Origin of the sequence: Flavobacterium sp. RSP49, from assembly GCF_003968735.1 — a bacterium.
Lineage (GTDB): Bacteria > Bacteroidota > Bacteroidia > Flavobacteriales > Flavobacteriaceae > Flavobacterium.
Window position 1 is genome coordinate 1 of record NZ_RYDN01000006.1, and the last position, 57,671, is coordinate 57,671.

At 34.8% G+C, this 57,671-nt stretch carries 48 protein-coding genes, 1 tRNA gene and 1 pseudogene (1 of these 50 running past the window's edge); 34 read left to right on the plus strand and 16 right to left on the minus strand.

Going from position 1 to position 57,671, the window contains the following annotated elements; genetic code table 11:
• The first annotated feature begins 196 nt into the window (after positions 1-196).
• From EKM02_RS04780 to EKM02_RS04790, 3 genes are all read left to right on the plus strand, one after another.
• Entirely contained in the window at positions 197-634 is a 438-nt protein-coding gene (locus EKM02_RS04780) for a helix-turn-helix domain-containing protein (protein WP_234423153.1), read from the plus strand.
• 54 nt (positions 635-688) lie between these two features.
• Positions 689-1,189 carry a hypothetical protein gene (locus EKM02_RS04785; RefSeq protein ID WP_126452622.1) on the plus strand — a complete coding sequence of 167 codons (501 nt, stop codon included), beginning with the start codon at positions 689-691 and terminating at the stop codon, positions 1,187-1,189.
• A 334-nt stretch (positions 1,190-1,523) separates the two neighbouring features.
• The gene (locus EKM02_RS04790; protein WP_126452624.1) at positions 1,524-2,252 is read left to right on the plus strand and encodes a superoxide dismutase; all 729 of its coding nucleotides are present in this window, start codon (positions 1,524-1,526) and stop codon (positions 2,250-2,252) included.
• Positions 2,253-2,625: 373 nt separating this feature from the next.
• Here EKM02_RS04790 and EKM02_RS04795 read toward each other — a convergent pair whose 3' ends face one another.
• On the minus strand, positions 2,626-3,381 hold the full coding sequence (locus EKM02_RS04795; protein ID WP_126452626.1) for an NUDIX hydrolase: 756 nt from the start codon (positions 3,379-3,381) through the stop codon (positions 2,626-2,628).
• 318 nt (positions 3,382-3,699) lie between these two features.
• Between EKM02_RS04795 and EKM02_RS04800 the strand changes: the two genes are divergently transcribed.
• Both EKM02_RS04800 and EKM02_RS04805 read left to right on the plus strand, forming a co-directional pair.
• Positions 3,700-3,909 (plus strand): hypothetical protein, encoded by a 210-nt coding sequence (locus EKM02_RS04800; protein ID WP_126452628.1) that lies wholly within the window; start codon positions 3,700-3,702, stop codon positions 3,907-3,909.
• A gap of 97 nt (positions 3,910-4,006) precedes the next feature.
• Positions 4,007-4,225, plus strand: a complete 219-nt coding sequence (locus EKM02_RS04805; RefSeq protein WP_126452630.1) for a glycoside hydrolase family 3 N-terminal domain-containing protein — start codon at positions 4,007-4,009, stop codon at positions 4,223-4,225.
• 32 nt (positions 4,226-4,257) lie between these two features.
• Here EKM02_RS04805 and EKM02_RS04810 read toward each other — a convergent pair whose 3' ends face one another.
• Both EKM02_RS04810 and gldJ read right to left on the minus strand, forming a co-directional pair.
• On the minus strand, positions 4,258-5,541 hold the full coding sequence (locus EKM02_RS04810) for a UDP-N-acetylmuramoyl-tripeptide--D-alanyl-D-alanine ligase (protein ID WP_126452632.1): 1,284 nt from the start codon (positions 5,539-5,541) through the stop codon (positions 4,258-4,260).
• A gap of 63 nt (positions 5,542-5,604) precedes the next feature.
• A complete protein-coding gene (gene gldJ, locus EKM02_RS04815) occupies positions 5,605-7,293 on the minus strand; it encodes a gliding motility lipoprotein GldJ (RefSeq protein WP_126452634.1) in 1,689 nt (562 codons plus the stop codon).
• A gap of 208 nt (positions 7,294-7,501) precedes the next feature.
• On the opposite strand from gldJ, the gene porU reads away from it, so the two are divergent.
• From porU to EKM02_RS04840, 5 genes are all read left to right on the plus strand, one after another.
• Positions 7,502-11,329, plus strand: coding sequence for a type IX secretion system sortase PorU (gene porU, locus EKM02_RS04820; protein WP_126452636.1), 3,828 nt, complete (start codon positions 7,502-7,504; stop codon positions 11,327-11,329).
• A 37-nt stretch (positions 11,330-11,366) separates the two neighbouring features.
• Complete coding sequence (porV, locus tag EKM02_RS04825; RefSeq protein ID WP_126452638.1) at positions 11,367-12,536, plus strand: type IX secretion system outer membrane channel protein PorV; 1,170 nt, start codon at positions 11,367-11,369, stop codon at positions 12,534-12,536.
• 85 nt (positions 12,537-12,621) lie between these two features.
• Complete coding sequence (gene cdd, locus EKM02_RS04830) at positions 12,622-13,104, plus strand: cytidine deaminase (RefSeq protein WP_126452640.1); 483 nt, start codon at positions 12,622-12,624, stop codon at positions 13,102-13,104.
• A gap of 155 nt (positions 13,105-13,259) precedes the next feature.
• Positions 13,260-14,258 (plus strand): pyruvate dehydrogenase (acetyl-transferring) E1 component subunit alpha, encoded by a 999-nt coding sequence (gene pdhA, locus EKM02_RS04835; RefSeq protein WP_126452643.1) that lies wholly within the window; start codon positions 13,260-13,262, stop codon positions 14,256-14,258.
• A 7-nt stretch (positions 14,259-14,265) separates the two neighbouring features.
• Entirely contained in the window at positions 14,266-15,948 is a 1,683-nt protein-coding gene (locus tag EKM02_RS04840) for a pyruvate dehydrogenase complex dihydrolipoamide acetyltransferase (protein WP_126452645.1), read from the plus strand.
• A 56-nt stretch (positions 15,949-16,004) separates the two neighbouring features.
• Here the strand turns inward: EKM02_RS04840 and EKM02_RS04845 are convergent, their stop codons facing one another.
• Positions 16,005-17,246, minus strand: a complete 1,242-nt coding sequence (locus EKM02_RS04845) for a glycosyltransferase (protein ID WP_126452646.1) — start codon at positions 17,244-17,246, stop codon at positions 16,005-16,007.
• 111 nt (positions 17,247-17,357) lie between these two features.
• Between EKM02_RS04845 and EKM02_RS04850 the strand changes: the two genes are divergently transcribed.
• On the plus strand, positions 17,358-17,939 hold the full coding sequence (locus EKM02_RS04850) for a tRNA-(ms[2]io[6]A)-hydroxylase (protein WP_126452648.1): 582 nt from the start codon (positions 17,358-17,360) through the stop codon (positions 17,937-17,939).
• Positions 17,940-17,958: 19 nt separating this feature from the next.
• On the opposite strand, the pseudogene EKM02_RS14970 reads toward EKM02_RS04850, so the two are convergent.
• A pseudogene (locus tag EKM02_RS14970) lies at positions 17,959-18,658 on the minus strand (DUF4372 domain-containing protein); the annotation flags it as partial.
• Positions 18,659-19,762: 1,104 nt separating this feature from the next.
• On the opposite strand from EKM02_RS14970, the gene EKM02_RS15260 reads away from it, so the two are divergent.
• Positions 19,763-19,876, plus strand: coding sequence for an IS66 family transposase (locus EKM02_RS15260; protein WP_126452869.1), 114 nt, complete (start codon positions 19,763-19,765; stop codon positions 19,874-19,876).
• A 280-nt stretch (positions 19,877-20,156) separates the two neighbouring features.
• Here EKM02_RS15260 and EKM02_RS04865 read toward each other — a convergent pair whose 3' ends face one another.
• Entirely contained in the window at positions 20,157-21,344 is a 1,188-nt protein-coding gene (locus EKM02_RS04865) for a pyridoxal phosphate-dependent aminotransferase (RefSeq protein WP_126452652.1), read from the minus strand.
• Positions 21,345-21,413: 69 nt separating this feature from the next.
• Positions 21,414-22,508 carry a fatty acid desaturase family protein gene (locus EKM02_RS04870; protein WP_126452654.1) on the minus strand — a complete coding sequence of 365 codons (1,095 nt, stop codon included), beginning with the start codon at positions 22,506-22,508 and terminating at the stop codon, positions 21,414-21,416.
• 106 nt (positions 22,509-22,614) lie between these two features.
• Between EKM02_RS04870 and rsmG the strand changes: the two genes are divergently transcribed.
• On the plus strand, positions 22,615-23,244 hold the full coding sequence (gene rsmG / locus EKM02_RS04875) for a 16S rRNA (guanine(527)-N(7))-methyltransferase RsmG (RefSeq protein ID WP_126452656.1): 630 nt from the start codon (positions 22,615-22,617) through the stop codon (positions 23,242-23,244).
• 71 nt (positions 23,245-23,315) lie between these two features.
• Here the strand turns inward: rsmG and EKM02_RS04880 are convergent, their stop codons facing one another.
• Positions 23,316-26,891 (minus strand): PAS domain S-box protein, encoded by a 3,576-nt coding sequence (locus EKM02_RS04880; protein ID WP_126452658.1) that lies wholly within the window; start codon positions 26,889-26,891, stop codon positions 23,316-23,318.
• Positions 26,892-27,306: 415 nt separating this feature from the next.
• Between EKM02_RS04880 and EKM02_RS04885 the strand changes: the two genes are divergently transcribed.
• Together EKM02_RS04885 and dnaG are read left to right on the plus strand one after the other, a co-directional pair.
• Complete coding sequence (locus tag EKM02_RS04885) at positions 27,307-27,717, plus strand: hypothetical protein (protein WP_126452660.1); 411 nt, start codon at positions 27,307-27,309, stop codon at positions 27,715-27,717.
• Positions 27,718-27,826: 109 nt separating this feature from the next.
• Positions 27,827-29,809 (plus strand): DNA primase, encoded by a 1,983-nt coding sequence (gene dnaG, locus EKM02_RS04890; RefSeq protein ID WP_126452662.1) that lies wholly within the window; start codon positions 27,827-27,829, stop codon positions 29,807-29,809.
• A 141-nt stretch (positions 29,810-29,950) separates the two neighbouring features.
• Here the strand turns inward: dnaG and EKM02_RS04895 are convergent, their stop codons facing one another.
• The gene (locus EKM02_RS04895) at positions 29,951-30,580 is read right to left on the minus strand and encodes a response regulator transcription factor (protein WP_126452664.1); all 630 of its coding nucleotides are present in this window, start codon (positions 30,578-30,580) and stop codon (positions 29,951-29,953) included.
• 94 nt (positions 30,581-30,674) lie between these two features.
• Positions 30,675-31,478 (minus strand): NAD(+) synthase, encoded by an 804-nt coding sequence (gene nadE, locus EKM02_RS04900; protein ID WP_126452666.1) that lies wholly within the window; start codon positions 31,476-31,478, stop codon positions 30,675-30,677.
• Positions 31,479-31,578: 100 nt separating this feature from the next.
• Here nadE and gldB point away from each other — a divergent pair, with 100 nt between their 5' ends.
• Together gldB and gldC are read left to right on the plus strand one after the other, a co-directional pair.
• Positions 31,579-32,535 carry a gliding motility lipoprotein GldB gene (gene gldB, locus EKM02_RS04905; protein WP_126452668.1) on the plus strand — a complete coding sequence of 319 codons (957 nt, stop codon included), beginning with the start codon at positions 31,579-31,581 and terminating at the stop codon, positions 32,533-32,535.
• Positions 32,535-32,870 (plus strand): gliding motility protein GldC, encoded by a 336-nt coding sequence (gene gldC / locus EKM02_RS04910; RefSeq protein WP_126452671.1) that lies wholly within the window; start codon positions 32,535-32,537, stop codon positions 32,868-32,870. The genes gldB and gldC overlap by 1 nt, the downstream gene beginning before the upstream one ends.
• 81 nt (positions 32,871-32,951) lie before the next feature.
• Here gldC and yihA read toward each other — a convergent pair whose 3' ends face one another.
• Positions 32,952-33,572 carry a ribosome biogenesis GTP-binding protein YihA/YsxC gene (yihA, locus tag EKM02_RS04915; protein ID WP_126452673.1) on the minus strand — a complete coding sequence of 207 codons (621 nt, stop codon included), beginning with the start codon at positions 33,570-33,572 and terminating at the stop codon, positions 32,952-32,954.
• Between the two features lie 25 nt (positions 33,573-33,597).
• Complete coding sequence (locus tag EKM02_RS04920; protein WP_126452675.1) at positions 33,598-34,377, minus strand: alpha/beta fold hydrolase; 780 nt, start codon at positions 34,375-34,377, stop codon at positions 33,598-33,600.
• Between the two features lie 378 nt (positions 34,378-34,755).
• Here EKM02_RS04920 and mraZ point away from each other — a divergent pair, with 378 nt between their 5' ends.
• The 16 genes from mraZ (at position 34,756) to thiL (ending at position 53,037) form a co-directional block, all read left to right on the plus strand.
• Positions 34,756-35,229 (plus strand): division/cell wall cluster transcriptional repressor MraZ, encoded by a 474-nt coding sequence (gene mraZ / locus EKM02_RS04925; RefSeq protein ID WP_126452677.1) that lies wholly within the window; start codon positions 34,756-34,758, stop codon positions 35,227-35,229.
• Positions 35,204-36,112 carry a 16S rRNA (cytosine(1402)-N(4))-methyltransferase RsmH gene (gene rsmH, locus EKM02_RS04930; protein WP_199878459.1) on the plus strand — a complete coding sequence of 303 codons (909 nt, stop codon included), beginning with the start codon at positions 35,204-35,206 and terminating at the stop codon, positions 36,110-36,112. The genes mraZ and rsmH overlap by 26 nt, the downstream gene beginning before the upstream one ends.
• Before the next feature lie 105 nt (positions 36,113-36,217).
• Positions 36,218-36,565 carry an FtsL-like putative cell division protein gene (locus EKM02_RS04935; protein ID WP_126452681.1) on the plus strand — a complete coding sequence of 116 codons (348 nt, stop codon included), beginning with the start codon at positions 36,218-36,220 and terminating at the stop codon, positions 36,563-36,565.
• Complete coding sequence (locus tag EKM02_RS04940; protein ID WP_126452683.1) at positions 36,556-38,559, plus strand: peptidoglycan D,D-transpeptidase FtsI family protein; 2,004 nt, start codon at positions 36,556-36,558, stop codon at positions 38,557-38,559. Before EKM02_RS04935 ends, EKM02_RS04940 begins: the two co-directional genes overlap by 10 nt.
• Positions 38,556-40,016: a UDP-N-acetylmuramoyl-L-alanyl-D-glutamate--2,6-diaminopimelate ligase gene (locus EKM02_RS04945; protein ID WP_126452685.1), complete on the plus strand. Its 1,461-nt coding sequence runs from the start codon at positions 38,556-38,558 to the stop codon at positions 40,014-40,016. The genes EKM02_RS04940 and EKM02_RS04945 overlap by 4 nt, the downstream gene beginning before the upstream one ends.
• 101 nt (positions 40,017-40,117) lie before the next feature.
• The gene (gene mraY / locus EKM02_RS04950) at positions 40,118-41,347 is read left to right on the plus strand and encodes a phospho-N-acetylmuramoyl-pentapeptide-transferase (RefSeq protein ID WP_126452687.1); all 1,230 of its coding nucleotides are present in this window, start codon (positions 40,118-40,120) and stop codon (positions 41,345-41,347) included.
• A 1-nt stretch (position 41,348) separates the two neighbouring features.
• Positions 41,349-42,680 (plus strand): UDP-N-acetylmuramoyl-L-alanine--D-glutamate ligase, encoded by a 1,332-nt coding sequence (gene murD, locus EKM02_RS04955; RefSeq protein WP_126452689.1) that lies wholly within the window; start codon positions 41,349-41,351, stop codon positions 42,678-42,680.
• A 72-nt stretch (positions 42,681-42,752) separates the two neighbouring features.
• On the plus strand, positions 42,753-44,042 hold the full coding sequence (locus EKM02_RS04960; protein ID WP_126452691.1) for an FtsW/RodA/SpoVE family cell cycle protein: 1,290 nt from the start codon (positions 42,753-42,755) through the stop codon (positions 44,040-44,042).
• Positions 44,043-44,083: 41 nt separating this feature from the next.
• Complete coding sequence (gene murG / locus EKM02_RS04965; protein ID WP_126452693.1) at positions 44,084-45,187, plus strand: undecaprenyldiphospho-muramoylpentapeptide beta-N-acetylglucosaminyltransferase; 1,104 nt, start codon at positions 44,084-44,086, stop codon at positions 45,185-45,187.
• A 51-nt stretch (positions 45,188-45,238) separates the two neighbouring features.
• Entirely contained in the window at positions 45,239-46,588 is a 1,350-nt protein-coding gene (gene murC / locus EKM02_RS04970; protein WP_126452695.1) for a UDP-N-acetylmuramate--L-alanine ligase, read from the plus strand.
• Positions 46,575-47,297, plus strand: a complete 723-nt coding sequence (locus EKM02_RS04975; RefSeq protein WP_126452697.1) for a cell division protein FtsQ/DivIB — start codon at positions 46,575-46,577, stop codon at positions 47,295-47,297. Before murC ends, EKM02_RS04975 begins: the two co-directional genes overlap by 14 nt.
• Before the next feature lie 6 nt (positions 47,298-47,303).
• A complete protein-coding gene (ftsA, locus tag EKM02_RS04980) occupies positions 47,304-48,680 on the plus strand; it encodes a cell division protein FtsA (RefSeq protein ID WP_126452699.1) in 1,377 nt (458 codons plus the stop codon).
• 51 nt (positions 48,681-48,731) lie between these two features.
• Positions 48,732-50,675 carry a cell division protein FtsZ gene (gene ftsZ, locus EKM02_RS04985; protein WP_126452701.1) on the plus strand — a complete coding sequence of 648 codons (1,944 nt, stop codon included), beginning with the start codon at positions 48,732-48,734 and terminating at the stop codon, positions 50,673-50,675.
• A gap of 265 nt (positions 50,676-50,940) precedes the next feature.
• The gene (locus EKM02_RS04990; protein WP_126452703.1) at positions 50,941-51,390 is read left to right on the plus strand and encodes a GatB/YqeY domain-containing protein; all 450 of its coding nucleotides are present in this window, start codon (positions 50,941-50,943) and stop codon (positions 51,388-51,390) included.
• A 71-nt stretch (positions 51,391-51,461) separates the two neighbouring features.
• A tRNA-Arg gene (locus EKM02_RS04995) sits at positions 51,462-51,535 on the plus strand.
• A 455-nt stretch (positions 51,536-51,990) separates the two neighbouring features.
• Positions 51,991-53,037: a thiamine-phosphate kinase gene (thiL, locus tag EKM02_RS05000; protein ID WP_126452705.1), complete on the plus strand. Its 1,047-nt coding sequence runs from the start codon at positions 51,991-51,993 to the stop codon at positions 53,035-53,037.
• 62 nt (positions 53,038-53,099) lie between these two features.
• Here thiL and EKM02_RS05005 read toward each other — a convergent pair whose 3' ends face one another.
• The 4 genes from EKM02_RS05005 to EKM02_RS05020 all read right to left on the minus strand — a co-directional run bounded on the left by EKM02_RS05005 (position 53,100) and on the right by EKM02_RS05020 (position 57,128).
• Entirely contained in the window at positions 53,100-53,795 is a 696-nt protein-coding gene (locus tag EKM02_RS05005; RefSeq protein ID WP_126452707.1) for a response regulator, read from the minus strand.
• Between the two features lie 24 nt (positions 53,796-53,819).
• Positions 53,820-55,844 carry a tetratricopeptide repeat-containing sensor histidine kinase gene (locus EKM02_RS05010; protein ID WP_234423154.1) on the minus strand — a complete coding sequence of 675 codons (2,025 nt, stop codon included), beginning with the start codon at positions 55,842-55,844 and terminating at the stop codon, positions 53,820-53,822.
• Between the two features lie 109 nt (positions 55,845-55,953).
• Entirely contained in the window at positions 55,954-56,142 is a 189-nt protein-coding gene (locus tag EKM02_RS05015) for a hypothetical protein (protein WP_126452709.1), read from the minus strand.
• Positions 56,143-56,315: 173 nt separating this feature from the next.
• Positions 56,316-57,128 (minus strand): LytR/AlgR family response regulator transcription factor, encoded by an 813-nt coding sequence (locus EKM02_RS05020; protein WP_126452711.1) that lies wholly within the window; start codon positions 57,126-57,128, stop codon positions 56,316-56,318.
• 484 nt (positions 57,129-57,612) lie between these two features.
• Here EKM02_RS05020 and EKM02_RS05025 point away from each other — a divergent pair, with 484 nt between their 5' ends.
• A protein-coding gene (locus tag EKM02_RS05025; RefSeq protein ID WP_158614720.1) for a DUF3575 domain-containing protein crosses the window boundary here: on the plus strand, positions 57,613-57,671 show its start. The gene runs 460 nt beyond the window's last position; only the first 59 of its 519 coding nucleotides appear in the window; its start codon is at positions 57,613-57,615; the stop codon falls past the right edge of the window.

The following is a 57,671-nucleotide window of genomic DNA, read 5'->3' on the forward strand; positions in this document are numbered from 1 at the left end:
TTCAATCGAAGATATTTTCAAGATAAAACAATGGAAAGACTAATCATTGCTGGAGTTAATCATCAATGGAATGAATTATAGGTAACTAAACGGACAAGCATATAATATTAAAGATGATCATAAGTTATTAGAAACAGGAATGGTTATTTATGATGGGCTATACAGTTGGGCAACACATTTATATAAACAAAATCATTTGCAGAATAGTCCTTTTGAAAACCTGCTGCACGAAGTTTACAATAAATTTTTAAAGGAAAAGAAAAAAAACAAAAAGAAAGCTCCGGCTTGGGTCAAAGATTTGAAAAAAATTATTCAGGATCAAATAGACAATCAATTTACTTTTGACCTAAAAAAAATTTCTAGTGACTTGGAGATTAACCCTTCTTATTTATCAAGAGAATTTTCAAAATATTTTGGAGACCTCAATTTTGGAGACTATGTTAGAAAATTACGAATTGAAAAAGCAATCTCCCTTATTCAGAATTCAACGTACTCTCTTACTGAAATAGCTTATATGACCGGCTTTTCAGACCAAAGTCATTTTACGAGGATATTCAAAATACATACAGGGAAAAACCCTTCTTCCTACCGAAAAAAAAAGCAAAAAAGTAATTCAAATACAAAAAGTAAATAGCATTCTATTTATTCCTATTTCTCCCCTGTAATTTTGTAAAAAATACAAACTATTATGATTTTTTTCAAATATTTTCTGCTTGTTGCTATATTAGTGTTTTCTATACCTGCAATTGGGCAAACAACTTATCCGAAAATTACGGGATATTTTGGGATATTGCATCCCATTGTAACGGTAAGTCCGGATGGAACTAATATCAATTTTAGAGATTATTATGCTCTGGGTTTCCCAACTGGAATCAATATTTGGAAAAGTCCAAAAATTGGGTTCTCATTTGAAATTGTACCCAATATAAGAGCAGAAAACGGAATTAGTAAAGTGAATAGTTTATTATTTCATCCTGGCGTACTAGTAGCACTAGGAAACGGATACACCTTTGCAGGCAGAGCGGCATTTGAGACTAGTGGTAGGTATGGCATAACTCCAGTATTCAACAAAACAATAATAAAAAACACCAATAGCAGTTATTATGTTGCCATTCCTTTGCCAGTTCGGTTTGGCAATGATCATCCTTCCACTTTTACTGTAGCTATCCAATTTGGTATAGCCTTTTAAAACTACTTAATTTATGAAAGGAAACACTACATATACGTTAAAAATGCTAGCTGCTTATTTTAAAAAAATTAGGTTATTCAGCCTTCAGAGGTCCATTGCCACTAGTCAATTACGTGCACCTGAGATTTAGTCGAAGAAAAAAGAGATTTCGGAAAAATAAATTTAGAGTCATTTCAAAAAAAGGCACAGCATAGTATTACGAACATAACGACGACAATACATGCCGTTTTATCAATACTTGTATTGATTTACATTAAGGAAACACAAGAACAAACCTCATTTTGATTTCCGCAATAATAGGACTAATTTTAAAAATAATTTAAACGCTAAAAAAATGAACAGAAAAGATTTCTTAAAATCGAGTAGCTTGTTTGGAGCAGCAGCATTAGTGCTTCCGACTACAAACACGTTTGCTAAAAATTTAGCAGACAATTCCATTGATAAATTGGTAGATGCCAATGGTAATTATATTCAACAAACGTTGCCTTACAGCGAAAGTTTTTTGGAACCCTACATGGATGCCGAAACCTTGCACCTGCATTATACTTTTCATCACGGTGGCGCAGTAAAGGGTGCTAACAAAGATTTACAAATGATAAAGAAAGCATTGGATGAAAACAATTTAGAAACTGTTGATTTTTGGACAAAAAAGCTCTCCCATCATTTTTCATCTCACATTTTACATTCTATATTTTGGACTAATCTTACCAATAAAAACACATCACCCCAAGGTAATTTGCTAAAACGAATAGAAAAAAGTTTTGGTAGTTTCGATAGATTGAAAGTTCTAATTGCTGCCACCTCAAAAAATGTTGACGGCAACGGTTGGGGAATTCTTGCGTATCAACCTTACAGCGATAGCCTGGTAATTTTACAATGCGAAAACCACGAAAAACTTACGCAGTGGGGAGCCATTCCGATATTGGTTATTGATGTTTGGGAACACGCCTATTATTTAAAATACAAAAATAAACGAACCGATTTCGTAGATGCTTTATTCAATATCATCAATTGGGACAATGTGGCGATGAGATTGAACGATGCAGAAAATTTGATGAAATAAAATAGTAATAAAAACCAACTAAGTAACAACCATTGTATAATATCGTATTTTAAAATTAGATAAAATAACCTAACAGATTGATTTTAAACTACTGTTTACAACATTACTACTTTTTTGATGACGTTTAAAGTTTCGACTTACTTATCCTATACGTTTGGCTACTCGGTTTAAAATAAGTAGAAGTCTTTTAGAAAGATGAAAAAAATATTTTCCTGCCAGTAACCCTTCAAAAAAGAATGGTTAATTAAAATCGAATTAAATTATAAATTGTTATTTCTTCAAATCCTGCATAAAATGGTTAGAAAACAGTTCCTAATCGCCCACAAAAAACTTCATTATTTCTAATGAAGTTTTTTTATGCCTTTTCTTTAATTTACCACCCCTGCGTCAACCCGTTTTTAACAACCTCTTCGTATTTTTCTTTATCAAAACGGTATAAATTAGGGGCTTTGTGGGCTACATTACTTTTCTTCTCGTCCAGCTTATTTAATATCCCAATTGCCATTATCTTACGTAAAAAATTTCTACGGTCGAGTTTTCTGCCTAATATTGTTTCATATAATTTCTGCAACTCGGGAATCGTGAATTTTTCGGGTAATAAATTATAGCCTACCGGCATTAAATTCAATTCCATGCGAAGCGTTTCTAATGCTTTATCTAAAATTTCCTTGTGATCTAAAACCAATTCCGGCACCGCATTATGGTCAATCCATTCCACCGTTTCATTGTTACCCTCAGGTTGCGGAATCATTTTTAAAAAATCAACCAAGGCATAATACCCAACGGTTACAAAACGACTGGCAAACCATTTGCCTTCCGCTAAAGGTATTCCGTAAAAATCTAAAACGGTATTACTGACATCAACATTACACCTTCTGGCTGCTCCAAAAGTTGAAAATTGTCTCAGAAAAATCCCCCTTAGTCCCGTTCTATCATTCAAAACAGTGACGGCAGCCTGATCTATATCTTCGGTTATGGGCACAAAACCACCTGGTAAAGCCCATTTATCACTGTACTTTGTCTTTATCAATAACACTTTTAGCTGATTGTCATGAAATCCAAAAATCACACAATCTATTGATAAGCCGGGCTGATAGTTTTCCTTATTGTCTAAAATATTTTTTAACATGTACTTATTTTCTGATAATTAAAACATAATTTATTAGTATTGCAATTTAGCTCATTTTTTTAAGAAAATTAAAGAACAACACTTTTTCAAAACTCTCAACGCAGTGTTTTTCTTTTGAAAAGAAAAAACACTGCAATAATAGTACAAATCGATTGTGTAAAAACACACTTGTACTAAAAATAGTCTAAAAAAAATTATTAATCAAAAAATTATACAAAATGCATTACGAATCAAATAAATATGCACAATGCTTCAAAATAATAAATTTAATTAACGAACCCAATAATTCAAAAACAACCCAGTAAAAGACGAAAAAAAATGTTTTTATTACTTTTTGGACTGACATTAGTCTCCCAATCGCATGCTCAAGATGTAGATTATCGCGCTAAGGCAAAAAAACTAGTAGCTAAAATGAGTTTAGAAGAAAAGCTTTTTTATGTTCCGGCGAAACCGATTAGTCCACAAAAGCTGTTCAATACTGGATATTCCTACTATTTTTATGACGGATGGACCGCTTGGTTTGCGTAAAGCAGAAGGTTTTGACTTTACTAATAGTGTTCCTTCCATTTGTTTTCCGACTGCATCGGCACTTGCTTCGTCCTGGAATCCAGCATTGGTATAAAAAATGGGTGAAACCCTAGAAATCGAATCTCAGACTAACGATTTTCAAATAGTATTAGACCCCGGAGTAAATATGAAGCGATCGCCTCTTCTCGGAAGAAACTTCGAATATTTTTCTGAATATCCAGTTTTATCCGGAGAAGTTGCTGTTAGTTTTATTAATGGTCTTCAAAGTCATGGTGTGAGAACTTCCATGAAAAATGCCATCATAACTTTAATATGATGGCATTTTTATTAAAAAAAAATATTTTTTAATTACAAAAAATCTAACGTTCGTTCCAGTGCCATTCCTCTCGATCCTTTTATCAAAATCGTACTATTGTTGAATGTTATCATTGGTAAATCATTAGAAAATTCCTCAAATGTACTATAGAACCAAAAGTTGTTGTTTTCAAGTTTATTGGTATAAAATGCTGTACCTATAAAATAACATTTCACTTTATCTTCGTTCAAAAGAAGGTCAACTATTGCTTTATGTTCTTGCTGACTTTCCTGTCCCAACTCAAACATATCTCCCAAAATCATAACTTTATTTAAATCCTCTAACTGTAGAAAATTCTCAATAGCTACAGCCATACTACTCGGATTTGCATTATAGGCATCCAGAATAATCTGATTAGTTCCTTTAGATGTCAATTGTGATCTGTTGTTTTCAGGCACATAGCTTTCTAAAGCTTCTTTTATTGCGATATCATCGATACTAAAATACTTACCAATAGTGAGTGCTGCATTGATGTTATTGGCATTATACAACCCAATCAGGTGGGATTTTATTTCCAATCCGAAATAACATATTTCTACAAAAGGATTTGCCTTAATCGAAGTAATATTAACATCCGCATTTGTTTTATTTATACCAAAAGTAAATGAGTGCAACCTTTTTGATTTTTCAACTTGAATTGTATCTTCCAAATTAACAAAAGCAAGCTTGTCTTTTTTTGAAAGGTATTGATACATTTCGCTTTTGCCTTCAATAACGCCCTCTACACCACCAAAACCTTCTAAATGGGCTTTGCCAAAATTAGTGATATACCCATAATCCGGTGTTGCTAATTCACATAGAAATTCAATTTCTTTTTTGTGATTTGCTCCCATTTCAACTATTCCTATTTCAGTTTCTGAAGTAAAAGAAAGCAATGTCAATGGAACCCCAATATGGTTGTTTAAATTGCCAACGGTTGCTTTGGTTTTAAATTTTTTCGAAAGTACAACCTGAATAAGTTCCTTAGTGGTTGTTTTTCCATTACTTCCCGTAAGCGCAATTATGGGCAATTTCAAATATTCACGATGGTATTTTGCTAATTTTTGCAGCGCGACCAAACTATCTTCAACTAAGATAGTCCTTTGATCAATAAAATAAGATTCATCATCAATTATAACATACGCAGCTCCTTTTTCTAATGCTTCTTTTGCAAAAGTGTTAGCATCAAAACGCTCTCCTTTTACAGCAACAAATAAGGAGTTTGGCTCAATCTTGCGGGTGTCAATTGAAACTGAGTTGCATTGCAAAAACAAACTATGAACGTAATTAATATCCATTTGAAACGATTTAAAAAAACAAAAGCCCTAATCAAAGGGCTTTTGTTTGTATTTATATAAAAATTAATTTCTGGCTGATCTTTTTTTATCTGCTTTTGCTCCTACTCGAGACATCGCACATCTAAAACCAATGTAATCTGTGGCCATGTCCTGCGGAAAATACCTTCTTTGAGCCGGATCTAACCAATAGGCTCTATCCCTCCAGGATCCTCCTTTGTAAACTCTGACATTGTCATTTATCAAAGTTGTTCTTTTGCTTGATTTATCATATTTCCTAACCATGTTCCCTAAACTGTCCGTAGTCACATTGTGTATTGGGGAGTTATACATGTTTTTTTCTTCTTTCGTTTTCTCGTCATCTGATTCTGAATCTCCAAAATTATAATATCTAGTAGATTGTTTATCTCCATCTCTGTAGTTAATATTATCACTTTTATTAAAATTTTGTCTCAGATAAGTCTCTTGTTCGTCAACGGGTACCTGAGCGATTTGACCTGGAAAGTTTCTGGCAATGATTTTTCCATTGCTTAAAGTATCAAATTTCATATTGTCTTTAGTGACAATTTCTACTTTGCCATCTTCACCAATTTTATTTTTAGTGTATTGATTCCCTCTGAAATAATTAAAATCATTTGCTTCATTATCGATAATAGGTCGGTAAACATCTTGAACCCACTCAGCTACGTTTCCGGCCATGTCATACAATCCAAAATCATTTGCAGGATATTTTTTTACTTCATTTGTAATGTCAGCCCCATCATCAGACCAACCTGCAATTCCGCCGTAATCACCATTTCCTTGCTTAAAATTAGCTAATTGATCCCCTTTGCTTTGTCTTTTGCCGGAACGCGTGTACCCGCCTGACCAAGGATATTTTTTTTGCCCTTTGTATATGTTATATTCTCTTTGTCCCACATCGGCTGCAGCTGCATATTCCCATTCCGCCTCTGTAGGAAGTCTGTATTCCGGTAGAAGAATTCCGGAAGAACGCTGCGCATAAACATTCTTTGGTTCTACAACCGTCCCATTTTTTCCAGTTTTAGGAGTTTTTCTGGCTCCTTTTCTTCCTTTTAATACAATATCTTCATTTCCTCCAAAAGCCAAGGTCGGTGAATTTAAATAGGTTTCAGTATCAAAATTGCTGTCTGCAGTCACATCTAGTGTTTTTGCATTCTTTTTAAGGTATCCGTTTTTTTCCAGAAGCGCTTCATTTACACGTTGGGTTCTCCAATTGCTAAATTCGACGGCTTGAATCCAATTTACACCTACAACAGGATATTCTGCATAAGAGGGGTGTCTTAAGTAATTATTGGTCATTGTTTCATTATAGCCCAATCTATTTCTCCAAACTAAAGTGTCTGGCGAGGCGCCTTCATATATATATTTATAATTTTCTTCCGTCGGTGGATAAACATTTTTCAACCAGTCTAAATAATCCAAATACATTGAATTTGTTACCTCCGTTTCATCCATATAAAAAGATTGGACATGTTGTTGCGTTGGGGTGTTATTCCAATCATGCATAACATCATCCTGCACTTTGCCCATGGTAAATGTACCTCCTTCAACAAAAACTAATCCCGGACCCGCTTCTTGTTTTTTATAATTTGAACCTGCTTTTTTACTGTCCATATTCCAGCCAGTTGCTCTTGAAGTATTCTTTGAGCTAGATTTTTTACTGCAACTGGAAAAACCAATAATAAACAGGATTGATATTAACAATCGTAAGCTCATAATTCTGTTTGCTTTCATACTCTTTAGTGGGTAATAATTTTAGTGGCGCAATATAATAATTATCAATTAATCAACATCGATCTTTCTTATTATTTTCAAAAAACCGATTTTAACAACAAATTACATATACGAACGCAAATTTATAATATTTATTATTTACTATAACATGAAATGATTTATTTTTACTGATTTATAATAACTGTCTATTAATTCCGTTGAAAAAATAATGAGAAAAATTATTTTGGCTTATCTAGTACTAATTCCGTTCGTTTCTTTTGCCCAGATCAAAGGTGATGCAACCATCAATTGGTTAGAAAAAAAAGAAATGTCCTATGGTGATTTCAAAGTTACGATCCCTTTTTTTTCAGGAAATAGTTTCCATTATAATGCTGCTGCCAAAACGCTCCTTTTTACTTTAAAAATAAATGAACCAGTCTCTTTTGATGAAGGGAAAATTCAAGTTACAAATATAATTTACGAATCGATTACTGCTGCTGAACTCGGAGATTTAGATATCGAAAACCTTCCTAAAACAGTAAGTTCGTCTTTGCAAATACGTAATTCCAGAGAACTAAAGAATGCCTTTATTGAGCTTACACCAATAATTAAAGATAATTTTGGATTCAAACGAATCAAATCCTTTTCGTATGAAATAGAGCGTAACGCTTCTAGAATTTCACCCTCCGAAAAAACGTTTAATGGCATTTCTAATTCGGTTTTATCGAGCGGCACTTGGTTTCGATTTTATATTGAAAAATCTGGCGTGTATAAAATCTCTAAAAGCTTTCTGCAACAACTCGGACTTGATGTTACATCTGACCCCAGAAAAATAAAAATATACGGCAATGGTGGGCGAATGGCACCATTGTCCAACAAAATTTACTATCCAAATGACTTGATCGAAAATACAATTCAAATAAATGGCGAAGGGGACGGCATTTTCAACAATGAAGATTACATTCTTTTTTATGGTGAAGGCGTTGATACTTGGAATGAGGAAAGCAAAACACACCTTAACTTATATGACACAAAATCGTATTACTACATTACAACACAAGGTGCTGACGGGAAAAGAATGGCGCCTTTAAGTCAGCCTGCAGGAAACAGTACGTTGACTTTAACCTCCTTTGATAATCACCAACACCATGAAGTAGATCTGGTAAACATAGCTCGATTGGGCCGTCAATGGTTTGGCGAATCATTTGAGGTTAAAAACGAACAGGAATTTGACTTTGTCTTCCCTAATTTTGACGCCACATCAACCGTTAAAATTATGCTGACAGCCGCCTCAGCAGCTTTTACACCTACCTCACTTACTGTGACCGCAAACGGAATTTTAGTCGGAAACATCTCGTTTCCTGCGCTGAATAACAATTCAGAAACTGAATTTGTTTTGGGGTTTTTACCCTTTAACGCTTCGTTCAGTGGAGCCGAAACGGTCAAAATGAAGCTCAAATACAACAACAATGGCGTTCCGGGTTCTAAAGGCTTTCTGGATAATATTAGACTAGTTGCCAAGAGAAAACTTCAAGGATACGGAAAACAATTTCATTTTCAATACGATCAATCCAGCACAAAGACCGGAATTGTCAATTATCTTATTTCAAATGCCGCTGGAATCTCTCAAATATGGGATGTTACGGACATCTACAACACAACTAAAATCGAAAATGCAGGTCAAAATACAATCAATTTCAAAGCAGGTTTGGGAGAACTCAGAAAGTACATTGCAGTGGAGGCCTCGGATTATTATACTCCTTTAAAAGAAAGCCGATCAACGGTCCCGAATCAAAACCTAAAAGGAACCTTATTCAAAAATAGTCTGGGTCAATTTCAAGATATTGATTATGTATTTATTTCGCCTTCATTTTTAGTTTCTCAAGCTGAAAAACTAGCTAGTTTTCACCGCAATTATTCTAATTTGAGTGTAAAAGTAATTCCTTTAGAATCGATATATCAAGAATTTTCTTCGGGCAAACAGGATGTAGCTGCTATAAGAAACTGCATTAAGTACATCTATCAAAATGCTTCAACACCACAAAAAAGAATGCAATTCATTAACCTTTTTGGCGATGCTTCCTACGATTTCAAAAACAGAATCATCAACAATACTAATGTTGTTCCTATTTATCACTCTTTAAATAGCAATACATCGGGAGAATCCTCTTTTGCCTCTGATGATTTTTTTGGACTAATGGATCCTTCAGAAGGTAATGTTATTTCCTATTTTGGCGGAATCGATATTGCAGTTGGCAGAATGCTGGTGAACGACTCCAAGCAGGCGGATGAAATGGTGAATAAAGTAATTGAATATCACGACATAAAATCTTACGGAAGCTGGAGAAATAATTTTGTTTTAATTTCTGATGATTCAGATATTGCCTCCGATGCCACTTTGCAAAAAAAACAAAATACGCTTGCAAATACCATTGCTGCCGAAAAACCTTTTTTGAATGTCAATAAAATCCTCTTGGATTCCTACATTCAGGAAGCCGCTGCTGGAGGATCCAGATACCCTAAAGCACGAGCCGATTTCTTTAATGCTTTCGAAAAAGGCGCTTTAGTATTTAATTATTTAGGTCATGGTGGCGAGGACGGTTTGTCAAGCGAGCGGATATGGGAAAAATCTGATGGACAAAATTTAAGCAATCAATTCAGATACCCATTATTCATCACTATTACCTGTGAATTTTCCCGCTTTGACAATCCCTTTAGACCTACAGCTGGGGAATATACGTACTGGAACCCAAAAGGCGGAGCAATAGCCATGATTACAACGATTCGTTCCATTGGTCAGTTTAGTGCCGAAAACTTTAATGATGTTTTTACTAAAAATTTATTATCGTACGGCTCAAACCAATATTCATCTATTGCAGAAGCACTGAGAATTTCGAAAAACAACAATCCCAATTCAGCAACAAATGTCGTCTTTTACATTGGTGACCCTGCATTAATGCTTGCCATTCCCAAGCCAAAAATTAGATTAACAAAAGTAAATGACATTGCTGTTACCCAAAATATTGAGGACTTCAAATCACTCTCTAAAATCAAGTTGACCGGTGAAGTTACGGATGAGAACAACAATCCTTTGACCAACTATAATGGTGAAGTTTCCACTACTATCTTTGACAAAACCATTTCAAGAGCAACCTATAATAATGACGGAAATAGTCCAGTCATGAATTTTAATGTTTTAGGAGAAACCATATTCCGGGGAAATGCATCGGTTACAAATGGTGAATTTGAATTTAGTTTTGTTGTACCACGAGACATCAGAATCCCTTTAGCAAACGGAAGAATTAGCTTTTATGCCAAAAAAAATCAAGTATTACAAAACGAAACCGGATATGATGCTGCCATAAAAATAGGTGGAATAAACGAAAATGCCGCAACAGACAATATTAGCCCAACTGTGAAGTTATACATGAATGATGAGACTTTTGTTTCTGGCGGAATAACAAATGAATCTCCGTTTCTTGTTGCGTTACTTGAAGATGGAAACGGCATAAATACAGCCAGCGGAATAGGCCATGATATTGTTGCTATTTTAGATGGAGATGTAAGCAATCCCTTTGTATTGAATGACTATTATCAAACAAAACTGGATGATTTCACCAGCGGAACACTTCGGTTTCCGTTGCGCAATTTAGCTCCCGGGCTGCACACCATCACATTCAAAGCTTGGGATGTGTACAACAATCCAGTAACCGCTGAAATCCAGTTTATTGTAGTGGGTGATGATGCCATAACATTGACACATGTATTAAATTACCCCAATCCATTTGTCAGCTATACGGAGTTTTGGTTTACACACAACAGACCATTTGAACCATTAGACGTTCAGGTTCAGGTAATGACGATAACAGGAAAAATAGTTTGGACTAGGAATCAAATCGTCACGACAGATGGTTTTTTATCCAAAGAAATCACTTGGGACGGCAAAGATGATTTTGGAGACCGAATAGGAAAAGGCGTGTATATCTATAAACTTACTGTGAAATCAAGCCTAACCAATAAGAAATCCGAAAAATATGAAAAACTTGTAATCCTTTAATTAAATACTATATTTGTCTAACAAACCTTCTGAAATAATGAAAAAAACAGTATTGATTATTACCCTTATATTTATGATTTCTTTTGCAAAAGCTCAGGATAGAGTCATAAACCCTGGGGTTCCATTTTTATTAGTCGCTGCCGATGCAAGAGCTGCAGGTATGGGTGATATAGGAGTTGCTACATCCGCAGATGCTTTTTCTCAGCAATGGAATCCAGCGAAATATGCATTTGCCACAGATGCACAAGGGTTTTCAATAAGTTACACACCGTACCTCACTGATCTGGTAAATGATATCGCATTAGCGCAACTGACCTACTATCAAAAACTGAATGACCGAAGTGCTTTTGCAGGAAGTATTCGTTATTTTGGGTTAGGCGAAATTGAATTACGCAGAACAGGCGAACCTACAGAAGCCTTTCCTACCGTATCACCTAATGAATTTGCTATTGACGGCTCCTACTCCTTAAAACTAAGCGAGAAATTCTCGATGGCGATTGCAGGTCGATTTATCAATTCTAATTTAAAAATTGCTTCCGAAAACAACGATGCCTCCTCTGCCAGTTCATTTGCTGTTGATGTAGCCGGTTTTTACCAATCCGAAGAATTGGCGTACAATGAATTCAACGGGAGATGGAGAGCTGGGTTTAACATTCAAAACTTAGGTCCAAAGATTAGTTATGACAATGATGATTTTAACAATAACTTTTTACCCGCTAATTTAAAAATCGGAACTGGTTTTGATTTTATTTTAGACGATTACAACAAGGTTTCGTTAAATGTTGAATTTAATAAATTATTAGTTCCAACTCCTCAAAATCCAGATTTGAATAATGATGGCACAGTGACTCCCCAAGAACGCAATCAAAACAATGACAATTACCGCTCAATAGGCTGGACATCCGGTGTTTTTAAATCATTTGGTGATGCGCCTGATGGATTGGGAGAAGAGGTGAAAGAAGTAACTTATGCGGTAGGTGCTGAATATTTGTACCAAGATTCCTTTGCCATGCGATTGGGATATTTCCATGAAAGTCCGTTGAAAGGGGCGAGACAATTTTTATCCCTTGGAGCAGGTTTTAAATACAATGTTGTCAAAGTAGATGTTTCGTATTTATTCTCAGCATCAAAAGTAAAAAACCCTTTAGAAAACACCCTTCGTTTTTCACTTACCTTCAATTTTGGAGATAAATACGAAGAATATTAAACATAAATAAAATTCACCAATAATAATCCAAATTTCAGCCCGAACGCTTCGGAATGAAGTTTGGATTTTTTTTCCTTAAATTAGTATGAAAGAAATAATAATTACTACACAATTCAAAGCATTTGATGCCTTTGAAGATTTGCCAAATGACATTCAGAATTTAATGGGACAAGCTGTTGAAATTAGAAAAAAAGCGTATGCCCCGTATTCAAAATTCAGAGTTGGCGCAGCCCTTCTTTTAGATAACGGCAAGATCGTTTTAGGTTCAAACCAAGAAAATGCGGCTTACCCATCCGGGCTTTGTGCGGAGCGGGTGGCTATTTTTCATGCAGGCGCAGTCTATCCAGAGGTTAAAATTTTGAAAATGGCTATCACAGCTGCTTCAGATACTAATACGACTTCGACTCCAATACCGCCTTGTGGTTCTTGCAGACAATCCATAGCCGAATATGAAATTCGGCAAGAGACACCGATTGAAATCTATTTCATGGGAGAGATTGGTACAATTTACAAATCCGAATCTCTAAAAAACCTGCTCCCTTTTATGTTTGACAAAAAATACTTGTAAAAAATCCAAAAACTACCTATTAAATTTTAGTTCTAAGTTGGAATGTCTTATTTTTGCATCCCGACCATTCGGGCGCAAATTTGTGGGAGGAAACTATTTTGCGTTATAGGTACACATTGATAATACAATAACACTTTAGCAAAAGAAAAATTCAGATGAAAGAAGTTACAAAAGAAGTATATTTAAAGTGGTATGAAGACATGCTGCTTTGGAGAAAGTTTGAGGACAAACTTGCAGCATTATACATCCAACAAAAAGTTAGAGGTTTTCTACATTTATACAATGGTCAGGAAGCGGTACTAGCCGGTGCATTGCACGCCATGGACTTGACAAAAGATAAAATGATTACCGCGTACAGAAATCACGTTCAGCCAATAGGAATGGGAGTTGATCCCAGACGTGTGATGGCGGAACTTTTAGGAAAAGTTACCGGAACTTCAAAAGGAATGGGTGGTTCTATGCACATTTTTTCAAAAGAACACCGTTTTTATGGTGGACACGGAATTGTGGGCGGACAAATACCTGTAGGTGCAGGATTGGCTTTTGCAGATAAGTATTTTGAAACTGGGGGTGTTACTATGACCTATTTTGGTGATGGCGCCGCACGCCAAGGATCTTTACACGAAGCCTTCAACATGGCAATGTTATGGAAACTTCCAGTTGTATTTATTGTCGAAAACAATGGATATGCCATGGGAACATCTGTAGGAAGAACAGCGAATCATACTGATATCTGGAAACTAGGACTAGGATATGAAATGCCTTGCGGGCCAGTGGATGGAATGAATCCTGTAAAAGTTGCTGAAGCAATGACAGAGGCAATTGACAGAGCACGTCGTGGTGACGGACCTACTTTTCTTGAAATGAAAACATACCGTTACAGAGGTCACTCGATGTCAGACGCGCAATTGTATCGTTCGAAAGAAGAAGTTGAAGAGTACAAAAAAATCGATCCAATTACACAGGTTTTAGGTATAATTAAAGAAAAAGAATACGCTACCGATGAAGAAATTGGGGCAATCGAAAAGAGAGTGAAAAGTTTAGTTGAAGAGTGCGTAAAATTTGCTGAAGAATCTGAATACCCACCTATTCAACAACTTTACGATGTAGTATACGAACAAGAGAACTATCCATTTTTACCTCATAAACTATAAATCAATTATGGCAACAATAATTACAATGCCTCGTTTGAGCGATACGATGACGGAAGGAACGGTAGCGACTTGGCTAAAAAAAGTAGGGGACAAAATCAGCGAAGGCGATATCCTTGCCGAAATTGAAACAGACAAAGCAACAATGGAATTCGAATCCTTCAATGAAGGAACTCTTTTATATATAGGTATTCCGGAAGGAGAAACTGCAGCTGTAGATTCTTTGTTAGCAATTATTGGAGATGAAGGCGAAGATGTTTCTGGTTTAATCGCTGGAAAAACAGCTGATGTGGCTCCAGTTAAAGAAGAGGCAAAAGCTACTACAGAAACAACAGAAGCAACTCCCGATGCTATAAAAGAAGAAACAAAATCTACTACCACTGCTTTACCAGAGGGAGTTATAGTTATTACTATGCCACGTTTAAGTGACACCATGACCGAAGGAACTGTTGCGACTTGGTTGAAAAAAGTAGGTGATACAGTTGCCGAAGGAGACATTCTTGCTGAAATCGAGACAGACAAAGCAACAATGGAATTCGAATCCTTCAACGAAGGATCTTTATTGTATATTGGAATTGAAGAAGGAAATTCAGCACCAGTAGACAGCCTTTTGGCAATCATTGGACCAGCAGGAACGGATATTTCCGGAATTGCAGAAAATCATAAAACTGGCGGAGCACCACAAGCAGAGCCCGTAGCTGAAAAAGAGATAGAAAAAGAAGTTGCTTCGACAGAAAAAACTTCAGAGCCAGTGACTCAAGAACCACTTGCTCAAGAAGCATCAACTGACGGGCAACGAATTTTAGCATCCCCATTAGCAAAGAAAATTGCAAGTGATAAAGGAATTCAATTGACACAAGTAAAAGGTTCTGGCGAAAACGGACGTATTGTAAAAAGCGATATTGAAAACTTCACGCCACAAACTGCCGCTCCAGCCCAGACAAATGTAGCGGCTGCACCAGCCAAAACAGAAACTGCAGCTGCGCCTAAAGTATTTGTTCCAGCAGGAGAAATTTTTACAGAAGAAATCAAAAATTCGCAAATGCGAAAAATCATTGCGAAACGTTTAGCAGAATCTTTATTCACCGCGCCACATTACAACTTAGTGATAGAGGTAGCAATGGATGAAGCAATGCAATCAAGAGTAATCATTAACAGTGTTCCAGACACAAAAGTATCGTTTAACGATATGGTGATAAAAGCGTGTGCAATGGCTTTAAAAAAACACCCAAAAGTGAATTCACAATGGAGAGAAGATTCAATTCTTATCAACCATCACGTGAATGTAGGAGTTGCTGTAGCGGTTGAAGACGGATTAGTAGTTCCTGTATTGCGTTTTACAGATGCGATGAGTTTATCACAAATTGGCGGAAGCGTAAGAGATCTTGCAGGAAGAGCTAAAAACAAAAAATTATTACCTACAGAAATGGAAGGAAGTACTTTTACCGTTTCTAATCTTGGAATGTTTGGTATTACTGAATTCAACTCAATCATTAACCAACCCAATTCTGCTATTCTATCCGTAGGAGCTATTGTAGAAAAACCGGTAGTGAAAAATGGTCAGATTGTGGTAGGAAATACAATGATGTTATCTTTAGCTTGCGACCACAGAACAATTGATGGCGCAACTGGAGCTCAATTTTTACAAACATTGAAACAATTTATAGAAAACCCAGTTACGATGCTTGCGTAATAACTCCGTTTTTAAAATACAAATCCCGTCTTGTTTCAAAAACTTGATGGGATTTTTTATTTATTCTTTTCTTCAATCCAGCGCGACATATATTTCGTGCTTTTTAAAGTATGGTGTTGCAACATGGCTCCCATAAAATTACGCAGTCGATGCTCCTTCAAATTAGCACATAAAAATTCTATTTTAATTCTAAAGTTATTTTCGAACAAATATTTTATATATCGCTCATTAATAATTTTCAGTCCATTTTGTTGGGCTTGAAGCCAAATTGCTTTGTCTTGATATAATTGTACTGCAACATCCGCAAAATCAACAACATCATCCGTGATGTTACCGTTCCAAGATAAATCACCATGCATGGATTCTGAACCAATAGTAGTTGTTACGCTTGGCGTTCCGCATTGCATGGCTTCTAATAATTTACCTTTAATACCCGCGCCAAAACGCAAAGGAGCCAAAACCACTCGTGCTTCCTTCACAACTTCTTCCGCATCAATGGCGCGTCCCAAGATTAAGAAGCCTTCTTTCTTATTATGCAATTGCAGTACTTTTTGAGAAGGATAAGCACCATAAATATTCAAAACTGTTTCTGGCAAACGCCTCTTGATTAGGGGCCAAATCGTTTCTTTTAAATACTGAACCGCATTCCAATTGGGCTCATGAAGAAAATTCCCGATAAAAACAAAGTTTTTTCGTTCCTCAAAGAAAGGTAGCTTGTCTATTTGGGCAACAACAATTGGTTCCAATAAAAAAGGCAAATAATACAATAAGGCTTTCTCAATTTTAAATGTAGATTCCAAAAGTTCCACTTCAAATTCAGAAATCATCAAAGACAAATCACAACGTAAAATACTGGCTATTTCACGTTTGGCTACCTCTTCAACAAATAAATCAGAGGTCTTAAAGGAACGATTTTCTTTGAATGCTTTCTGACGAGCCAATCTCAGACAATGTAAATCTTCGGTGTCTAGCAACCGTAACGCATCCGGACAATTTTCGGCAACACGCCAACCAAATTGCTCTTCCATCATAAAACGGTCAAACAAAACCACATCTGGATTCAATTCTTTTATAAAAACATCAAAACTGGAATTATTAAGTTCTATTGCTGTTTTCTCCACTTCGTACTCTTGTAAATCAACCATATAATCACTGTTTTGTGCAGGACTGGCAAACGTAATGCTAAAACCTTGCGCTTTAAAGAGTGAAATCAATTCCATCATCCTTCCTCCCGCTGCAGACGAATTGGGTTCCGGCCAAACAAAACCAATAATTAAAAGCTTTTGAACTTGATTCATAATATTATAAAATTTCAATTGCAAAATAATGCTATTTTGAGTTCAATCCAGTGATTTGAATCAAAAATAGATTATAAAACACTAATTTTACACCAAATAAATTTCATCAGTATGTTAGGATTAAAATTAGCCACAGACCCGCGTTGGGTAAATATAGTTGAATCAAATATAGAAGAAATTCTGACGGATCATGCGTGGTGCGAGCAAAAGGCTGCTTCAAATGCCATCAGTATTGTTACCTATAACTCGGAAATAGAAGAACTAGTAACCGAAATGTTAATAATTGCAAGAGAAGAGTTAGAACATCTGCAAATGGTACATGACTTAATAAAAAGCAAAGGATTGACTTTAGGCAGAGAAAGAAAAGACCATTATGTAAATGAACTTTTCAAATTCATGAAAAAAGATGGCAGCCGAAAAGATGCATTGTGTGACCGATTATTATTTTCAGCAATGATTGAAGCAAGAAGCTGTGAACGATTTAAAGTTTTATCAGAAAACATAAAAGATGTTGAACTAGCTACTTTTTATAGAGATTTATTGATTAGTGAAGCGGGACATTACGCCACATTTTTGAGATTTGCACGGAAATATGCTGATAATGTAGATGTTGACAAAAGATGGGCAGCATGGATAGAATTTGAAGGATCAATTATCACTAATTACGGAAAACAGGAATCGATTCATGGATAATTAATTCTTCGAGTGTTTAATAGGTTGTATTAGTGTTTATTCGAGTAACAAAGACATTCTCTGGATGTATTTATTTAGCATTAATGTAAAGTCAAAATAAGCCCTGTCTTCTACAATTATAGTTCCTTTAGGAAAAATCAACTGATCCAAACCATAGTTGTCATGAGTTTTAGTATCTGGAATGTTTACTAAGTCTGGAATTTAAAAATAATCATCCCAACAAGTGTGTATTTTTATGCCGTTTTTAGCTGTCCGAAACTTTGTCCAATCAAACATGTTTAAACATAAGCTGATTGTGATGCTATCTATCAATTTAATGTTTTGGTCTTTGATTTCTTCGATAATCTTACGCTGATTATCATTTTTAGTGTTCTTTTATAATGCTATAAAATCCTTTAATACACCGTTTCATATATTCTCCAATTGCGTTTCTTATTACCATCACTCATGTTGGTGCGTGTTGGATTTTGCAGTAATCCTAAATCCTTAATAAAGGTATTGGTGACTCCGATTCTAGCGAAAATATGGCCTAAAGTATAGCATTTATTCAGCTGTCTGTAAGTTAGAGCTACAAATTGATCATAAGTCTTATCCTTACTGCACACTTTATCGCTTTTGTATTGTTTGGCACAAGATTCAAGGATCCATCGAGGTACAAGGTCAATAATTTGACGAATGACCGGTTTTTTAGTATTTTTATTGCATTTGAAGAGCCAGATTATAAGTGTTATTTATTTTGCAAAAATAAAAACACGAGATTCTCAGACATTTTTTATTTTAGACTTTCGGATGACAGTGAAAAATTACTTGATAAAATCGATGACGTAGAGCATCGCAAAAACAGACGTTATCGTTTAGTTTTACTATCATAAAACGACAAGTCTTCGTGCCACTCCAGGCAAAAAAGTAGGCGAACGACTTGGGCACCAAGGCAATACCTTGGAATTGATTACCAATATAAATGTTGCCATTGCGCTGAGCATTAACCAGAATTTTTATAACTATTGTGGGGATTTATCTGACCGACCAGTATTATTTATGCTACGCCGACAAGTTGTTGACATTCCCGCCGATTACTGCTGAATTTACTGAGCATCGTATATTTTAAAAAACTTGCCCAAATGGTCATCATACAAAAGCTTTGTTCGCTAGCTGAGTTAACTCGCCGATAAGTTACAGGTGTAATATTCAAGCTACAATTGCTTATATGCATACTAGACAATACTAGCCTTTCGAAAGGATGAGCGAGTTTTTTAACGATGCTTGTAATTTAAAAATGGCATAGGGCACTTTTGTTCCTTATTGAAAGATTTTGCCCAAAAAGCCCAACCTGCCTGCGAATTGATTGCTCAAAAAGTAGGAAACGGAAAAGTGGTCGTAGGTGACTAAACAAGTGCCAAAGTCAATAGAAAGAAGGGATGGTTCTGTACTTTTCAAAGCCAAGGTGCCACTTATATTACATTTTCAAGCAATAGAGGAACTGCTACTACAGATGGAAATTTCCCCTAACGGTTTTACGAGCTCCATTCTCGTTCATGATTGTTGGCGGAGTTATTTTTAAATAAAAAGTAAAACGCATCAAATATGCATCCCTCATTTACTCCGTGAACTTGTTTTTTTCGAAGAGCGTTGTGGATCTCAATGGACTATATATTTCAAGGAATTGCTATACGAAGTAATAAAGCTTAAACGGAATTTAACATCAATTCAATATCTCAATCCAATATTTCAAAGGAACCTAATCATGGAACAATTATCCGTTTTGCTACTTACTTCTGTTTCCGAAAACAGGAAGGATGTTTATGCATTATGCAAGCGAATAAATATATAAGCAATATGTCTTTACTTTTTTATTCCACAACGATGGTCCTCCAGACAACAATGCTTCTGAAAGAGCTATCCGTAATGTAAAAGTGAAACAAAAAGTATCCGGATAATTCAAAACCGAAAACGGGGTGCAATTTTATAGGATCATTCGTTCGGTAACCGATACTTGTTTCAAAAACGGATAAAATGTATTAGCGTCCTTTAAAACTAGTGCTATATTACAACCTGAATAGTTGCATTTTTTCTATAAAAACATAAAGATTGTAGCGGAAAGCCCGACCCTTGCGGTCAAACCCATATACTACAAAACCCCAAGAAAATCTTGAGGTTTTTTGGGTATATTCGAAGTTGGATTTTGGATTTTCTAACTTTTGATTCTATGAATTTTGACTATAGAGTCACCGCTTCTTTGATTCGGCGTAAGGCCTCAATTAACAATTCTTCACTGGTTGCATAAGAGAAACGGATACAATCCGGGTTTCCAAAAGCGTCACCCGTTACGGTTGCTACATTAGCTTCGCCTAAAAGGTACATTGAGAAATCATTGGCGTCTTTAATAAACGTTCCTCTTAATGTTTTTCCGAAGAAAGAGGAGACGTCCGGGAATACGTAAAATGCACCTTCTGGAACGTTGATTTTTATTCCAGGAATGTCTTTTAATAATCTAACCACTAAATCTCTGCGGCTATGGAAAGCATCCACCATGTGTTTTAATACACTTGGGTCAGCATCTACCGCGGTAATAGTAGCACGTTGTGCAATACTGTTAGCACCACTTGTTACTTGACCTTGAATTTTTGTACACGCTTTTGCAATGAATTCTGGTCCGCCAATGTATCCAATTCTCCAACCTGTCATAGCGAAAGCTTTGGCAACTCCATTTACTGTAATAGTTCTTTCTAGCATTCCCGGGATGGATGCGATGCTGCAAAAAGTTCCTGAAAAATTGATGTGCTCGTAGATTTCGTCAGCGACAATATAAATGTTTGGATATTTCTCCAATACTTTAGCTAAAGCCGTCAATTCTTCTCTATTGTATACAGATCCACTTGGATTACAGGGGGAACTGAACCACATCATTTTTGTTTTTGGAGTTATGGCAGCTTCTAATTGTTCTGGTGTGATTTTGAAATCCGTATCTACAGATGTAGGCACCTCTACTGGAACTCCACCAGATAATTTTACGATTTCGAAATACGAAACCCAGTAGGGAGCGGGTAAAATTACTTCGTCACCGTCGTTTAGCATTACTTGAGCAATGTTGTATAGCGATTGTTTTGCTCCGGTTGACACTACAATTTGAGAGGGTTTGTACTCTAAATTATTGTCTCTTTTGAATTTTCTGCAAATGGCTTCTTTTAATTCTAAATAACCTTCTACTGGAGAATAGGTGCTATAATTTTCGTCTATTGCTTTTTTAGCTGCTTCTTTGATAAAGTCCGGCGTATTGAAATCTGGTTCGCCTAAGCTTAAACTGATAATGTCTCTTCCTTGTGCTTTTAATTCTCTGGCCAAAGCTGCCATTGCTAATGTTTGAGACGTAGATAAATTGTTTATTCTATCGGATAATGGATTCATTGTATTAGGTTGTAGTTAGTTTATTAGTTAGTAGAGATACGCAGCAGTGCATCTCCAGGTATGTTGTGATTATATAAGTTCCGGTTTCATTCCCAATTCTTTCAAATGCTTAAAATGAGCAATAACGGCACTTCGCATTGTTTTGTATTCGTAATATGGCAAGTTGCATTCTTGAGCAGTTTGCTTTACGATACTCGCAATTTTCCCATAATGCACGTGACTGATATTTGGAAAAATATGATGCTCAATTTGGTGATTTAATCCACCGGTGTACCAGTTTACAATTTTGTTCTTTGGGGCAAAATTGGTGGTGGTAAACAGTTGGTGAATCGCCCAGGTATTATCCATTTCCCCTAATTCATTAGGAGAAGGGTTGGTCGTTTCTTCGACAACGTGGGCCAATTGGAATACAACACTTAATATGAGTCCCGCGGTATAATGCATTAGGAAGAATCCAATTAAAACTTTCCACCAACCAATTCCAATAACGATTGGTAAAACGATCCATATGGCGGCATAAATAATTTTTGTTATAATTAAAGTGGTCCAAAGTATTTTTGGACTTTTTGCTTCTCCGTATGACAATTTTCGCTTTAAGTAGCTTTTCATCTGCTTAAAATCAGTTGTAATAGCCCAGTTGAAGGTTAATAATCCATATAAGAATACTGAATAATATTGCTGAAAACGGTGAAAATTATACCATTTTGCTTCTTTCGTAAAACGGATTACGCGCCCGGCATCTAGATCCTCATCATGACCCGGAATGTTTGTGTAGGTATGGTGTAAAACATTGTGTTGTACTTGCCAGTTGTGTACATTTCCCGCCAGTACATAAATAGTTCCCCCCATAAATTTATTGACCCAGTTTTTAGTGGAATATGACCCGTGATTGCCATCATGCATCACATTCATGCCTACTCCTGCCATTCCAATTCCCATAACGATCGTTAATAAAAGGTGTGACCAAAATGGCATGTCAAGTGTCAAGATTAAAAAATAAGGAGCAAGAAAAACCGTAATCAAGATGACAGTTTTCAAATAAAGTTTCCAATTTCCAGTCTTTGGGATGTTGTTTTCTTTAAAGTAGGTGTTTACCCGTGAGTTAAGTGTTCTGAAAAATTTCAGGCTATCTTGTTTTGCAAATGTTGGTGGCGTATTTGTCATAAAAAATTCATTAAAGGTCAAAGGTAATTATTATAAATTTTTGGATAGACAAAATTGAGATAAATATTTTAACTCTAAAGTATTACTTTTGTTAAAAAATTAAAAGATGAATGAGATTCTGAAGCATTTTCCTAATTTATCGGATATTCAAAAAGAACAATTTAAAAAATTGGATTTTTTATACCATGATTGGAACGAAAAAATAAATGTTATTTCCAGAAAAGATATTGATGCCTTGTACACCAAGCATATTTTGCATTCGTTAGGTATTGCCAAAATTATACAATTTGAACCCGGAACGTATGTTCTTGATGTGGGAACAGGAGGTGGGTTTCCTGGAATTCCATTGGCGATTCTTTTTCCGGAAACGCATTTTTATTTGATCGATATTATTGCAAAAAAAATAAAAGTGGTTCAGGCTGTTGCTGAGGGATTGGAATTAAAAAATGTAAAAGCTGCGCAAATGCGAGCAGAGAATGTAAAAGGAGATTTTGATTTTATTGTGAGTCGTGCCGTGACGAATATGCCGGATTTTGTTTCTTGGGTGAAAACCAAAATCAAAAAGAACAACAAACACGAATTGAAAAACGGAATTCTCTATTTAAAAGGAGGCGATTTAACAGCAGAATTAAAGGGTTTCCCTAAAGCGACTGAATACAATTTAGTTGATTTTTTTGAAGGTGAATTTTTTGAAACAAAGAAAGTAGTCCATGTGCCGTTGAAATTTGTGGGTTAGAAACAAACAATAATTTTGTTTCTAACGGCTTTTTTTCAGGAAAGAGGAATCTCTGATTGTTAAGATTCTTTCTAATTATGTAAGGGAAATCCAAGAGTTACCTTAGTTCCTTTTCCCAATTTACTTTCAAGTTGAATTGTTCCTGAGTTTTTTTCGGTAAATGTTTTTACGATATAAAGACCTAATCCAGTTCCTTGGATTCCATTGGTATTACTGGCCCTAAAAAAAGTATTAAATAACTTTGGTTGATCTTCGGCTGGAATTCCAATTCCAAAATCAATAATCTCTAAACAAATACTTTTTTCGATGACACATAAATTTAGCTCAATATCACCAAAGCCTTCTGAATATTTAAAGGCATTGTTTAGTAAGTTGAAAATAGTATATTCCATCAGTTTTTGATCTGCCATAACCTGAAAATTATCACCTTTGATGGAGATTTGAACTTTTCTTCCAATTAATTGATCGGGATAACTTATTTCGATCACATCCAGGCAAATTTGTTTTAAATCAAATTCGGTAGGATCGAAATTCGTTTTTCCGGAGTCCTCCTTTGAGATCGTTAGCACAGCATTCATCAATTGAACAATGCGATCAATTTCTTCAATAATACAATCAATTCTTTTTTGCAAACGGGGAGCATTTTCTATTTTTTCATTTTCTAAGTAAAGACTTATTAGTTCGGCACTAGTTCTGATTGTTGTCATGGGCGTTCTGAACTCATGTGATATTGTGGATACTAAATTAGTGCGAAGATCATTTAAATCGCGTTCTTTCAGCAATGCTTTTTCAATTTTTTCTTCGGCTTCTTTTTGGGTGGTAATTTCTCTGTTTGAGGAATGAAAGCTAATTGCAACGCCATTTTCTTTAACTAAATTGGCCTTAATTTCAAACCAAATATAAGTGCCACTTATGTTTTTAAACCGGACCTGAATTGCTATGTCTTCCATTTCTGTTAGAAATCCTATAATGTGACTTTGAAGTTTCGCAATATCATCAGGATGGGCGTAATCTACAGGAAATTTACCTATTAAAGATTGTGGAGTGTATCCTAATAGTTTTTCAATGGAAGGAGAAACGTATTTGAACGAGGTGTCTGTATTATGCAAGCAAACTAAATCAACGGTGTTGTCAGCTAAAAGACGGTATAAATTTTTAGCTTTGTTGAGCTGAATGGTTTTGATCCTGTTATTTTCTTCGGATAATATTTTGTTTTGTTTTTCAATCCTTTTCCGATCCGTTATGTTGATCATCTGGAAAATATGACGTTTCGTTTTGTTTCGACTGCTTTTAATTATTGAAGCAGATATATACATCCAAATAACAGATTCGTTTTTATGAATAAATCTTTTTTCTAAATTGAAATTAGATATTTTTCCGGAATTTAATTGCTCTTTTAAAATAAAATCATTTTTTAAATCTTTTGGATACGTTATTTCTTGAGAGGTTAAAGACGCAAATTCTTTTTTTGAGTAACCTAACATTTCACAAAGTTTTTCATTGACTTCTAGAAAATTATCATCAATGTCTATTAACGCCATTCCTGCTGCCGAATATTCAAAAGCATCTTTAAACTGTTCTTGGCTTTGTTGTAATTCATCTTTGAGTATCTTCTCCTTGGTGATCTCTTGCATTGCACCAATCATTCGTATAGCTTTGCCTTCATTGTTTCGAATGATTATGGCCTTGTCATGAACGAATCCATAGGAAGTAGCTGTTTTTTTATAACGATACTCATGAGACCATACATTAATTTGACTTTTAGTAGCTTCATCTAGACTTGCAAAAACAGCTTTTTTCTCATCCGGATGTAAAAAATTATTAAGCAAACTGGCTGCTAGGACATTTTTCTTAAATGTATAACCAAAAAGCGTTTTAAAACCATCTCCGACATAAATTTTGTCAGTAGTTAAATCCCAATCCCAAATGGCATCAAAAGTAGCCTTGCTAAAATAAGAAAAGCGTTCGTTACTTTCTTTTAAGGCATCCTCTGCTTTTTTCTGTGCCGATATGTCAATAAAGGAACATATTACGAAACGTAATTCATTATGTTTTCCCAGTACGGGTACAGCATCAACTAACAACCACACTAAATTTGTAAGCAAGGGATTATATACCCCCATTACGACATTGTTTATTGGCTTTAGTGTTTGGATAGCTTGAGGGACTGCATGATCCTCCGCTTTAAATAAAGTGCCGTCAAGATGAATTGTCTTCCAATGCTCGTCGTAGGGTGTTTTTCCAAGTAATTGGTCCTCTGTGAGTCCAAGCATTTCGAGGGCTGCTTTGTTGTTTTCTAATATTTCTGAGTCAGGTCCTTGGACTATAATTCCTATAGCTATATTGTAGATTATACTTTTAGTTAGCTGCCGGCTTTTAATAATTTCTTGCTGGGCTTTTTTACTTTCAGTGATATCTACACCAAACCCTACCATCATTTCTAGGGTTTCATCTTCATGAAAAACAGGAGTTAGTTTTCGGGTATGATAGGTCTTTGTGCCATCAAGATGTTCTATGGTATCCTCCCACTCAATTGTATTTCTGGATTTTATAGCTTCTAGAAAATGGATGTGCCTGATTTTTGCAAATGCATCGTCTCTGTTTGTATGATTTGCATATTCAAAATCGTTTTTTCCTATAATGAATTTTCGTAGCTCATCATTTTTTATAGCGGCCGGATTTAAATACGTGTAGGTTTGGCTGCTGTCTAAAACGGCAACATCTGTAGGGAGCCTGTCTAATATTTTTTCATAAAATTCTTTTTGTAGGACTAGCTTTTGTTGAATTTCAATATACTCAGTAATGTCTCTACAATTTCCTACATATATTGGCAGACCATTTTTTTGAGATAATTTTAAGCGTGTGGCATGCCAAACATAATAACCTTTCTGATGAAGAATTCTATAGGTAAATTCACCCTCGTTTTTCCCGGTTTCAATTGCTTCACTTAAATAAGTTTTGCAATTTTCTAAATCGTCAGGATGTAAAAACGAAGTGTTACTTTTGCCTAAAATATCCTTACTCTCATATCCTAAGTACTTAGTCCAGTTGTCAGAAGCATAGGTGATTATTCCTTCTAAGTTAAGCTCGTAGGTAATTTCTTTTGAATTATCAATAAATTGTTCAAATTGAGTATCCTGTTCTTTTATTGTTTTTTGTAAGCTCTGGTTTTCAATATGTAATTTTAATAAAAATTGGATTTGTAGTACAGTATATTTTAGATGTTTTAACTGCATTACAGAAAGCTCTCTAGGGTTGGTATCCATAATACATAGGGTTCCAATGACTAGATTTTCATTAAAACATATAGGGAACCCTGCAAAAAAAGCTATTAAATTTTCGGGAGGAGCATCAATGTCTTTATTTATGTTTGAAATAATTTTAATTTTATTATTCTGGATGACATTCTCATTAAGTTCGAAAATAATAGGGGAGATGGGAATATAATCAAAACCTATTTTTGTAACTGTGATGGGACTAATAGAGTCTGTTAATGAAATAAATGCAAGAGGCATCGCGCATATCTCGGATGCAAATAATAAAACTGTACTGAATTCTTCTTGAATAGTTCTATTTTTAAATAATTCGTTTATTTTTTTCTTGTCAAATACGGGCATAGGTTCTTGGAGTAATTGATTAATTAACAATTATTTGCCATTTTAATTTGGATTATCACCTATAAAGTAACATTAATTTTATAACAAATAAAAATTTTTAAAAAATAACAGTTATTTTTTTGAAAATATAATATCTTATTAAAATTTAAATAATTGATTTTAAAGGTGTTAAATTACATTAATAATGGGATATAAAAATTTTTGGGTATAAAAAATCTATTAATTAAAAATAAGATTTGACAAGGTAGTCTAGGATCTTAAATAGTCAAAAACAGCATTTATTTGAAATAGTGCCGGAGCTAAAAATTCGCTAAGCTCTTAAATGAATATTTTAAATCATCCGCATTATTTTTATAACATGAATTTAAATTAGCTTTATTGGATTTTAAAAATTGAATTTTGCTTGCAACTAGATTATTAAAAATTAGAAATTGATTCTGTCCAAATGAAAGATTATAAAAATGCCTTTAATGAAAATTTGTTTGTTTCGATAAATGAAACAAGTATTGTTTTAGAAAATAAAGGGAAAGAAACAATATTCGATTTCACTGAAATTAAACAGATACAAGTTCGAAAAAGGAAAGTTTTTCGCTATGATTTAATGATATTTAATATTTTGATTGCAGGATTGATTTTCGTATTTGTTGAGCCAAACAGTTTTTATCCCACATGTGTATTAGAGTATCTGTTTTTTATTTTCTTTTTGTTTTTCATTCCGCTTTTAATTAAGCGGTGTTCTTATGATATAACGATCAGAGGTAAAAATTCAAACTCTTTTAAATTTAAAATATTAAAAAAAGATTTGAATGAAGCAGCTTTTTTTGTTGTGTTAGTTAAGAATAAAATGAAGAAATAAATGGATTTGTTTCACTGATGTCAATGCAATAAAACCTGCGTTTAATTTGCATTAATATCTATTATTTTTGGTTAAACTTTGTAACTTTGGATTTCAAAAAATAATTAATTTGATCGCAAAAGCTACTATAGATACTGTTTTCGAAACTGCTCGGGTAGAGGAGGTTATCGGTGATTTTGTGCAATTAAAGCGCGCAGGGAGTAATTTCAAAGGGCTTAGTCCTTTCTCGGAAGAGCGCTCTCCATCGTTTATGGTTTCCCCAGCTAAGGGAATTTGGAAAGATTTTAGTTCTGGAAAAGGAGGAAATTCAGTTGCTTTTTTAATGGAACATTCCCATTTTACTTACCCGGAAGCCATACGATATTTAGCCAAAAAATACAATATAGAAATTGAGGAAACCGAGCAATCGGATCAGGAGAAAGCCATTACAGATGTACGGGAAAGTATGTATTTGGTCTCTGAGTTTGCAAAAAATTATTTTCATAACACTCTTTTTAATTCTGAAGAAGGCAAAGCAATAGGGTATTCTTATTTTAAAGAAAGAGGATTTACTGCGGATACAATTAAGAAATTTAGTTTGGGATATTCCCCTGAAAGTTGGGATGCCTTTACCAAAGAAGCCTTAGGGAAAGGTTATAAATTAGAGTTTCTAGAAAGTACTGGACTCACAATTCCAAGGGATGACAGGCCTTTTGACAGGTTCAAAGGTCGTGTTATGTTTCCTATAGAAAGTATGTCAGGACGAGTACTTGGTTTTGGAGGCAGAATTCTTACCAACGATAAAAAAGCGGCAAAATACTTGAATTCACCGGAGAGTGAAATTTACCATAAAAGTAAAGTGCTGTATGGTATTTTTCAGGCCAAACAATCAATAGCCAAATTAAATAATTGTTATTTAGTCGAAGGATACACTGATGTAATTCAGTTCAACCAATCCGGAATTGAAAATGTCGTTGCTTCCTCAGGCACGGCGCTTACACCGGATCAAATCCGTTTAATAAACAGATTAACAAAAAATATCACAGTGCTTTTTGATGGTGATGCTGCGGGTTTACGGGCTTCTGTGCGTGGAATTGATTTAATTTTAGAGGAAGGGATGAATGTAAAAGTGTGTACGTTTCCTGATGGGGAAGATCCGGACAGTTTTGCAAAAAAAACATCTTATGAAGCGTTAGTTTTATACTTAGAGAATAACGCAAAAGATTTTATTCAGTTCAAAGCCTCTCTTTTGATGAATGAAGCGAAAAATGATCCCGTCAAAAAAGCAGATCTTATACGGGACATGGTCGTCAGTATTTCGAAAATTCCGGACAGGATTCAACGAGAAATTTATATACAGGAATGTTCCAGAATAATGGCTATTTCAGAACAGGTTTTACTGAGCACTTTGGCGCAATTAGTCCAAAAAGATAGTATCGAAATTGAAAAAAAACACAAACAAAAGCAATTGCAGAATGCTTTTGAATATGTTAAAAATGACGACACGCTCCAGACTGATAAAGTAGATTCACTGTATCGATTTGAACGAAAAATAATTGAAATCCTATTGCTTTATGGTAATAAGACTGAGAAATTTGAAGAAGTTTTATTAAAGTCAAATAACGACGGAGAAATTGTGGACGTTATTGAAATAAAAGAATTAAAAGTTTTTCAGAAAATATATTTGAGTTTGCAAGATGATGAAGTAGAATTTGCAAGTCCTATATTTAGAGATATATACAAAAATTTAATCGATTATTATTTGCAAAATGAGGATTCGGGACTTGATAAGTATATAATTCACTATCAGTCAGGTGTTCCGGATGAAGTAACTAATATTATTATGGAAGACGAAAAAAATGTTTTGCACAATTGGACGGGTCAAAATATTTTCCCTAAAAGTAAAGAAGAAATGTTAAATCAGGATGTTTCGGACACATTGCTTACTTTGCGATGGTTTCTGCTTAGTGAGATTATTGAAGAGTTGAAAAACTCCGTTTCTAACGATCCGGAATCAGATAATATGGAGTCATTGTCTTTAGCAATGAGTTATATCGAGTTGCGAGGTAAGTTTTCAAAAAAATTAGGGAGGGTTGTGGTACGATATCATTAAAGACTACATAATCTATAAATCAAAAGCGCGGTATCTCTGAAATTTAATACAGAGATACAGCGCTTTTATTAATAGTAATGAATCACATGCAAACCATTCTTTTTTTTGAAATTGCCTAGACGTGGTTAGGCCTCAATGGTACTAAACGATTTCTAACGTTTTTGCTTTGTTTACTAAATCTACTAGATTAGTGACATTTAGTTTTGTTAACAATCGCAATTTGTACGTACTAATCGTTTTTTCATTTAGTTTAAGAATAGTTGCGATCTCGTGGTTTTTCTTTCCATCACTTAGGTAACGCAAAACCTCCACTTCCCGGTTGGAAAGCTTACGATACAATCTTTCACTCTTGCTTTGTTTTGCAATTAAGGCTAAATTTTTCTTTACAGTCTCATTCATGATTATTTTTCCTTGGTGGACTTTAACAATCGACTGACCTAAGGTTTCTAGTTTTTCAGATTTGTGCACAAAGCCAGATACTCCGGCTTTAATGGCATTTGGCGCATAAATCTGTTCTGAAAGACCACTGAAGATAATGATTTTAGTTTTTGGGAAATTTTTCAAAAGTGCTTTCACTTCAAAAATACTGGAAAGACCTTCCAGTTCCAAGTCTAATATCAATACATCAATGTCTTTTGTTAAAAGTATATCCCGTACCATCAAAAAGTTACCAACATTGGCTACTACTGATATCTCGGCATTGTCTTTAAAGTAAGATTTTACTCCAAAATGCACAACGGGGTAATTGTCGGCTATACATACTTTAATCATGATTTTAGTTTTTTAGAATTATTTGTTATTGGAAATGTAAAATTAATAAATAAATTCTGTAATTAATTGTAAATCAATATAAAATATCATTTCTTTAATCTTTTGGGATAAAACAAACGGGTATTGCGGTCATTTTATGTTGATTATTAGTGTTTAATCGCTTGTAGATTTCAAAAACAATTTTGTCTCTTCCGGTAAAATCTTCGATTGATTTTCCAGTGTGATCTTCTGCCATTGCCCACTCTAGCTCATCATAACTGGCGCCCAATTGATCTTCATCTGTTCTTTCGTCTCCAAATAATCCGTCGGTGGGTGATGCTTTCAAAATAGAATCTGGAATTTTTAAATAGTTGCCTAAAAGATAGACTTCTGACTTCATTAAGTCGGCAATAGGGCTTAAATCTACACCTCCATCGCCATATTTAGTATAAAAACCAACGCCAAAATCCTCTACTTTATTTCCCGTTCCGGCAACTAATAAACAATGAATGCCTGCAAAGTAATACAATGTGGTCATTCTTAAGCGAGCGCGGGTGTTAGCTAAGGATAGGTTTACTTTAGAAAGATCTGAATGATTACCGGGCACTATTTTTTTGAAATTCTCAAAAACAGATGTTAAATCAGCTTCCGCGCTACTAACGTTAGAGAATCTTTTTTTTAATTGTTCGATGTGTTCACGGCCTCTTGTTACATGGCTTTGCGCTTGATGGATGGGCATTTCAATACATAAAACCTGCAATCCGGTTTGGGCGCATAGTGTAGAGGTTACCGCTGAATCAACTCCCCCTGAAATCCCAATAACAAATCCGTTCACTTTAGCATTTTCAGCATATGTTTTTAACCAATTTACAATATGAGTATTTATTTTTTCGACGGATAGTGTCCTTTTTTTAGTCATAATAGTTTACGTTTTAAAAAGTAGGAATGTATATTTGCACACTAAATTATTTGTGCGTGGGTTTCCTTAAATTCTTTAGCAACAAATTTAATTAATAATTATGAAAATAGATCTGTTGTCCCTCGTCTTTTGTCTCTTTTTTTTGTCATGTGATAAGAAAAGTAAAGTAGAGAATACTATTGCTGCAATTCCTGTACAAGTAAAATTAGAACGTTTTGATAAAATATTTTTTGAAACGCCTCAAAAAGACTTAGAGAAAATAAAAAAAGAGTTTCCTTTCTTTTTTCCTCCAGGAAATGACAACAGCGTGTGGCTGAATAAAATGCAGGATCCAATCTGGAGAGAATTATATACGGAAGTCCAAAAAAAATATGCTGATATTGAACCGGTAAAAGAAGAATTAGAAGGGGTGTTTAAGCATATTAAATACTATTTTCCTCAAACAAAAACACCAAAAGTGATTACCGTAATCGCTGAGATGGACTATAATAATAAAGCCATTTATGCAGACAGTCTGGTTATTATCTCACTTGAATTGTATTTAGGGAAAGACCATAAATTTTATCAGTTTCCCAATTATTTAAAACAAAATTTTGAACAAAGACAGATTGCACCAGATGTAGTTTCGAGTTTTTCAAAACGTAAAATCCCTCCTGTTTTAGATAAGGATTTGCTGAGTCAGATGATTTATTGTGGCAAACAATTGTATTTAAAAGACTTGCTTTTGCCAAAGTACACAGCGTCAGAAAAAATAGGGTATACGCCAGAGCAATTATTATGGTGTCAAGAAAATGAAAGTTACATGTGGCGTTATTTTATTGAGAAAGAATTACTTTACAGTAACGATCAAAAGTTAATTCCACGATTTATAAATCCAGCACCATTTTCTAAGTTTTATCTGGAAATAGACAATGAATCTCCGGGCCGGGTTGGTGCCTGGATCGGATGGCAAATAGTGCGATCCTATATGAGTAATAAGAACGCAGGTATTGCAGATCTGTTAAAAAAAGATGCGAAAGAAATATTTAAACAATCAAAATACAAACCTAAAAAGTAATGTCAAATACACACACCTCAGAAATTAAGTTTCTAATCGAATTAGATGAAAATAAGGTTCCGGAAAAATTAATGTGGACCGCTAAAGATGGCGGAGTAGAGCTGGAGGAAGCCAAAGCAATAATGTTGTCTATATGGGATAGCAAAGCAAAAGAAAGCATGCGCATTGATTTGTGGACAAAAGAAATGCCGGTAGATGAAATGAAAATTTTCTTTCATCAGACTTTAGTAGCAATGTCTGAAACATTTAAACGAGCCACCGATGATGAAAAAATGGCAGATACCATGAAAGATTTTTGTGATTATTTTGCGGAAAAATTAGAACTCACAAAATAAACAAGATATTATTTACTAAAAAATCCCAAGATTTTATTCAATCTTGAGATTTTTTGGTAAAATGATTTTAGATTTTTTTTTCTAAAATTGGCTGTTGTTTTTAAAAACTTCCTGATTTACTTCTTCTATGTAATTCAATACGTCCTCTTTTCCGGTAGATTCAGTCGCTGATGTGACAAAGTAATGGGGCATTTCGGCCCAGTTATTTGCAAACATTTTCTTTTTATAAGCGGCTACGTGAGAGTCTATTTTTACCTTGCTGATTTTGTCTGCTTTCGTGAAAACAATACAAAAAGGAATTTCGCTTTCCCCCATATACGACATGAATTCAATGTCAATAGTTTGCGCTTCGTGGCGAATATCAATCAAAACAAAAGCACAAACAAGTTGTTCTCTGGTCTCAAAATAATCAGTGATAAATTCTTGAAAAATAGATTTTGTTTTTTTAGAAACTTTTGCATAACCATAACCGGGCAGATCGACAAGAAACCAATTGTTGTTAATTAAAAAATGATTGATCAATTGGGTTTTTCCTGGTCTACCGGATGTTTTAGCTAATTTTTTTTGGTTGGTCAGCATATTGATCAAAGAGGATTTTCCTACATTTGATCGGCCTATAAAAGCATATTCCGGTAAAAAGTCTTTTGGACATTTTGTCACATCAGAGTTGCTAATAACAAATTCGGCGGTATTAATTTTCATTTTTGCTAGGTATAAAATTCTCCTTTTACGATTTGTGTACGGATAAATGAGTGCTTGTAAGCCACTCCTCAAGTAAGCGATTGAATTCCTCTGGATGTTCCATCATAGCTGCATGACCACAGTTATTGATCCAATATAAAGTAGAATTAGGTAATAATTTATTGAACTCTTCTGCTACATCTGGAGGGGTGACTTTGTCATTTTTTCCCCAAATAAGACAGGTTTGAACATGCATTTTAGGTAAATCTTTTGCCATATTATGGCGAATGGCACTTTTTGCAATAGTCAGTGTTTTGATCAATTTCATGCGGTCGTTAACAGACTCGTACACTTCGTCTATAAGATCTTTAGTCGCAACTTTTGGATCAAAAAATACATCTTCTGCTTTTTTCTTAATGTATTCATAGTCCCCCCTTTTTGGGTAGCTATCTCCCATAGCGCTTTCGTAAAGACCTGAACTTCCAGTTATTACAAGACCAGCCACTTTTTCAGGATACATTTTAGTGTGATACAATGCAATATGGCCGCCAAGTGAATTTCCTAAAAGGATAACACGATCTAATCCTTTAAATGTGATGAAATCCTTAACATATTTCGCAAAACTTTTTACGTTAGTTTTTAAAATATTTTGAGTATATATCGGTAAATCTGGAATAATTATTTTATATCCTCTTGTAGAAAAGTAGCTCGCAACGGCATCAAAGTTGCTTAGTCCCCCCATAAGTCCGTGTAAGATTACGATTGGAGTTCCTTCACCAGCTTCATAATAGCTGTATCTGCCTTCTTTTTTATAGTGTTTTTCCATTTTTTGTAAATACGGATTTTCAATTTTGACAAATATAGGATTTAATAAATAAAAATGGATTTTTAGAACAATTTTTAATTGTAAAATTATCCTGCTTTGGGTGAAATTCAGTTATTTTTTTTTAGAATTTAGCAACAAATTTCTATGTAAATGCCTTTTATTTTTACATTAAAAAAATCAAATGTCATTGGTTTTGGGAGTCTTTTTTCTATAACGATCTCTTTCTTACAAATTAAGCAGAATGGGTTAATGGCCTGATTGTCCAAAAAGTAAGGTTTTTTGTTTGAAAGTGGTTAAACTTATTAACAAAGTGGGATATAGTGGTATATAGTGGTAATATTTTTTATATTTTTGCTTAACATCATTTAATACTTTTTCTTGGATACAATTATTGGAACATATGAATGTAAAGTTGATGCTAAAGGAAGGGTGCTGTTGCCAGCGCCTTTGAAAAAGCAATTGGCGCCTTCACTTCAAAACGGATTTGTTTTGAAGCGTTCCGTTTTTCAGCCCTGTCTGGAATTATATCCCATGGAGGAGTGGAATGTAATGATGCAAAAAATCAATAAACTCAATCGGTTTGTAAAGAAAAATAATGACTTCATCCGCAGGTTTACTGCAGGTGTAAAAGTGGTTGAGATCGATGCGTTAGGACGGTTATTAGTGCCTAAAGATTTAGTGGTTTTTGCCAGTATTACAAAAGACGTTGTGTTTTCTTCAGCGGTAAACATTCTGGAGATTTGGGATAAAGAATGGTATGAAAAATCAATAAATGGCGAAGACGTTGATTTTGCAGATTTAGCAGAGGAAGTAATGGGAAATATAAATGACGACGACAATGGAATATCATAATCCGGTTTTGCTTCAGGCATCAGTAGATGGTTTAAATATTAAGCCAGATGGCATTTATGTTGATGTCACTTTTGGGGGTGGCGGTCACTCAAAAGAAATTTTGAAAAGACTGGGGCCGGAAGGAAAGTTGTTTGCTTTTGATCAGGACGAAGATGCGTTAGCAAATGCTTTGCCGGACGAAAGATTCGCACTGATTAACGAGAATTTTCGTTTTATAAAGAGGTTTTTGCGTTTTTACGGGGTGAAAAGTGTGGATGGTATCTTAGCAGATTTAGGTGTTTCATCGCATCAGTTTGATGTTCCGGAAAGAGGTTTTTCGACGCGTTTTGATGCCGATCTGGATATGCGAATGAGTAAAAAAAATGATTTGAATGCTCATCGGGTGGTTAATGAATATGATGAAGCAAATCTAAAAAGAGTGTTTTTAGATTATGGCGAATTGAAAAATGCTCCAGTTTTGGCAAGAACAATTGTTGAGGCGAGAGAGTTGCAACCAATCAAAACAACAGATGAGTTGAAAGCCATTTTGGCGCGATATTTACCGGAAAGAGTTCGAAATAAAATATTAGCCCAAATATATCAGGCCATTCGAATTGAGGTAAATCAGGAAATGGATGTTTTGAAAGAGTTTTTGGAGCAATCTCTGGAAATATTAAATCCAGTAGGCAGATTAAGTGTAATATCTTATCATTCCTTAGAAGACAGATTGGTAAAAAGATTTATCAAAAACGGGATGTTTGAAGGAGAGCCGGAAAGAGATTTTTTTGGTAATTTTTCTGTTCCTTTTAAAACCATTGGTAAACTAACAGTTCCGAATGCCGAAGAAATAAAAGCAAATAACAGAGCGCGAAGCGCAAAATTAAGAATTGCCGAAAAAATATAATCCCCACCCGGCCTCGCCAAAAGGGAGGAGCCAAAGAGGAAAAATAAATAGTAACTTTTAATATCTCGGTTCCCTCTCCTTTGGAGAGGGTCGGGGAGAGAACAAATGAAAAACGGAGTGTATAGCATATTGAAAGCGAAGTTTCTTATTGATGATGATGCTGTCAAAAACTGGCGGTTCATTGTTTTTATCCTTTTGTTAGCTATTGTTATGATTGCAAATACTCAGCGATTTGAGCAAAAAGTATTTAAAATTACGGAGCTCACCGGACGGGTTAAAGAGTTGCGTTCCGAATTTGTAGATCGGCGGTCTGAGTTAATGAAATTAAAAATGGAATCAACGGTTTCTGAAAAAATGATAGAAAAAGAAATCTTTCCTTCAACAGTTCCGCCAATTAAAATAAAAGTTAAAAAAGAGGAAGATAAAAGCTTCTTTAAAAAATTATGGCAGTAGAAGATAAATACATATCCTACAGAATTTATCTGGTCGCATTTGGAATTTTCCTGATGGCGATCGCGATAGCCGTAAAATTAACAAATATTCAATGGGTAGAGGGTGATTATTATAGAAAATTAGCCAAACAAAGAACCGTTAAAAATTTTATTATTCCGGCCAATAAGGGGAATATTTATTCTGCTGATGGAAGTCTTTTGGCTACATCAATTCCAAATTATGAAATACGCTTTGATGCACTTGCTTCAAAAACAGAATTATTTGAGAAGAATGTGAAACCATTATCAGACTCTTTGGCTCTATTGTTAGGGAAATCAGCAAATTATTTTGAAAATGAATTAAGAAAAGCCCGGGGCAATAAAAACAGATATTATTTAGTGGCCCGAGATTTAAGTTATACAGAATATGTTAGAATCAAAGGGTTTCCTTTATTTAATCTTGGTGCTTATAAAGGAGGAATTATTGTAGAACAGGAAACCATAAGAGAGCATCCTATTGGAAAAATTGCAGAACGTACTGTAGGGTATGAGCGAACATCAAACGGGCAATCGCTGGATGGAAAAGGAATTGAATGGGCTTTTAGGAATTATTTAAATGGTAAAGACGGTAAAATATTAAAACAGAAAATAGCCAAGGGACAGTGGAAGCCCATACGCGATGTTAATGAAGTAGACCCTCAGGATGGCTATGATGTGATATCAACAATTGATGTTTATATTCAGGATATCGCACATCATGCTTTGCTTAAACAGTTGGAATTGTATCAGGCAGATCATGGTTCTGTAGTGGTTATGGAAACTAAAACGGGTCATGTGAAAGCAATTTCTAATTTAGGACGAGCAAAAGACGGAACGTACTACGAAACCACTAATTACGCAGTAGCGGAGTCTCATGAACCGGGTTCTACCTATAAATTAGCGGATTTGATGGCACTTCTGGAAGATAAAAAAGCGGATACCAGTTCTGTTTATGATAGCAAAGGAGGCGTCGTTGTATATTCAGGTAAAAAAGTGCGTGATTCCCACAAAGGCGGTTATGGAAAAATTTCTTTAGCAAGAGGTTTTGAACTTTCGTCTAATACCATCATGGTTCAGGCGGTGTATGAAGCGTACAAAAATAACCCGTCGCAATTTGTCAATCATCTTAATGATTTTGGATTAAACAAAACTTTAGGACTCTCCATCAAAGGGGAGGGCGTGCCTTATATCCCTCAGCCAGGCGATAAAAACTGGTCAAACATTTCGCTTCCTTGGATGGCTTTTGGATATGGAGTCCACATAACTCCCATGCAGACACTGGCATTTTATAATGCGGTTGCCAATGATGGGGAAATGGTAAAGCCTCAATTTGTTTCTGAAATTAAAGAATGGAATAAAACAATCAAAAAATATGAGAAAGAAGTTTTGAATCCAAGAATTTGTTCTCAAGAAACGATATTGAAATTGCAGGCAGTTCTGGCAAATGTTGTCAAAAAAGGAACGGCTTCTAAATTATATTCAAAAGATTTTTCGATGGCAGGAAAAACAGGAACAGCGGCGGTGAATTACGGAAAGGCTGGAGGAGCTGGAAAATATTATGCGTCGTCTTTTGTGGGTTACTTCCCGGCAGACAAACCAATGTATTCTTGTATAGTTGTGGTGCATAAACCAAGTACAGCGCTAAATAATTATTACGGTGCGGATGTGGCTGGGCCCGTTTTTAAGAGAATCGCACAAAAAATATTTACCGATGCACCTTCGACAAATGAAATTAAAAATTTAGATAGAAAGATACCAAAACAAGAAAATAATTATGATTCTTATTTTGTGAAATCTCAGAACAAACAACAGTTTATACCCAATGTAAAAGGAATGCCAGGTATGGACGCTGTTGCTTTATTAGGAAATTTGGGAGTCAAAGTAAAGGTCGTAGGAGTTGGAAAAGTGAAAAAACAGTCGCTTGAAGCGGGACAAAATATTCTAAAAAACACAACGATACTATTGGAATTATCATGAGTATACTAAAAGATATATTATACAAGGTAGCCATTGAAGGCGAAATAGGTTCGACGGATATTGCTGTAAACAAAATAGATTTCGATTCTAGAAAAATTGGGTCTAACGATGTTTTTGTAGCAATTCGTGGGTCAATATCAAACGGTCATGATTTTATAGGAAAAGCAATTGAATTAGGAGCAGTCGCTGTGATTTGCGACACATTTCCGGAAATTATTGAAAAAGGAATTACGTACGTTCAGGTAAAAGACACGAATTCAGCCTTGGCATTTATGGCCTCTAATTATTTTGGGGATTCTTCTAAGAACCTGAAATTGATTGGAATTACAGGAACAAACGGGAAAACTACCATTGCTTCTTTGTTGTATCAATTATTTAAAAAGGCAGGGCTTAAAGTGGGATTACTCTCGACAGTTAAAATTTTAGTTGATGATATTGAATATAAAGCCACACACACGACTCCGGATTCGATTACTATAAATTACTATTTGAATGAAATGGTGAAAAACGGAGTCGACTATTGTTTTATGGAAGTCAGTTCTCATGGGATTCACCAAAAAAGAACCGAAGCCTTACATTTTGTAGGAGGTATTTTTACTAATTTGTCTCACGATCATTTGGATTATCATCCAACGTTTGCAGAATACAGAGATGTAAAGAAGGCCTTCTTTGATAATTTGCCTAAAACTGCCTTCGCATTATCTAATATTGATGATAAAAATGGGCAAGTAATGTTACAAAATACAGCAGCCAAAAAATGCAGTTATGCCTTAAAATCGTATGCGGATTATAAAGCGCAAATCTTGGAAAATCAATTGTCCGGTTTGTTGTTGAAAATAAACGGAAATGAAGTTTGCGTTAAACTGATAGGAACATTTAATGCGTATAATTTAGTAGCTATTTATGGAGCAGCAGTCGAATTAGGAATGGAAAGTCTGGAAGTACTTCGTTTATTGTCGGATTTAGAAAGTGTTTCGGGACGTTTTCAATTTATTGTTTCTGCTTCAAATATTACGGCTATTGTAGATTATGCTCATACGCCGGATGCTTTAGAAAACGTACTAAAAACCATCAATGATATTCGCACCAAAAACGAACAGTTGATCACCGTTGTGGGGTGCGGTGGTAATAGAGACAAAAGCAAGCGCCCTATTATGGCCGGAATTGCCGCTGAATGGAGTGATAAAGCAATTTTCACTTCGGATAATCCAAGAAATGAAAATCCGGAAGTGATTATCACCGAAATGGAACACGGTGTCACCGCTCAAAACTATAAAAAAGTGCTGTCAATTAGTGATAGAAAGCAAGCCATAAAAACCGCATGTCAATTGGCACAGCCCAACGATATTATTTTAATTGCTGGAAAAGGGCATGAGACGTATCAGGAAATAAATGGAATTCGTCTTGATTTTGATGACATGGAAATAGTTAAAGAAATACTAGGCCAACTGGGGTAATAAAAGTTTAACCGGAGTAACTGTTTATTTGTCTATGGGAATATCCAAATAACCGATTAACCAAATAACCAAAAAAAGATAAACCAAATAAACAAAGAGATATGCTATACTATTTATTTGAATATTTAGACAAAACACTTGATGTTCCGGGAACTGGTGTTTTTCAGTACATCACTTTTAGATCTGCACTAGCATTGATGCTATCGTTGTTGTTATCAACAATTTACGGAAAAATTATAATCCGCTTTTTGCAAAGACAGCAAGTAGGTGAAACCGTACGCGAGCTGGGTTTAGCTGGTCAGAACGAAAAAGCGGGGACGCCGACCATGGGTGGATTAATCATTATTTTTGCTACGCTGGTACCGGTATTATTATTTGCAAAATTGCATAATATATACATTGTATTATTGATTGTTACTACGCTTTGGATGGGGACTATTGGTTTTATAGATGATTATATTAAAATTTTCAAAAGAGACAAACAAGGATTAAAAGGAATATTTAAGGTTGTTGGTCAAGTAGGTTTAGGTCTCATTGTGGGAACCGTCTTGTATTTTCATGCCGGGGTTACAGTGAGAACGGATATTGGTAATGCCAATTTTTTCAAGGCTTCTACTGAAAATGTTGGTATCAAAACGCCACTTGAAGAAAAATCAACTGCAACAACGATTCCTTTTTTTAAAAACAATGAATTTGATTATGCAGAACTATTAGCATGGACTGGGGAAGGATATGAAAAATGGGCTTGGTTGATTTTTATTCCGGTTGTTATTTTTATTATCACCGCTGTTTCTAATGGAGCTAATTTGACTGATGGAATAGATGGTTTGGCAGCAGGAACATCCGCAATTTCAGTATTGGCACTGGGAATATTTACGTTTGTTTCGGGAAATATTATTTTCTCTAATTATTTGAACATCATGTATATACCTAGTTCAGGGGAAATGACAGTCTTTATTGCGGCTTTTGTTGGATCCTTAATCGGGTTTCTTTGGTACAATTCGTATCCGGCATCTGTTTTTATGGGTGATACAGGAAGTTTAACAATAGGCGGAATTATTGCAGTTCTGGCAATTGCAGTGCGAAAAGAAATGCTGATTCCTTTATTGTGCGGTATTTTTCTTGTCGAAAATTTATCTGTGGTTCTTCAGGTCGGTTATTTCAAGTATACCAAGAAACGCTTTGGCGAAGGCCGAAGAATATTTTTAATGTCGCCTTTGCATCACCATTATCAGAAAAAGGGCTATCACGAAAGTAAAATTGTGACCCGGTTTTGGATTGTTGCCATCATGCTGGCCATTTTGTCAATCGTTACTTTAAAATTAAGATAACATGAGGCTAGTAGTTTTAGGTGGAGGCGAAAGCGGTGTTGGCACTGCTATTCTGGGTAAGAAAAAAGGATATGATGTTTTTGTGTCTGATTTTGGAAAGATAAAAGAGAATTACAAAGAGGTTCTTCTTATTAATGAAATTGCTTGGGAAGAGCAGGTGCACACGGAAGAATTGATTTTGAATGCTGATGTGGTGATGAAAAGTCCCGGAATTTCGGATAATTCTCCAATTGTAAAAAAATTAAAGGAGAAAGGAATCTCGGTAATTTCTGAAATTGAGTTTGCTGCTCCTTACACTGAGGCTACCATTATAGGGATAACTGGGAGTAACGGAAAGACCACCACTACAATGCTGACGCATCATTTGTTAAAAGCAGCAGGGCTAAATGTAGGATTGGGGGGCAATATAGGAAAGAGTTTTGCCTGGCAAGTTGCTGATAATAAATATGATTTGTATGTGCTTGAATTGAGTAGTTTTCAGCTGGACGGGATTGAAAATTTCAAACCGCATATTGCCATAATTACCAATATAAGCCCGGATCATCTGGATCGATATAATTATAAATATGAAAATTATATTGACGCAAAATTCAGGATTACAATGAATCAGACTCAGGAGGATTACCTCATTTACGATGCGGATGACGAAGCCATCAGTGAATGGTTCAAAACACACACAACAAAGGCGAAATTAATTCCTTTTTCATTGACTAAAACATTCAACGAAGGAGCTTATATACAAAACAACAAAATGGAGATAAAGATTAATCAGGAAGAGTATACAATGGACACTGAATACATTGCTTTAGAAGGGAAACATAACATGAAAAACGCAATGGCAGCAACTTCTGTGGCAAAATTAATGCAAATAAGAAAAGCTACAATTCGGGAGAGTCTTTCTAATTTTCAAGGCGTAGAGCATCGTCTGGAGAAAGTTTTGAAAATCCAAAACGTGCAATACATTAACGATTCTAAAGCAACCAATGTTAACGCGACTTTTTTTGCATTAGATAGCATGAACGCACCTACAGTATGGATTGTGGGCGGGGTAGATAAAGGAAATGATTATAATGAATTGATGTCTTTAGTGCGTGAAAAAGTTAAAGCGATTATCTGTCTTGGTGTAGATAATAAAAAGGTAATTGATGTTTTTGGTAATGTGGTCGATATTATGATCGAGGTGTCTAGTATGGATGATGCTGTGAGAATGGCGCAACGATTAACAGAAAAAGGAGACGTAGTGTTATTGTCCCCGGCATGTGCCAGTTTTGATTTATTTGAAAATTATGAGGACAGAGGAAATCAGTTTAAACAAGCGGTTAAAAATTTATAGAAAAAAGGTTTTAGGTTCTAGGTGCTAGGTTTTAGCGCCAAAATCCAAAACCAAAAAAAGCCAAAACCAAAAATGAAGCAACTAATTAACAATTTGAAAGGAGATAAGGTAATTTGGTCATTCGTGGCTTTATTGGCTTTGTTTTCCTTTATGCCTGTTTTTAGTGCGAGTAGTAACTTGGCCTATGTTGGTCGGGGAACCGGAAATACATTGGGCTATTTAGTCAAACATTTGGCTCATATTTGTATTGGTTTTTTAATTATTTACTGGGTTCATAAAGTGCCATATCATTATTTTCGGGCTATTTCTAAAGTAGGATTGCCCGTTGTTTGGGTTTTATTAGCCTATACCTTGATCAAAGGAACAGTTATTGCCGGAGCTAATGCCAGTCGATGGATTCAGGTTCCGTTTATTGGGGTAACGTTCCAAACGTCAACATTGGCCTCAATAGTGTTGTTTATTTTTGTAGCGCGGTACTTGTCTAAAACCAGAGAAGTCCCTATTACTTTTAAGTCTTCTATTTGGGAGCTTTGGACGCCGGTATTCATTACCTTAATGTTTATTTTGCCAGCTAATTTCTCAACAACGGCATTGATTTTTTCGATGGTATTGATGTTGGTTTTTATTGGAAAATATCCTATCAAATACATTGCAGTCATTCTGGGTTCAGGAATTATATTTCTGGCCTTTTTTATTCTGCTTTCAAAAGCGTTCCCTGATTCGAAATTTTTTAGTAGGGTAGGAACTTGGGGAAACAGAATTGAAAGTTTTACCACAGATAAACCAGAGGAAGACGATTACCAAATTGAAAAAGCGAAAATCGCAATTGCATCCGGAAAAATATACGGATTAGGTCCGGGGAAAAGCATTCAAAAGAACTTTTTGCCACAATCTTCCTCTGATTTTATTTTTGCAATTATTGTAGAAGAATATGGGCTCATTGGAGGTTTAGGCGTGCTTACACTATACTTATTGTTGTTGTTCCGATTTGTTATTGCCTCACACAAAGCCACCACGCTCTTTGGGAAATTAGTCGTCATAGGTTTGGGTTTTCCAATGATATTCCAGGCCATGGTCAACATGGCTGTTGCTGTAGAATTATTACCGGTCACTGGACAAACATTACCCTTGATTAGCAGCGGAGGAAGTTCTATCTGGATGACGTGTTTTGCCCTTGGAATCATTATTAGTGTGACCAAAAAAGAAGAAGAGATCGTACAAGAATTGAAAGAAGCAGCCAAAAGGGAAGAAGCACTTCAGAAATTAATCGATAGGGAACTAGAAGAAGAAACAGTGGTTGAGGAATCCTATTCTATTGAAGATAAAGCGAAAAATCCATTGCAGGCAGTTTTAAATAAATAAGTTGTTTTATAAAAACACAATAACGCAGTAATTGATTGAAAATGAAACAGTATAAATTCATATTAAGTGGAGGTGGAACGGGTGGGCATATCTATCCGGCAATTGCTATTGCTAATGAATTGAAAACTCGTTTTCCGGACGCTGATTTCCTTTTTGTAGGGGCCAAAGATAAAATGGAAATGCAAAAAGTACCTCAGGCAGGCTACAAAATAATAGGGTTATGGATTGCAGGATTACAAAGACGATTCACCTTTGTTAACACTCTTTTTCCAATAAAACTGATTAGTAGTTTATTGAAATCACGTACTATAATCAAACAATTTAAACCAGATGTAGTAATAGGAACAGGTGGTTTTGCCAGTGGACCGTTGTTACAGATAGCAGCGCTTTGCGGAATTCCAACACTGATTCAGGAACAAAATTCCTTTCCAGGAATTACCAATAAATTGTTAAGCAAAAGAGCCAACAAGATTTGTGTGGCTTACGAGAATTTACAGCGATTTTTTCCGAAAGAAAAAATGATTTTGACTGGAAATCCAGTGCGTCAGGATTTAATTGATATAGAGAGTAAAAGAGCGGAAGCAGTTCGCTATTTTGATTTAGATCCCAATAAAAAAACGCTTTTGGTATTAGGAGGAAGTCTTGGAGCAAGAAGGATAAATCAGCTGATTGCTAAAGAAATTTCAACTTTTTCAGTCCATAATGTACAAGTGATCTGGCAATGTGGGAAATTGTATTTTGAGGAGTATAAATATTGTCAAGAAAATGAAAACATACAAATTCATTCTTTTATTGACCGGATGGATTTAGTATATGCAGCAGCAGATTTTGTGATTTCCCGGGCAGGAGCATCTTCTGTTTCGGAATTATGCATTGTTGGTAAACCGGTGATTTTTATCCCTTCGCCTAATGTTGCAGAGGATCATCAAACTAAAAATGCGCAAGCTGTAGTAGATAAAAATGGAGCAATTCTGCTTAAAGAAAATCAACTGGACACACAATTTAGTGTTGTTTTTGAGTCCTTGGTCAATGATCCGGAAAAACAGAAAGAACTTAGTGAAAACATAAAACAGTTGGCTCTGCCAGAAGCAACAAAACAAATTGTAGATGAAATAATTAAATTAGTCCAAATCCGAAAGGCATAAAGTCAAATGACTTTAAAACTTTAAGGCTTTAAGACTTTAAGACATAAAAAAATGAACTTAAATCAAATACATAACGTCTATTTTATAGGGATTGGAGGAATCGGAATGAGTAACTTGGCACGTTATTTTCGCAATTTGGGAAAGCAAGTTTCGGGTTATGATAAAACGCCTTCTATTCTTACTACGGAGTTAATTGAAAGTGGAATTTCAATTCATTTCGAAGACAGTATTGATTTGATTCCAAAAGATTTTTATCTAGACAATACACTCGTAATTATTACTCCGGCTGTTCCTAAGACGCATTCAGAGTGGAATTTTTTTGTAGAAAGAAATTACCAAATCAAAAAAAGAGCCGAAGTTTTAGGGTTAATTACAAAAGACACCTTTTGTTTTGCGGTTGCCGGAACACATGGTAAAACAACTACATCAGGGATTTTAGGCCATCTTTTGTACGAAAGTGGTGCTGATGTTACCGCGTTTATTGGTGGAATAGTCGAAAATTATAATTCAAATTTAATAGGAAGCGGTTCAACCGTGACTGTAGTTGAAGCGGATGAATTTGACCGTTCCTTTTTGCATTTGCATCCTAATATTGCATGTATTACCTCAATGGATGCGGATCATTTAGATATTTATGGAACCAGTGAAGCAATAGAAGCTTCTTTCATTGAATTTGCTTCTAAAATAGAAGATAAAAACAATCTTTTCATAACAAAAGAATTGCCATTAGAAGGCATCACTTGTGCAGTAAACGAAGCGGCTGTTTACAAGGCATTTAATGTTAGAGTAGGAAACGGCAGTTACGTTTTTGATGTGCAAACGCCTACCGAAATAATTAGAGATTTACATTTTGGTTTACCAGGAAGACATAATTTAATGAATGCATTAATGGCTATTGCAATGGCTAACTTATTCGGCACCCCAACCGATGCCATTGTAAAAGGCATTGCATCATTTAAAGGGATAAAAAGAAGATTTTCGTACCAAATAAAAACAGATAGAAAAGTATATATAGATGATTATGCGCATCATCCTACAGAGATAAATGCCGTGCATCAAGCAGTCAGCGAATTGTATCCAAATCAAAAAGTATTGGCTGTTTTTCAACCTCATTTGTTTAGTAGAACCAGAGATTTTGTGGATGATTTTGCTAAAAGTTTATCCGCCTTTGATGAGGTTGTTTTATTAGATATTTATCCGGCTCGTGAATTGCCAATGGAGGGTGTTAACGCACAATGGTTGATGAGTAAAATGACTAATAACCATAAAAAAATAGTTTCTAAAGAGGATTTAATTCCAACAATTTTAGCAAGCAATGCTACTGTAATAGTAACAATTGGAGCAGGAGATATTGGAGAATTAGTACCAATCATAAAAAAAGCGATACATGAAAGTATTTAATTGGACTAATATTAGATTACTGCTCATGGTTGTGGTAGTGATTTTTCTTTTTTCGTTTACATCAGATCGAAATAAAAACAGAAAATTGACTAAATCTGTTGTTATTTTTGTAGGGGATAACGATCCTTTTGTACGGGAAGAAACGGTTAATAAATTGTTAATAGAAAATAAAAAAGAGGCATCAAGCATTCAAAAAGTTAATTTAGATTTGAATACGTTGGAAGCCACTCTCGATGCACATGCGATGATTGAAAAATCACACGTATTTGTAACCATTGACGGGGTGTTAAAAGCGGTGGTCAAACAAAAAAATCCCATTGCTAGAGTTTTTGGTGAGGCAGGTTCTTTTTACATTGATTACGAAGGGAATAGAATGCCCTTGTCAACTAATTTTACAGCAAGAGTTCCGCTTGTTTCAGGGAGAATAAATAAAAACAACAACGAAGATTTAACTAGTTTACTGCGCATGATTTATGAAGATGATTTTTTGAAAAAAAACATCATTGGTGTCCAAATTATGCCAAATGGAAGCTTAAAAATGTCAAACAGAAATTTCGACTATCAAATAGATTTTGGTAAATTGATACATGTAGCGCATAAATTTAAAAATTATAAAGCTTTTTTTCAAAAAGCGGTTTTAGACAGTTCGTTGTATAAATATAAGAAAATTGACCTCCGATTTACGGAACAAGTAGTTTGCACTAAATAATAGATAATGGAAAAAGAGAATATTGCAGTAGGTCTAGATATTGGGACAACTAAAATAGTTGCCATGATAGGCAAGAAGAATGAATATGGCAAACTAGAAATTTTAGGTGTAGGAAAATCTAAAAGTTTAGGTGTAGCAAGAGGCGTGGTAAATAATATTACACAAACCATACAGTCAATACAGCAAGCAATTCAAGAAGCCGAAAATAATTCAGGTTATAAAATAAAAGATGTAGTGGTAGGAATCGCGGGACAACACATCCGCAGTATTCAGCATACTGATTATATCAGCAGAAGCAATCCCGAAGAAGTAATTGGAGGGAATGACATTCAGCTTTTGATTGATCAAGTAAATAAATTGGCCATGTTGCCTGGGGAAGAAATCATACATGTTTTGCCGCAAGAATTTAAAATTGACGGACAATCCGAAATCAAAGAGCCTATAGGAATGTATGGCGGACGATTAGAGTCTAGTTTTCATGTTGTAGTGGGTCAAGCTTCTTCTATACGTAATGTGGGTAGATGCATTCAAAGTTCTGGAATTGAATTGTCAGGTTTAACATTAGAACCATTGGCTTCAGCAGATGCCGTTTTGAGTCAGGAAGAAAAAGAAGCTGGCGTTGCACTGATCGATATTGGTGGAGGAACAACAGATTTGGCTATTTTTAAAGATGGTATTATTCGCCACACAGCGGTAATTCCTTTTGGTGGTAATGTCATTACGGATGATATCAAAGAAGGATGCTCGATCATTGAAAAACAAGCTGAATTGTTGAAAGTTAAATTTGGTTCTGCTTGGCCAGGAGAAAATAGAGACAACGAAATTGTTTCCATTCCGGGATTAAGAGGTAGAGAACCAAAAGAAATTTCATTAAAGAATCTTTCCAAAATAATTCATGCGCGTGTTGTTGAGATTGTAGATCAAGTATTTACGGAGGTAAAAGCATACGGTCATGAAGATCCTCGCAAAAAGTTAATTGCAGGGATAGTGCTAACTGGCGGTGGTGCCCAATTGAAACATATCAAGCAGTTAGTAGAATACATTACTGGGATGGATACCAGAATTGGATATCCAAACGAACATCTGGCAGGGAATTCTGACGAGGAGATTTCAAGTCCTTTGTACGCAACAGCTGTTGGGTTAGTAATGAAAAGTATTGAGAATAAATCACAGAGTGCAGTTCGAAAAGATGCTGTAGAACAGCCTAGAACATCGGCTTACAGGGCGGCCGTAGCTGAAAATTTAGTTTATGAAATGCCTGAAAAAGAGGAAGAAGTTGAGAATTTGAAAGAAAAACATAATTCTACCGTAAACAGAATACAGAAAAATTTCTTTGATCGTTATGTTGATAAGATTAAAGATTTTCTGGATAATGCAGAATAGATAGTAAAAACATTCACAAGAATTAATAATAAATATCAAAAACCAAATAAAATGATGAGCAACTCAGAATTTGGAAGTATTTCATTTGATTTACCAAAAAACCAATCAAATGTAATCAAAGTTATTGGTGTAGGTGGAGGCGGAAGTAACGCCATCAATCACATGTTTAAGCAAGGGATCAAAGGCGTAGATTTTATCGTGTGTAATACGGATTCTCAAGCTTTACAGAGTAGTTCTGTGCCTAATAAAATTCAGCTAGGAGTACACTTAACCGAAGGACTTGGTGCAGGAGCAAACCCGGATGTTGGACAGCAATCAGCTATTGAAAGCATTTCCGAGATTGAAAAAATGTTGGATCGCAATACTAAAATGGTATTTATTACAGCCGGAATGGGTGGTGGTACTGGTACGGGTGCTGCACCAGTAATTGCACAATTGGCTAAAGAAAGAGACATTCTTACTGTGGGTATTGTGACTTTGCCTTTCTTGTTTGAAGGGAAAGTGCGTCAGGAACAAGCTTTAATTGGTATAGAAAAATTACGCAAACAAGTCGATTCTTTAATTGTTATCAATAATAATAAATTAAGAGAAGTATATGGAAATCTTGGTTTCAAAGCAGGGTTTTCAAAAGCAGATGAAGTTTTGGCGACAGCTTCAAGAGGTATCGCCGAAGTAATTACGCATCACTACACCCAGAATATCGATTTAAGAGACGCGAAAACAGTATTGTTTAATAGTGGAACGGCTATTATGGGATCTTCTGTTTCTTCAGGTGAAAACAGAGCTAAGGAAGCGATTATTGCCGCTTTAGATTCTCCTTTGTTAAATGATAATAAAATTACAGGTGCCAAAAACGTATTGTTGCTTATCGTTTCTGGAACTAATGAAATTACCATTGACGAAATAGGAGAGATTAATGATCACATACAAGTGGAAGCAGGCCATAACGCTAACATTATCATGGGAGTTGGTGAAGATGAATCCCTGGGGGACGCTATTGCTGTGACCATTATTGCCACAGGATTTGATATCGAGCAACAAAACGAAATTGTAAATACAGAACCCAAAAAAATAATACATACACTTGAGGACGAACAGCGAAGTGTTCATAATCTGACCAACAAGACAGTTGCTGCATTTGATTTGAATATGGAATCACCATCGACAAATTCAAATGAGAGGGTTATTTTTGATTTATTAGAAGATACGGTAGTTGCTCCTGAGCCAGTGGTAACGGTGCCAGTCATTAATAACGAAGAATTATTCGTTATATCTGAATTTATCAAAAATTTAGATGTGACTTTTGAAATTGTTTCTCCAATAACAGATATTGATTTTACAATCACATCACCTGTCGCCGAGGTTAAAGAGCTAAAGACTGTTCAGCCAAAAGCAGCAGAAAGACAGGAACAAACTACATTCTCCTTTGATCTGCCGCTTTTCAAAACAACGCCTGTAGTTCCAGTAGAGGCCAGCAAAGTTTTATTTGAATTGACTCCTGAAACGCGTGATATAAGAGTAAATGAAGCCGTTCAATTTGTTCCGGTAACAGAATTGACAGATAACGGAATCATTAAATATTCTCTTGAAGAATATATGGAGCAAGAAAATGATTTCATGGCAAAACCAGTAGCGAAAACGCCAGAGGTTATAATTCCGGAGGAATTAAATATTACCATGAAACAAGTTGACAGCGCAGCGCATGTCCCAGTTGACTTTCAAGGAATCTCGCCTACTGAAATGACCATCGAAGAATCATTGCGAATGAGAGCAGATGAAAGAAGAAAAAAATTAAAAGAATTCAATTATAAGTTTCATAACAATGTGTCTAAAATTGATGAGTATGAAAAAGAACCGGCTTACAAAAGATTAGGAATAGACATCTCAAACCACCAAACTAATAATACGAATTCTAGAATTTCTGTAGGAACGGATAGTAATAATGATTTGCAGTTGCGTTCGAATAATTCATACTTACACGATAACGTGGATTAATGAACTCAAAATAAACTAAGTAACCCGAAAATTTAATTTAATTTCGGGTTATTTTTTTGTGCAATCTGAACAAGGCAATTTGTTGTTAATTCCAGTAAATTTTTTTAAATTTGTCGGGCATTAAAAAAGCGGTTGTTTGAATTCCCGAAAAAAAAAGCAGGAGCCTTTACTACCCTCTGAACATTCAAAAAAGTAGTGGTTTTATAATGAGCATTTCAATAATCGATTTGATAAATAATCGATTAATAAATAAACACTAAACATTATGAGTTTATCAATACACATCATGGACGAAATTAAAACCGCCATGAGAGCCAAAGACACAGTAGCTCTAGAAGCTTTAAGAGCTATTAAATCTGAAATTCTGCTAGCACAAACCGCTACAGGATCAAAAGAAGAAATCTCAGCGGACGATGAAATAAAATTGCTTCAAAAATTAGTAAAAACCCGTAAGGATAGCGCTAAAATTTTTACAGAACAAAATCGTTTGGATTTGGCTGAACCAGAATTAGCACAAATAGTAGTAATAGAAAAATTCTTGCCAGCACAATTAAGCGAAGCAGAAGTAGAAGCTGTAGTAGCAAAAATCATTGCCGAAACTGGTGCCGCAGGTATTGCAGCAATGGGAAAAGTAATGGGATTGGCCGCAGCACAATTAGGTGGAACTGCTGAGGGGAAAACGATCTCTACTATAGTTAAAAAATTATTGACATAGATTTATGATTTAAGAGTAACAGTTTTATATATAGGATATAAAACTGTTGCTGAATAATCTGATATAATATTGACTGCGTAGTTCAACTGGATAGAATATCAGATTTCGACTCTGAGGGTTGCAGGTTCGAACCCTGCCGTGGTCACTTTAATAAACTCAATTACCTTGCTTTTTGGTAGTTGGGTTTTTTTTTGTTTTTTTGAAAGTGCCAAACCATTGCCAAACCATATTAAAAACACTGAAAATTTAATACATTCGTAACTGTTTGATGATTTCAAATTTTAAACCAACGTTTGAACAACGTAAAACGGTAGCTTGAACAACTACCGTTTTTTTATACGTTAAGGGTTTCCTTGAGCGCGTGAGCGTATTGATTCATTTTTATTAATTATTTTACTTGTACACGCGTCACAGATAGGTGCAAACCTTTATTTTTACATCATAAGTAAATTTTCAATTATGCCCAACGGGTAACGATATCAAATAATTTCATTTTGTCCGATTTAAGTATTTGAAAGTTCGAATGAAATTAATGAAAATTGGAACAAATCAAGGCGAATATTTCTTTGTATATTTGCTACCTCAAAAATAATTTAAATAATGATCGAAGATAAAAACCCACAACGCACAAGTATTGCTCAGTTAGGCGAATTTGGATTGATTGCCCATTTGACAAAAAACTTCAAAATCAATCAGCCTTCAACTTTAAAAGGAATTGGCGATGACGCCGCTGTTTTGGATTTCAAAGATAAAAGAGTAGTAGTTTCGACGGATTTATTGATAGAAGGTGTGCATTTTGATTTGGCATACATGCCCTTAAAACATTTGGGCTACAAAGCGGTAGTGGTCAATGTTTCTGATATTTGCGCCATGAATGCTAAACCCACGCAAATCACGGTTTCAGTAGCAGTTTCTAATCGTTTTCCTTTAGAAGCTTTGGATGAATTGTTTGCAGGAATTACGCATGCTGCAAATGAATACAATGTAGATGTTATCGGTGGGGATACGACTTCCTCCCAGAAAGGGTTAATCATCAGTATAACTGCCATTGGCGAAGCAGATGAAAATGAAATCGTGTATAGAAATGGTGCCAAACAAACAGATTTATTAGTCGTAACTGGCGATATTGGGGCTGCTTATATGGGGTTGCAAGTTTTGGAACGCGAAAAGCAAGTGTTTCAGGTGAATCCAAATTCACAACCGGATTTAGATGCGTACACGTATTTAATTGAACGGCAATTGAAACCTGAAGCACGCAAAGATGTTCGAACTCTATTGCACGCTTTAGAAATAAGACCAACTTCAATGATAGATATTTCAGATGGATTATCGTCTGAGATTATTCATTTGTGCAAACAGTCTAAGGTAGGGTGTAATTTATACGAAGACAAACTACCAATTGATCCAACATTTATTAATGTTTGTGAAGAATTCGATATCGACAGTACCACTGTTGCCATAAACGGAGGCGAAGATTATGAATTGCTTTTCACTATTGCCATGGACGATTTTGAAAAAATCAAAGGGAATCCAAACTTTACAATCATTGGGCACATGACACAAGAAAGCGAAGGCATTCATTTAGTGACTCGTGCCAACACTAAAATAGCATTGAAAGCTCGTGGTTGGGATGCTTTGAGTGTATAGAAATCTCTTTAAAATAAACAAAAAACGACACCTATTAAGTGTCGTTTTTTGTTCTTTTTACTTTAAAATAGCAATCCTTTATTTTTAGCTTCTCGAACTAAATCAATATCGCTTCCATGTTCTATTTTTAATAATTCTTTTAAATTCAGTTTGCGTTGCTCAATTGCGCCAAGTGAAATTGGAATATATTGTGGAATGTCATTCAGCTTGGTTCCTTTTGATATATGAAACAAAATATCTTTATCAAATTGATCAATTTCTATTGTATTTTCCTCTGCCTGATTCAACATTTTTAAAACGGACTGACTGTAATATTTTTCGTTTTTTATAAATTTATCGAAAGCAAAAATCAATTCATCAAAAGTTAAATCGTTTTTTATAACCAGTCCACTTGGATTTATTGTTTTGATAATGGTTTTTATCTTCAACAATTCGGTATACATGGTTAGTAATATAATTTTGCAGTTTGGCATGTATTCTAATATTAATTTTGCCAAATCCTCGCCGGAATAAATATTTTTTTCTTCATAAGGCGGCATACTAATATCTAAAAAAGCAATGTCAAATGGCACAATAGCTGGATTGGTAATAATATGGTAGGCTGATTCGCAATCTTTTGCTTTAGTTATAAAAAACTCGAATTCCTTCGGATTATACCTCGTAATTGCATTTTTATATCCTTCTATTATAAAAGGATGGTCGTCAACTATTAATATTTCATTCTTTGTTTTTACTGTATCAACGGAATCATTAGCCATTTTGTATAAGTTGTAAGATTGTTTTTATTCTATTGGGGTGGTAACCGTTATAATTGTTCCTCCTTTTTTTGAGGATTGTATGTCAAAGGTACCATCGCATTCTTTGGCTCGAAAAAGTATGTTTTGCAGACCAATGCCTTTTTTAGCTGTTTTTATATTAAAACCAACACCATTGTCACTAATTTTTAAAATCAAATGATCTTCTTCTTTTCTTAGTTCTGTTTTAATGGTATTAGCATTAGCATATTTATTACTGTTTTGGAGTGCTTCCTGCAGAATACGGTATAAATTGATTTTTAGCGAGTTACTCACCAGCTCCCATTTTATAGCTGGATCAATACTTGAAATTAATTTTGATTTATAAGTCTTTTTTTGGTCTTCAAATAAATTATCAACTATGGCGACGAAGTTATTAATTAATTCTGATTTTTCTCTATTCAAGTCATGTGAAATTTCTCGAATATCCTGCTCAATATTTTTTAATTCTATTAAATAGTTAGTTCTTTTTTCCACAGCATTCTTGTCAGTAATTTTATTCAAGCTGTCCAAGTTAATTCGCACTCCAAACATCCTGCCTAAAACGCCGTCGTGCAATTCGCGTGCTACTCTTTTCTTTTCCTTAATTCTATTTATTTCAATTGTGTTTTGTTGTGTGATCATTAAATTATAAATCTCTTCATTGGCCATTTGCTGATGTTGCTTGAATAACAACTCTCTGTTTTTTGCTTTTTGTGTTCTAATCACAAAGAAAAACAAACTAAGCATTGCCAAACAGCTAAAGATATAAACTAAATTCCTGTTTTGTTGTACTAAGTCCGTATTCTCGTTTTTTATTTCCTCTGTTTCGTATTCAATACGGGTGAATTTATTACCCATTTTACGTTCTGATTTTTGTAATTTCTCGCTGACTTGCATGTATTCCTTTCCATAAACCGCAGCGTTTTGTGGCTCTATAATCGACAATAGCTTCAGCGAATTTAAAACATTACGATAATTGTTTGTTTTTTGAGATAATTCAAGGGCTTGTTTGGCAAACTGACTTGCTTTTAAACTTTTATTCTTAGAATTGAAATATTCGGATAAATTTATTTGACTGGCTATGACGCCCTGAGTTAGTTGCAAACTATCTCTGATTTTTAATGACCGATAAAACAAGTCTGGCAACCCTTCCTTTTCGTTAAGCTTGAATTTAGAATACGCTAGATTATTCAATAACATGGCGTACAATGATGGCTTATCTTTAAAGACATTTTTTTGATCTAGTCCTTTTTGAAAATATCTCTTCGCCTGCTTGAAATCTTGTTTTTTAAGGAGGAGGTAGCCAATGTTATTGTATGAAGTTGCTTTGGGCTGATAAAAAGAGGTCATTAATTCGTCATCAATACTGGCTAAAGCTTTATTGTGATAGCCCATTGCAGTTTTGTAATCCTCTAGTTCATTATAAATCAATCCTAATAAATTATAAGCGTCATATAATGCATCGCTTTTATTACTATTCTTTATAATTTTTAAAACTTTAGAGGACGCTTTTTCAGCACCTAACAAATCACTCTGATTGAATTGCAGGTTTGCTTTATTTATAATAGTTTTTGCTAGATTATAGTTATCATTTAACTCAAAATAGATTTTTTGTGCTTTGTCATAGTATAAAAATGCACTATCCGGGATGCCCTGAGAATCATAATAATCTCCTAAATAATTATTTCCTTTTGCCATACTAAAAGAATCTTGCGTCATTGCAGATTTTTCAAGTATTAATTGCACTGTTTTTATATACTCCTCCCAATTTGGTATGTTATAATATCGATTAGCAATCTTGAATAGATTTACACGATGTAAAGAATCATTTTCTTGAGGGCTAATAATTTTAAAGGTCTTTTGTATGTATTTTTCTCGCTGGGCAGATGGTAGATCAAAATCATTCGCTAGTGACAAATACTTAGAGAGACTGTCTTTAGATTCTATTGATGCTTCGGATTGAGTACTTTTTTTAGTACACCCAAAAAACAAAGAAATAAAAAAAAGTAATGTATAGATTGGATGTTTCAATAGTAAAATTGTTTTACCATCAAAAATAAGAAAATAAACTTATTGGCATAAAAAAAGCTGCCAAATGTTTGACAGCTTTCTTAAATCAATATAATTACTAATATTTTTATTAGTCATTTTTCTTATTCCCCTGACTTGTTGATCCATTTCCAACAATATTTAGTTGTACGTTTTCAATTTTGAAAACTTCTGCTTTGTTATCATTTTTTGTTGTTGAAGTAATTTCTTCATTTGAAGTAAATGAAGTTAATACCAGTACTAAAGAAAATAATCCGATTGTTAAAATTGCTTTTTTCATAATTTGGAGATTTTATATTGTTGTTTGATTTTACTTTTTAGAACCACATTGGTGTGAGATTTTATAGTAAATTTACTCAGACAACTTAAATTTTTTCTAGAAAAAAAGGTATATATGGTAGAACAAGTCTGGATGATAGTGAATGGGTGTCAAATATGGGTGAACGGACAATTTTAGATTTCTAAATAATTACCGTTAGCAAATTCAGCGATAACAAGGTCGATGTTTGTCTTGTACGACTTAGAAAAAGGGAGTTTGACGGTACTGTTTTTTATATAACATACAGCATTTCCGCTGTGAATTCTGGAAATATAGTTTTGATTCACAATATAACTGTTGTGAATTCTTATAAAGGGATATAATAATACCCCTTCAAAATGTTTCAATGTTTTAAAAGCCGTAATCATTTCCCCGTTATTTAAATGAATGTCCGTTGAGTTATTATCGGCTCTAAGGTAACAGATGTCTTTTGCATCAATATAGCGATAATCTCCATAAGATTTGATACACAAAGTGAGTGACTGGTCCTGATGTACTGTTTCAGGTTGTGGCAGGAACGTTGGCTTTTCATCAAGGCTGATCGATTCATTCGAAGTAACCCCGCTTTCGATATTCGATTTATTTAATTTTAAAATCAATTTTATTACATCGATTTGTACTAGTGGCTTTAATAAATAATCAGTCACTTCATATTGTATTGCTTCAAAAGCCAACTCTTTTTTACGGGTGGTAATAATAATTTTAGGGATTATTTTTAGGTAACGGTACAATTCATTGATCAATGCCAAAGACAAATTGCTAGTTGCATCAACAGGATCGATTTCGAGAAAAATTAATTGTGGCGTATGTTCTAAAATTAGATGTAGTCCATCAGCATAATTATTTGCGAAGGCCACAAAAGTTAGTTCTGAAAAACCATCAGCAATGCCTTTTGTTTTCAAAACACTTTCTTGATTGTCGTCAATAATAATGTACAAATAATTCATCAATGGCTTTTCCTGGGATTGTTAAGCATTACATCCGATTTCCAAAGCAAAATATACTTTAGTTTATTAAATTAGGCGGGTTGTTTTAGCAATTTAATGAAACAAAAACATCAAAAAACGATTAAAATGCTTGCGTTTAACATTCTAAAAATAAGCATTTAATCATTTTTTTCACAGGTCTTGTTGATATGTTTTTAACAAATGTTGATACATTAAGATGAAATGCGGATTTATCCGATTAAGAGCACTATAGCTATTTTAAAATATGTTTGAAATTAAATGCACTTAGTAAATTTCTCCTAATAAGAGCTAGTTGCCAGCAAAAAAGCTTTCCTAAAGTCAAGCTGTTACTTGTTGTACTGGTGATTCAAAGAGGAATAATGTCGATTGATAATAACTTTATCCGAATTAACCGCCAAAAAGTAATTGCTAAAAATATTTTTTTTAAAAATTTATCTTACTTTTATTCCAAAAAACAAAAACTATGAAAAAATTATTTGTCTTAATTTGCTTAACTTCTTCTTTATTTGGTTTTAGCCAAGA

Bases quoted from the DNA above. Each gene is read 5' to 3' on its own strand.
- EKM02_RS04785 (WP_126452622.1), top strand. From the start codon at position 689: ATGATTTTTTTCAAATATTTTCTGCTTGTTGCTATATTAGTGTTTTCT.
- EKM02_RS04790 (WP_126452624.1), top strand. From the start codon at position 1,524: ATGAACAGAAAAGATTTCTTAAAATCGAGTAGCTTGTTTGGAGCAGCA.
- EKM02_RS04795 (WP_126452626.1), bottom strand. From the start codon at position 3,381: ATGTTAAAAAATATTTTAGACAATAAGGAAAACTATCAGCCCGGCTTA.
- EKM02_RS04800 (WP_126452628.1), top strand. From the start codon at position 3,700: ATGTTTTTATTACTTTTTGGACTGACATTAGTCTCCCAATCGCATGCT.
- EKM02_RS04805 (WP_126452630.1), top strand. From the start codon at position 4,007: ATGGGTGAAACCCTAGAAATCGAATCTCAGACTAACGATTTTCAAATA.
- EKM02_RS04810 (WP_126452632.1), bottom strand. From the start codon at position 5,541: ATGGATATTAATTACGTTCATAGTTTGTTTTTGCAATGCAACTCAGTT.
- gldJ (WP_126452634.1), bottom strand. From the start codon at position 7,293: ATGAAAGCAAACAGAATTATGAGCTTACGATTGTTAATATCAATCCTG.
- porU (WP_126452636.1), top strand. From the start codon at position 7,502: ATGAGAAAAATTATTTTGGCTTATCTAGTACTAATTCCGTTCGTTTCT.
- porV (WP_126452638.1), top strand. From the start codon at position 11,367: ATGAAAAAAACAGTATTGATTATTACCCTTATATTTATGATTTCTTTT.
- cdd (WP_126452640.1), top strand. From the start codon at position 12,622: ATGAAAGAAATAATAATTACTACACAATTCAAAGCATTTGATGCCTTT.
- pdhA (WP_126452643.1), top strand. From the start codon at position 13,260: ATGAAAGAAGTTACAAAAGAAGTATATTTAAAGTGGTATGAAGACATG.
- EKM02_RS04840 (WP_126452645.1), top strand. From the start codon at position 14,266: ATGGCAACAATAATTACAATGCCTCGTTTGAGCGATACGATGACGGAA.
- EKM02_RS04845 (WP_126452646.1), bottom strand. From the start codon at position 17,246: ATGAATCAAGTTCAAAAGCTTTTAATTATTGGTTTTGTTTGGCCGGAA.
- EKM02_RS04850 (WP_126452648.1), top strand. From the start codon at position 17,358: ATGTTAGGATTAAAATTAGCCACAGACCCGCGTTGGGTAAATATAGTT.
- EKM02_RS04865 (WP_126452652.1), bottom strand. From the start codon at position 21,344: ATGAATCCATTATCCGATAGAATAAACAATTTATCTACGTCTCAAACA.
- EKM02_RS04870 (WP_126452654.1), bottom strand. From the start codon at position 22,508: ATGACAAATACGCCACCAACATTTGCAAAACAAGATAGCCTGAAATTT.
- rsmG (WP_126452656.1), top strand. From the start codon at position 22,615: ATGAATGAGATTCTGAAGCATTTTCCTAATTTATCGGATATTCAAAAA.
- EKM02_RS04885 (WP_126452660.1), top strand. From the start codon at position 27,307: ATGAAAGATTATAAAAATGCCTTTAATGAAAATTTGTTTGTTTCGATA.
- EKM02_RS04895 (WP_126452664.1), bottom strand. From the start codon at position 30,580: ATGATTAAAGTATGTATAGCCGACAATTACCCCGTTGTGCATTTTGGA.
- nadE (WP_126452666.1), bottom strand. From the start codon at position 31,478: ATGACTAAAAAAAGGACACTATCCGTCGAAAAAATAAATACTCATATT.
- gldB (WP_126452668.1), top strand. From the start codon at position 31,579: ATGAAAATAGATCTGTTGTCCCTCGTCTTTTGTCTCTTTTTTTTGTCA.
- gldC (WP_126452671.1), top strand. From the start codon at position 32,535: ATGTCAAATACACACACCTCAGAAATTAAGTTTCTAATCGAATTAGAT.
- yihA (WP_126452673.1), bottom strand. From the start codon at position 33,572: ATGAAAATTAATACCGCCGAATTTGTTATTAGCAACTCTGATGTGACA.
- EKM02_RS04920 (WP_126452675.1), bottom strand. From the start codon at position 34,377: ATGGAAAAACACTATAAAAAAGAAGGCAGATACAGCTATTATGAAGCT.
- rsmH (WP_199878459.1), top strand. From the start codon at position 35,204: ATGACGACGACAATGGAATATCATAATCCGGTTTTGCTTCAGGCATCA.
- EKM02_RS04935 (WP_126452681.1), top strand. From the start codon at position 36,218: ATGAAAAACGGAGTGTATAGCATATTGAAAGCGAAGTTTCTTATTGAT.
- EKM02_RS04940 (WP_126452683.1), top strand. From the start codon at position 36,556: ATGGCAGTAGAAGATAAATACATATCCTACAGAATTTATCTGGTCGCA.
- EKM02_RS04945 (WP_126452685.1), top strand. From the start codon at position 38,556: ATGAGTATACTAAAAGATATATTATACAAGGTAGCCATTGAAGGCGAA.
- mraY (WP_126452687.1), top strand. From the start codon at position 40,118: ATGCTATACTATTTATTTGAATATTTAGACAAAACACTTGATGTTCCG.
- murD (WP_126452689.1), top strand. From the start codon at position 41,349: ATGAGGCTAGTAGTTTTAGGTGGAGGCGAAAGCGGTGTTGGCACTGCT.
- EKM02_RS04960 (WP_126452691.1), top strand. From the start codon at position 42,753: ATGAAGCAACTAATTAACAATTTGAAAGGAGATAAGGTAATTTGGTCA.
- murG (WP_126452693.1), top strand. From the start codon at position 44,084: ATGAAACAGTATAAATTCATATTAAGTGGAGGTGGAACGGGTGGGCAT.
- murC (WP_126452695.1), top strand. From the start codon at position 45,239: ATGAACTTAAATCAAATACATAACGTCTATTTTATAGGGATTGGAGGA.
- EKM02_RS04975 (WP_126452697.1), top strand. From the start codon at position 46,575: ATGAAAGTATTTAATTGGACTAATATTAGATTACTGCTCATGGTTGTG.
- ftsA (WP_126452699.1), top strand. From the start codon at position 47,304: ATGGAAAAAGAGAATATTGCAGTAGGTCTAGATATTGGGACAACTAAA.
- ftsZ (WP_126452701.1), top strand. From the start codon at position 48,732: ATGATGAGCAACTCAGAATTTGGAAGTATTTCATTTGATTTACCAAAA.
- EKM02_RS04990 (WP_126452703.1), top strand. From the start codon at position 50,941: ATGAGTTTATCAATACACATCATGGACGAAATTAAAACCGCCATGAGA.
- thiL (WP_126452705.1), top strand. From the start codon at position 51,991: ATGATCGAAGATAAAAACCCACAACGCACAAGTATTGCTCAGTTAGGC.
- EKM02_RS05005 (WP_126452707.1), bottom strand. From the start codon at position 53,795: ATGGCTAATGATTCCGTTGATACAGTAAAAACAAAGAATGAAATATTA.
- EKM02_RS05015 (WP_126452709.1), bottom strand. From the start codon at position 56,142: ATGAAAAAAGCAATTTTAACAATCGGATTATTTTCTTTAGTACTGGTA.
- EKM02_RS05020 (WP_126452711.1), bottom strand. From the start codon at position 57,128: ATGAATTATTTGTACATTATTATTGACGACAATCAAGAAAGTGTTTTG.